Below are 56,760 nucleotides of genomic sequence, written 5' to 3'. Positions count from 1 at the left end.
GCGCGCGATCCGGCCGTGGCATCTGCGCTCATTCCGGAGTGCCGTCGCCCTGGTCACCGCCGTCCAGACGACGCAACAGGTCGGCCAGTTCTTCCGGTGACAGATGGCTGATGTCGACCGTGCTGCCCCCATGGGTGAGGGTCCGCCCGCCATCCCCGGCCCCACCGCCGCCAGCGCCGTTGGCTCGGGTCGCGCGCCAGGTCGCGTACGCGACAGCGAAGTTCGCCAGGTCCGTGCCATTGCCGAGGATGATGTCAAGCGCTTCGAGCACGCCCATCGTCGGACCGTCGCCGGCGACCGACTCGACGGAAAGGCCCGCCGTGCCGGGGTCGCGGTCCAGCCAGGACCGGAGATCGGTCAGCGCGTACTCGTCGCCCTCACCGATGATTCGAATGCGCATGCCCCACCGCTCCCGACGCCCGACCCTCCCCAACTGCGCCCAAGCGTAGAGGCATTGAGCATGCTGGAAGCCGTTACTCCACGGCCCGAAAGGCAACGGTCAAATTCTGTCACGTTCGATCAGCCCGACACTGAACGCCCGTGGCGGTCCACAAGGAGGCGGCTCATTGTGTTGACCGTCCCTAGGGCATCGGATCAGCTGTAGGCACGGCGTCGAGCAGGTTCGGCACTCCGCAAGCCGCTGCCAGCAAGCCTGCGTAGGCACTCAGGATGCGCTGAGTTTCTTGAAGAACTGTACGCAGCGTCGAGGCATCAGGCCACGATCTTTCATGATCGCGACGTGAGATTGCTTCCGGCCGCCGGTTCTCCCAATCCTCCAGGATTGGGTGCCATCGCGCGAGCAGTGGACGAATTCCAAAATTAAGCATGGAAACCGCGAGGATCCCAAAACTATACTGCCCGCTGCCTTTGGGTTCAGCGATTTCCGGGCCATACTGCCGCAAAATATCGCGAGTAGACCCGAAAAGCGAGTAGAGACTACTCAACGCCTCGCGCAGCAGCCCTTCACTTTCACGGAGTGGGGCAACCGAGATCCTGGTGATCAGTTCCACATATAGTTCCCATGCGGCCTTCCGCTCCGCGCTGTTCGGCTCCCAAGTGCCGCTCACTTCGACGCCCCGCAGGTTGAGCTCGACTTCCAGCAACCTCGGCGGCCGTGCCATTCCAGGACCTTCTTTCCGAACCGCACTCGGAAAACATGGCAGCTCTTCTTCTCGGTTACACGTTGTAATAGTTGTTCATTACTTCACCCGACCAGCGCTGGAGCATGCTTTCGGTTCGCGGGTCCTTACCCAACTCTTCGACGCTCGGCATGGAATGCACGAAGCCATCCACCGTACCGCTGTCGAAAATACCGCCGGAGATCCCCTCTTCTCGGAAAATCAGGAGCGGGATTCTCTGCGCGTACATAATTCCGGCTTCCAGATGATTCCAGGGCGTCGGTAATGAAACACCTTTTACCTGTGATTCTGCTGATGTCCCCCTCTTCTTGAAGAGCTTGTCGGAATACATTTGTTCGAATCCGAGGACCAGGGCGCCGCAACAACGCTTCCCGAGGACCAGTACTTCGTGCAACGTACTCTGCCTGGAGTAGTCCGACCGCCCCAAGGTGTGCGCCGTGAGACTGTTGTTCTCGATCCAGTCGAACAAATAACCGCGGACTATTTCTTGCTCTGGGTTCAAGTCTGTGGGGCAGGAGACGAAGACCGGGATGCGCATGGTGTGCTCTATTCGCTCAACTTAGGCCTCTTTGTGTGCACGCAGAGCGCAGACACCCCCTGCCCACACAAGTCATGCACAGTAACGAGCAGGCGTGCATGTGTGTTCCCGTTGGTACAGCGGTATTCAGCGAAGTGCTCGTCGCAGCGCCGCGCTGAGAACGCCGGGCGCCTCCGCCAGCGACGGCCCGTACCAGGTGAGATGCCGCCCGCTGACCAGCGCGGCGGGCAGCCCCGGAAAGGCCTCCGGCCCGTCGTCCGCGGCGAAGCGGTACGGCTCGTCGGGCAGCACCGCCAACTGGGCGCCGCAGTCGCGCAGTTGGTCCAGCGGGATGCGCGGATAGCGTTCGGCGTGCCCCGCGTACACATTCCGGACGCCCAGTCGGCGAAGCAGATCACCCGCGAAGGTGTCGCGGCCGAGCACCATCCACGGCCGCCGCCAGATCGGCACGACCGCCGGCAACTCCCCCAGCGGCCGAACAGCCGACCACGCCTCCTGTGCCTGGTCCAGCCAGCGCGGCCGGGTCAGCCCGCACCCGGCGACCAGCACCCGCTCCAGTTCACGGAACGCCTGTTCCAGGTCGCGTACCTCGGTCTCGAGCACCTCGATGCCCGCCGCCCGCAGCGCGGCGAGATCGGGCGCCCGGTTCTCCTCCTCGTTCGCGATCACGAGATCGGGGCGCAGCCGGATCACCGCGGCCGTGTCCGGGTTCTTGGTACCGCCGATGCGTGCGGCGTCGAGACCGGCAGGGTGGCTGCACCAGTCGGTCGCCCCCACCAGCAGCCCCGGCGCGCTGACGGCCACGGCCTCGGTCAGCGAGGGCACCAGCGAGACGACGCGCACCAAGGCTCCTACTTCTCGGGCGTCTCGATGTGGTCGGAGACCGTCACGACGAGGATCCGGGTGTCGGGGGAGGTGGCGCGCCACCGGTGCCGTACGCCGCCGGAGAGGAAGAGCGTGTCGCCGCGCGCCAGCCGGTAGGCGCGTCCCTCCGCCTCGACCTCCGCGGTGCCGTCCGCGACGTACATCACCTCGTCGTTGGGGTGCTGGAACTCGCGGCCCGCGTCCTGCTCACCGATGAACTCCAGGGCCTGCAGCTGATGACGTCCGCGCACAAGCCGTCGGGTCCTGGCGGCGGGCGGAAGCGCGGCCTCGTCCCAGCCTCGTACGACATTCACCGTGCGTGTGGCGTCGGATGCGGCGAGCAGCCGGGCGGTCGTGGTCTCCAGGGCGTCCGCCACCCGCTGGAGCGAGCGCATGCTGGGACGGGCCCGCTCGTTCTCGATCTGGCTGAGGAAGGGCACAGAGAGTCCACTGCGCGCCGCGACCGCGGCGAGCGTGAGGTCCAGGGCACGGCGGCGCCTGCGCACGGCCACGCCCACCCGAAGTGGTTCCTTCGGGTCCTTCGCGTCCTTCGCGTCCATCTGCCGGGCTCCCCTTCCCTGGTCATGTCTCACCTTACGCAGCTTCCGGCTCAGGTTTCGCCCGGAGACCCTTCCTCCGGGCCCGGCTGCCGGAGCGCGCGAAGGGGTGGCCCCCGCCATCGGCGGGGGCCACCCCTGGTGCGAGCGGGAGGCCGCTGCTTCTACTTCTGAGGCTGCTGCTCCTACTTCTTGGGCCCCTTGGCGACCGGGGTCCACTTGTCGGCGAGAGAAGGGTTGTCCTTCAGCCAGGCGCGTACGGCGTCCTGTTCCTTGCCCTTGCCGGTCTTCTGGATCCTGGCTTCAAGATCTGTGAGCTGCTTCTCGGTCATCTTGAAGCTCTTGAGCCACTTGGCCACCTGCGGGTTGTCCGCGGCGAAGCCCTTGCGGGCCAGGGTGTGCACGCCGTCGCCCTTGCCCCAGGAGCCCTTGGGATCCTTGAGCTTCTTCAGGTCGTAGGTGCTGTAGGCCCAGTGCGGCGACCAAAGCGTTGTGACGATCGGTTCCTTCTTGTCGTACGCACGCTTCAGCTCCGCGAGCATGCCGGGCGTCGAGCCGTCGACGACCTTGTACTCGCCCCCCAGGCCGTAGTCCCCGAGGACCTTGTCCTTGAGGATGCCCATCATTCCGGCGCTCGGTTCGATGCCGATGATCCGGCCCTTGAACCGGTCCGCCTTCCCCTTGAGGTCCGCCAGGGAGTCGACGCCCTTCATGTACGAGGGGACGGAGAGCTCCAGCGAGGTGGGGCCGTACCAGGGGCCCAGGTCCTCGAGCTTGTTCTGGTACTTCTTCCAGTACTGGGCGTGGGTGACGGGCAGCCACGAGTCGGTCTGGAAGTCGACCTGGCCGCCGGCCAGACCGGTGTAGAGCGCCCCGGCCTCCAGTTGCTTGGTCTCGACCTCGAAGCCGCGCTTCTCCAGCATCTCCTTCCAGAGGAAGGTGGAGGCGATGCCCTCGTCCCAGGGGATGTATCCGATGGAGACCTTCTTGCCCTGGCCGACCTTGGCACCGGCCGCGGCATCGGCGGACGTGGCGCCCCCGAGGAGGCCGACGCCGCCCGCGGCGAGTGCGAGGACGACGACGCCGACGACCGCGACGGCCGGCTGCGGACGGTGGTTCCAGATCTTCAGCCCGCCGGCCAGGGACTTCGCCTTGGCCAGCGCGCGGCGGCCGAGCGGCGAGACCTGACGGCCCAGTGCCCCGGTCATCCGGTCCAGGTACATCGCCAGGATGACGATGGAGATGCCCGCCTCGAAGCCGAGGCCGATGTCGACATTGCCGATGGCACGGTAGACCGCGCCGCCGAGCCCGCCGCCGCCGACCATGCCGGCGATGACGACCATGGACAGGCCGAGCATGATGACCTGGTTGATGCCGGCCATGATCGTGGGCAGGGCGAGCGGGAGCTGGACGCGCAGCAGGGTGTTGCGCGGCGTCGTGCCGAAGGCCTCGGCGGCCTCGACGAGCTCCTTGTCGACCTGGCGGATGCCGAGCTCGGTCATCCGTACTCCCGGCGGCAGGGCGAAGACGATGGTGGCGATGATGCCGGGGACCACACCGACGCCGAAGAAGATGATGCCGGGGATCAGATAGACCATCGCGGGCATGGTCTGCATGAAGTCCAGCACCGGCCGGGTGACCGCGCTGACGGCCTTGGAGCGCGAGGCCCAGACGCCCAGCGGTACGGCGATCACCAGCGTGACGATGGTGGCGACGAGCACCAGCGAGAGGGTCGACATCGCGTCGTCCCACAGCTCGATGGAGTCGATCAGTGCGAAGCCCGCGAAGGCCAGTACGCCGCCGAGCAGACCGCGCAGCCACCAGGCGACCACGGCGAGAATGCCCGCGAAGAGCAGCGGCTCGGGCGCGGACAGCGCCGCGTCGATGCCGTCGTACATGCCGGTGACGATGGCGCTGATGGCGTCGAAGAGCCACGAGAGATGGGACTGGAGCCAGTCGACGCCGCTGCTGACCCAGTTGCCGATATGAAGCCTAGGCACGGGCCACCTCCTTGGTCGCACCCTGAACGGGTCCCGCGTCCTGCGGCGGAATCACTGCCGGGGTCATCGGCTCTCCGAGGACCGCGAGCAGCCGGGCCTGCGGGACGACGCCGATCAGCTCCCCCTCGTCGTCGATGACGGCTACGGCGACGCCGCTGGTGGAGCAGGGCGTGAACAGTTCGATGACCGGGGTGTCCGCGGAAACGGTGGCGGGTGCGGCGGCCAGCACGTCCTTGGCGCCGCGCAGCTCCTTGCCGCTGTCCGTACGGGATCCGTAGGCGCTCTCCGGTTCGGCCATGATCGCGTCGGCGGTGAGCACCCGGGCGCGGTCGACGTCCTGCGTGAAGGAGGCGACGTAGTCGTTGGCCGGGGTGACGAGAATGTCCTCGGCAGTGCCGAGCTGGACGATCCTGCCGTCCCGCATCACCGCGATCCGGTCGCCGAGGCGCATGGCCTCGTTGAGGTCGTGGGTGATGAAGACGATGGTCTTCCTGAGCCGCTTCTGCAGCTGAAGGAGCTGGTCCTGCATATCGCGGCGGATGAGCGGGTCGAGCGCGCTGAAGGACTCGTCCATCAGCAGCAGATCGGCGTCGGTGGCGAGCGCGCGGGCGAGGCCGACGCGCTGCTGCATACCGCCGGAGAGCTCGTCGGGCCAGGAGGTCTCCCAGCCGGCGAGGCCGACGAGCTCCAGCGCCTCGGCGGCACGCCGGTCGCGCTCGGGGCGGGGCACGCCCTGCACCTCGAGCCCGTATCCGGCGTTCTCGAGGACGCTGCGATGCGGGAAGAGCGCGAAGTGCTGGAAGACCATGCTGATCTTGGTGGAGCGTACGGTGCGCAGCTCGCGCGGCGTCAGGGCGGTGAGGTCCTGGCCGTCGAAGAGAACGCGTCCGGCGGTGGGCTCGAGGAGTCCGTTCAGCATGCGCAGAAGCGTGGACTTGCCGGACCCGGACAGACCCATGACGACGAAGATCTGACCTGGTTCGACGGCGAACGATGCGTCGATCACCGCTGCGGTCGTGCCGTCGGCGCGCAGCTCGTCGCGGTCGCTGCCGCCTTCGAGCTTGCGTACCGCTTCCTCGGGTCGTCTGCCGAAGACTTTGTACAAGTGCTCGGCCTGGAGCCTGGACACATACACCTCTCGCGTTGAACGGAAAACGGCCCGCCAAGCCTCGGGCGAGCCGACGGCGCGCCTGCCCGGGTGCATTCGGGGCAAACCCCACAGTGATCCACATCACGGGAGCGGCACGGCGGGTGGCTCCCTGCGGCGTGCGGACGGCTGTCAGTGGGGTGCGGCATCATCGGGGCTGTGACGCGACGCCTGATGCTCCTCGACACCGCTTCCCTGTACTTCCGGGCCTATTTCGGGGTCCCCGACTCGGTCCGGGCTCCCGACGGCACACCGGTGAACGCCGTGCGCGGGCTGCTCGACTTCATCGCCCGGCTGGTCCACGACCACCGCCCCGACGACCTGGTGGCCTGCTGGGACAACGACTGGCGGCCGCACTGGCGGGTGGAGCTGATCCCTTCGTACAAGGCGCATCGCGTCGCCGTCGAGACGGAAAAGGGTCCCGACGAGGAGGAGATCCCGGACACCCTCTCCCCGCAGGTGCCGGTGATCATCGATGTGCTGGACGCCCTCGGCATCGCCCGGATCGGCGCCGACGGCTATGAGGCGGACGACGTCATCGGCACCCTCACCGGCCGCGCCACCGGGCCGGTCGACATCGTCACCGGCGACCGCGACCTCTTTCAGCTGGTGGACGATGCGCGCGGTCGGCGGGTGCTGTATCCGCTCAAGGGCGTCGGGACGCTTCAGGTGACGGACGAGGCCTGGCTGCGCGAGAAGTACGGCGTCAACGGCCCGGGGTATGTCGATCTTGCGCTGCTGCGCGGTGACCCCAGCGACGGGCTGCCCGGTGTCCCGGGGATCGGCGAGAAGACGGCCGCCAAGCTGCTGGACTCGTTCGGCGATCTTAGCGGGATCATGGCGGCCCTCGACAATCCGCTCGCCAAGCTGACGCCGTCGCAGCGCAAGCGCCTCGACGAGGCCAGGGAGTATGTCGCCGTCGCACCCAAGGTCGTACGGGTCGCGTCGGACGTGCCGCTGCCGGACTTCGACCCCGCGCTGCCGTCCGAGCCGCGTGATCCGGCGACGCTGGACGAGCTCGCGGCCCAGTGGGGCCTGGGTGGCGCACTGCAGCGGCTGCTTTCCACGCTTCAGGCCTGAGGTCCCGGGGTGTTAACTTAGGCAAGCCTAAGCAGAGCACGAGTTCAGGGGAGACCACCGTGGCAGAACGACCGGCCCGCAAGGCACCGAAGCCGTACGAGACGCAAGTGGTCCGCACCGAGCAGCTCACCCCGCACATGGTGCGCGTCGTCCTGGGCGGTGAAGGGCTCGCCGGCTTCGCCATGGACGCGTTCACCGACCACTACGTCAAGCTGCTGTTCGCGCCCGAGGGCGTGAGCTATCCGGAGCCGTTCGACATGGACCGGATCCGGGAGGAGTTCCCGCGCGAGCAGTGGCCCGCCAACCGCACCTACACAGTACGGAGCTGGGAGCCGGCCCACCGCGAGCTGACTGTCGACTTCGTCGTGCACGGCGACGAGGGCCTGGCGGGCCCGTGGGCGGCAAGGGCGCAGGTCGGCGACACGATGCGCATTCTGGGCCCGGGCGGAGGCTATGCGCCGGATCCGGCCGCGGACTGGCATCTGCTGGTCGGCGACGAGAGCGCACTGCCCGCGATCGCGGCCTCGCTGGAACAGATGCCGGCGGGCGCGGTCGTGCACACCTTCGTCGAGGTGGAGGGTCCCGATGACGAGCAGAAGGTCGTCACTCCGGACGGGATCGAGATCACCTGGCTGCACCGCGGCGAGGGCCCGGTCGGCGAGGCGCTGGTGGCGGCCGTCCGCGCGCTCGACTTCCCCGAGGGCAGTGTGTGCGCCTTCGTCCACGGCGAGGCGGCGTTCGTGAAGGAGCTGCGCAGCCATCTGCGGCTGGACCGGCAGATTCCGCGCGAGCAGCTGTCGATCTCGGGGTACTGGCGGCTCGGCAAGACGGACGAGGCGTGGCGCGCGGTCAAGCGCGAGTGGAACGAGCAGGTGGAGCGCGAGCAGGAGCAGTCGGCCTGACGCACCCCGCTCGCACCCTGCTTAAGCGCGGACCCCTGGCCGAGCTCAGCCGGGGGTTTCGTCGTTCTCGGACCTGCTGCTGCGGGTCCCGTCGCTCTTGGGTCCGTCCTTCCTGAGCTCGTCGTTCTTGGTCTCGCCGTTCTTGGTCTCGCCGTTCCTGGTCTGACCGCTGCCGGCTTCCTCGCCGTCGCCACTTTCGTACACGCGGGCGGAGCCGTCGGCCTGCGCGAGCCGCCGCAGCGACGCGAACACCGCGTCCCCGAGCACCGTGCCGACCACCACGCTCTCCACCAGGTCGTCAAGACCCGCCCGGCCGGCGACATGGGCCAGGTCGGCCCGCGCGACCTGCTCCGCGGCGTCGGCGTAGGCGTCGAGCACCGAAGAGAAGGCCCCGTGGCCGACCCTCTCCAGCGCCGCGAGCGCCGCGGCGAGCGCCTCGGCGGCCGGGTAGCCGTCGTCGACCAGCCAGCCGCGTCGGGCGATCAGCGCGCGCACTTCCTCGCGTGCCGCGTCCAGTTCGACGTCCGGCTCCTCGCCGGCGTACTTCGGGACGATCAGATCCGTGGCCACTCCGAGCACCTTGTGCACCGACTGGTCCGGGTCGTCGACCGCCGCCAGGACGTCCCTGATCGCCGCCACCTTCAGCCCGCCGACATCCAGCAGCGCGCGGATCAGCCGCAGCCTGCGCTCGTGCGCATCGTCGTAGCTCGCCTGGTTCGGGCTCGTCAGCCGACCGGCCGGGAGCAGCCCTTCGCGTACGTAGTACTTGATCGTCGGCACTGGAACACCGGTCCTGCGGCTCAATTCGCCAATGCGCACTGCCCGTTCACCCTTCCGCCCTTGCCAATGCCCCATCCCATCATAGATAGTTCCACTATCGGATAGCAGATAGTTCCGCAATCTATTCCCCAGGAACCATTCTCCAGGGAGGGGATTCCTCATGTCTTCATGGCGCGCATGGCATCGGCCACTCATGATCTTCACCGCGTCGATGGCGGTCCTCACCGTCGTCTCGGCGGTGGGCATGGTCGTCGACGACCGGGTCCTGGTGGGCTCGCCGATCTGGTTCAAGCCCCTGAAGTTCTCGTTCTCGCTCGGCCTCTACGCGCTGACGCTGGCCTGGATGCTCTCGCTGGCCACCCGAGGCCGCCAGGCAGGCTGGTGGGCGGGCACGATCGTCGCCCTGACCGGCGCGATCGAGATGGTGATCATCACCGGGCAGGTGATCCGCGGCAAGCGCAGCCACTTCAACTTCGAAACCGACTTCGACGGAACGCTGTTCACCATCATGGGGGCAACGATCGTCGTCCTCTGGATCAGCTCACTCGTCATCGCGATCCTGCTGTTCCGCTCCCGGCTGGCCGACCGCGCGTCCGCCTGGGCGATGCGGCTCGGCGCGGCCATCGCCCTCGTGGGAGCCGGGCTCGGCAATCTGATGGCGCAGCCCACGCCCGAGCAGGAGGCGGCCGGCGGCCGAGGCGTCTCCACCATCGTCGGTGCGCACAGTGTCGGCGTGCCGGACGGCGGCCCCTCGATGCCGCTGACCGGCTGGTCGACCACCGGCGGGGATCTGCGCATCCCCCACTTCGTCGGCATGCACGCCCTGCAGGTGCTGCCGCTCTTCCTGCTCGCCCTGATCGTCCTCGCACCACGGTTCGCCCGGCTGCGCAACGAGCGCGTACGGCTGCGGCTGGTGCTCGTCGCCTCGGGTACGTACGCCGCCGTGCTCGCCCTCGTCACCTGGCAGGCGCTGCGCGGCCAGCCGCTGATCCACCCGGACGGCGCGACGCTGACCGCCGCGGCCGCGATCCTCGCCGCCGCCGCCATCGGCTCGTACGCCGCCCTGTGCACAACTCACGTACCCCACAAGGCAGTCGACATCGAGAAGGAGCTCGTGGCATGACCGGCTTTCTCTTCGAACTCTCCTTCTGGCTGGCGAGCCCGGTCTGGCTGCTGATGATCTTCGCGCCCCACTGGCGCCCCACCGCCCGGATCGCTGCCTCGCCGCTGACCGTCATCCCGGTCCTGGTCGTCTACTTCACCATGGCCATCCCGGTCTTCCCCGAGCTCTGGGCGGCAGTGAGCAGCCCGGACATCGACGGATTCAGGGAGCTGACCCTCCTGGCGAACGGCGCCGGAGCGATCTGGGCCCAGGTCATCGCCTGGGACCTGCTCCTCGGCCAGTGGATGTTCCTCGAGGCGAGGCGGCTCGGCATCCGCCCGCTGGTGATGAGCCCGCTGCTGGTGCTGACAATTCTGCTGTCGCCCATCGCCCTCGTCGTCTTTCTGGTGGTGCGCGCGGCGAAGGCCCGGGCCGGAGCCGGAGCAGGGGAACGGGCCGTACAACCGCTGTAACACAGGTGGCGGGCGGCAACGCGTGGGACCGGCGTGAAAGCATCTGCGGACCCGGACCAATCCGACCTCCCCTCGGCTCCGAATGCCTGGTGAAATCTGTCCGGACAACATGCCCGCACAGTGGAGGAAAGCCGCGTGAACCAAGCAGTACCGATAGGCGGCCCCGCCTCGACGGGAACCGACCTGCAGCAGCTGTTGAGTCTGGTGGCCCGAGGCGACCAGGAGGCCTTCTCCCGGGTGTACGACGCGGTCTGCGGTCCGGTACTGGGGCTGGTGCGCGCCGTGTTGCGGGACCCGGCCCAGTCGGAGGAGGTGACCCAGGAGGTGCTGATCGAGGTGTGGCGTACCGCGGCGCGCTTCCAGCCGTCCCGCGGCTCGGCGATGACCTGGATCCTCACCCTCGCCCACCGCCGGGCAGTGGACCGGGTCAGATCGGCCCAGGCATCCACCGACCGCGAGCGGCGGGCGGCACTGCTGGCGCAGACCCCCGCGTACGACGAGGTCACCGAACAGGTCGAGGCCCGCCTGGAACGCGAACAGGTACGGCGCTGCCTGCGCACCCTGACCGAGCTGCAACGGCAGTCGGTGACGCTCGCGTACTACCGCGGGCTGGCCTACCGGGAAGTGGCCGAACTGCTCTCCGTGCCGCTCGGCACGGTCAAAACACGACTGCGCGACGGGCTCATCCGGCTGCGCGACTGCCTGGGGGTGAGCGCATGACCACGGCTGATCTGCACACGCTGACCGGCGCCTATGTGCTGCACGCGCTGGCGCCCGACGAGCGTGCCGAGTTCGAGCGGCATCTGGGGGTGTGCCCGGCCTGCGCCCAGGAGGTGCGTGAACTGGCCGCCACCGTCACCAAGTTGGGCCTCGCGGTGGCCACGACGCCACCGCCCGCGCTCAAACAGCAGGTACTGCGGCGGGTCTCCGCCGAACGCCAGGATCCGCCGCGCATCTCGCGGCGGGCAGTGCCCAACAGAGCCCGGCGCGGCAAGGCGCTGTCCCGGTTCGTGCTCGCGGCCTGTCTCGCCGCTGCCGCCGCGTTCGGCGGGGTGGCCTTCTGGCAGCACCAGGAGGCGACGGACGCACGCCGGCAGGCGCAGCGCGCGCAGCAGCAGGCCGAGGAGCTGGCCGTGGTGCTCGCCGCGCCCGACGCCAGGGTGAGCACGACGAAGCTCCCGGACGGGGCGCGGGGCACGGTCGTCGTCTCGCACAGCAGGAACAAGGCCGCGTTCCTCACGTCCGGGCTGGCAAAGCCGCCGCAGGGCAAGGTCTACCAACTCTGGTTCAACGACGCGGGAGTGATGCGCCCGGCGGGTCTGATGGATCCCGCCGTCACCAACAACGCCGTACTGATGGACGGGCCGCTGAACGCCGCGTCGGGCATGGGCATCACGGTCGAACCGGCGGGCGGCTCGCCGAAGCCGACCACCGAACCGCTGGCCTTGATGAACTTCACGGTCTGATGCACCTCCGATCCGCCACCCCGGTCACGTACGTCCCGTCTGATGCACTACCCGCCTGATCCACTTCCCCGCCTGAGGAAGGACGCCTATGAGCGTTGCGGTGATGCTGTTCACCTCCGACCTGCGGCTTCATGACCAGCCGGCGCTGTGCGCCGCGGTGCGCGAGGCGGACGAGGTGGTGCCGCTGTTCGTGCTCGACCGGGGCGTGCGCCAGGCGGGCTTCGACGCGCCCAACCGGCGCGCCTTTCTCGCCGACTGCCTTGCCGCGCTGGACGCCGGGCTGCACGAGCGCGGCGGCCGGCTGGTGATCCGTGCCGGCGAAGTCGTCGAGCAGGTCTGCCGGGTGGTCGTCGAGAGCGGCGCGCGGGTGGTGCATATCGCGGGCGGGTCCAGCGCCTATGCCCTGCGCAGGGAGGGGCGGCTGCGCGAGGCGCTGAAAGCGATCCGGTGCGACCTGCGCGTCCATGACGCGGTGGTCACGGCGCTGCCGCCGGGGCGGGTGACACCGGTGGACCGCGACCACTTCGCGGTGTTCACCCCGTACTTCCGCAAGTGGGCGGCTGCCGGGCTGCGTGACGCGCTTGCCGCGCCGCGGGCCGTGCCGGTACCCGAGCTGGCCGGCCTGCCGTTGCCGCGGCGCACCACGGTCGCCGGGACATCGCCCGGGCTGCCCAGGGGCGGTGAGCCGGAGGCCCGGCAGCGGCTGCGCAGCTGGCTCGACGCCGAGAGCGGCGGCATCGGGTCGTACCACCAGCGGCGTGACGATCTGGTCGGCCCCGCCACGTCCCGGCTCTCCGCCCACTTCCACTTCGGCACGCTGTCCGCCACGGAGGTCGTGCAGCGGGCGCGCGGCAAGGGCGGACCGGGCGCGGAGGCTTTCGTACGCCAGCTGGCCTGGCGGGACTTCCACCACCAGGTACTGGCTGCCCGGCCGGGCGTGGCCCACGCCGACTACCGTGCGCACGGCGACCACTGGCTCCGGGACGAGAAGGAGATCACCGCGTGGCGGGAGGGCCGGACCGGCTCCCCGATCGTGGACGCGGCGATGCGCCAGCTGCGGCATGAGGGGTGGCTGCCCAACCGCACGCGGATGCTGGTGGCGAGCTACCTCACCAAGACGCTGTACGTGGACTGGCGCGTCGGCGCCCGCCACTTCCTGGATCTGCTGGTGGACGGGGACATCGCCAACAACCAGCTCAACTGGCAGTGGGCGGCGGGCACGGGAACGGACTCGCGCCCCAACCGCATCCTGGACCCGCTCGCGCAGGCGAAGCGTTTCGACCCGCACGGCGACTATGTGCGCCTGTGGGTCCCGGAGCTCGAGGGGCTGACGGGCCCCGCCGTCCACCAGCCCTGGAAGCTGGACGGCCTGGAACGGGCCCGCCTGGACTACCCGGACCCCCTGGTGGACCAGGACGAACGCAGGGCGCGGCTCGAACGGGGCCGGAGCCCGCACTGATCGCGCCGGGCCGCGCGTCGAGGCCGCGGCCCGGAGCGGTCACATCCGGGGGCTGTGGACCACGTCCACGCCTGAGGCCGTGTAGCGGCCGCGAGACCAGGACGGTCAAACGTCCCGAGGTGCCGGGCGCTTCCGGCTGCTCACTCGGCCGTCTCCTCCCTGGCCAGCAGCAGTTGCTGCACATCCAGATACCCGGACCTGAATCCCGCTTCGGAGTAGGCGAGATAGAACGTCCACATCCGGCGGAAGGTCTCGTCGTAGCCGAGGGCGTCCACCTCGGCGGCGTGTTCGGTGAAGCGTTCGCGCCACAGCCGCAGCGTCTCGGCGTAGTGCTGACCGAAGCCGTCCCGCTCGGCCACTCGCAGCGCGGTGCAGCGCGCGACGAGCTGCTCGATCACCTCGGTCGATGGCAGCAGCCCGCCGGGGGCGATGTACTTCTGGATCCAGGTGTACGTACCGCGGGAGGCCAGCAGCCGTTCGTGCGGCATGGTGATCGCCTGCAGGGCGACCCGTCCGCCGGGCGCCAGCAGCCGGTCCAGTGTCATGAAGTACTCGGGCCAGAACTCCTCGCCGACGCCCTCGATCGTCTCCACGCTGACGATCGCGTCGAAGCGGCCGAGCACCTTGCGGTGGTCGCGCAGCAGGACGGTGACACGGTCCTGAAGACCCGCGTCCCGGATCCGCCGCCACGCCAGCTCCTGCTGCTCCCGCGAGAGCGTGACGGTCAGCACACGCGCGCCGCGCCGGGCCGCCTGAATCGCCAACTCGCCCCAGCCGGTGCCGATTTCGAGCAGTTGGGTGCCGGATCCGACCTGGGCAAGATCGAGCAGCCGGTCGATCTTGCGGTGCTGTGCGGCGGCCAGCAGATGGTGCTGTGCCGGGAAGCCGCGGAAGAGGGCGGACGAGTACGACAGGGTCTCGTCCAGGAAGAGCGCGAACAGCCGGCCGGAGAGGTCGTAGGGGTGGCTCGCCTTGGCGCGGGAGCCCTCGGCGGTATCGCGCTGCGCGGCCGGTTGCCTGGGCACCCAGGCTCCGCGCAGCCGCCGAAGAGGCTCGGGCACGAGGGTGGCGGCGTGTTCGGCGAGCACGGTCAGCACGCCGACGAGATCGCGGGCCTCCCACTCGCCTGCCATGTACGACTCGCCGAAGCCGATGAGGCCGCATACGCCGACGCGGCGGAAGAGCGCGTCCGGGTCGTGCAGTTCCATCAAGGGGCCGCCGTGACCGACCGGATGGCCGCCGCCGAGCCGCACGCGCAGCGGCAGCCGGCCGAGCGCGTGCCGCACAAGCCGTTCGGCGACAGCCGTCCGCAGCCGGGAGAACTTGGGCAGGGCGGCCACATCGGGCCAGCGCCGCGCGTCGACGGACGCGGTGCGCGGGGACACCGGGGACAGGGACACGGTCACTTCACACCCTCCTTGGGCAGCTCACGGGGACGGGGCAGGCCGGGCAGTCCGCGCAGGAACAGGCGGACGCCATGGAGCCGGATGGCGGCGGACACGGCGAGAGTGGCCCAGGGGTTGCGCAGGGCCATGCCCAGCAGGTCATTCCCGCTCCCTCCGGGGCCGGTTCGGGCACCGCCCCTCGGTGGGCATTCGGCACCGCGGGGGCGCTGGATTGGTCGGGGTGCAGATCTTTCGCCGGGCGGTGGCCGGGGTGAGGAAGCGTGAGGACTTGGGCCCCGTACGGACATGGCGGTGTGACGCCGGTGAAACAGCCTCTCCCTAATTTCTGTCATCCGACAGGAATCAGCGACAGGGGCTGCCATGACCGCCACCGCACCCTCGGACGTACGGCCCGATCCTCACGAGAGCGGGCAGGATGACTCGGCCGAGCTCGCCGGCTTCGGCTACCGGCAGGAACTGCACCGCAGCATGGGGCGGTACGCCTCCTTCGCCGCAGGCTTCTCCTTCATCTCCGTCCTCACCACCGTCTTCCAGTTCTTCGCCTTCGGCTTCTCGTTCGGCGGCGCTGCCTTCTTCTGGACCTGGCCCGCGGTGCTGGCCGGACAGCTCCTGGTCGCCGCGTGCTTCGCCGAACTCGCGGCGCGCTACCCGCTGTCGGGCGCCATCTACCAGTGGTCGACGCGGCTGAGCACGCCCGGCTTCGGCTGGTTCGCCGGCTGGATCATGGTGATCGGCCAGGTCGTCGTGGTCGCGGCGGCGGCGCTCGCGCTGCAGGTCGTCCTGCCTGCGATCTGGTCCGGCTTCCAGCTGGTCGGCGACGACCCCGCGCCGACCACACCGACCGGCGCGGCCAATGCGGCCGTGCTCGCGGTGGTGCTGCTCGCTCTCACCACCGGCGTCAACCTCCTCGACAACCGCGTGATGTCGGCCGTGAACCGCATCGGCGTCACCGCGGAAATTATCGGGGCGGCACTGATCGTGGTGCTGCTCTTCACCCACTCCGAGCGCGGGGCGGGCGTGACCTTGCACACGGGCGGCCAGGGCGGAGCCATCGGCGCGCTGCTCGTCGGCTCCTTCACGGCGGCGTACGTCCTCATCGGCTTCGACAGCGCGGGCGAACTCAGCGAGGAGACCCACGCCCCGCGCCGCACCGCGCCCCGCACGATCCTGCTCGCCCTCGCCTCGGCCGGCGCGCTCGGCGGCCTGCTCCTGCTCGGCGGCATTCTCGCGGCACCCAGCCTGACCGACGGGCGGCTGGCGACGGAGGGCCTGTCGTACGTCCTGACGAGCAGCCTCGGCGACGGCGTGGGCAAGGCGCTGCTCGCGGACGTGGTCGTGGCGATCGCCGTGGCCACGCTGGCCATCCAGACGGCCGGATCGCGGATGCTCTTCTCCATGGCCCGGGACGGCGTGCTGCCCTTCTCGCCCCGCCTGGCAAAGGTCTCCCCCCGCACGGGCATGCCCGCCGCCCCGGCCCTCGCGGTGGGCATCGCGGCGGCGGCACTCGGCCTGCTCAACCTCGCCTCACCGGAGGCGTTCCTCGCTATCGGCACGACGTGTATCGCGATGCTCTATCTCGCGTACGCGATGGTGACGGGCCCGATGCTGGTCCGAAGGCTGCGCGGCGACTGGGACGGCAGCACCGCCGGGACGGACGAGACGGGCCGCCCGCTGTTCTCACTGGGCCGTTGGGGCCTGCCGATCAACATCGTGGCGCTGGCGTACGGCCTGTTCATGACGGTGAACCTGGCGTGGCCACGGGCGTCGGTGTACGACCCCTCGGGCGGGCACTGGTACTTCCAGTGGTTCACGGTGCTGTTCTTGCTGGCCACGGTGGGGACCGGAGCCGTCTGGCGGTGGCGGAACGCCTCAGCTCCGACTGGGGGGCGACGCCCTCAACGGACTCAGCTGCGGTCGACGTCGGGTGCGAGCCACACCGACAGCAGGGCGGAGTAGCGACACCCTCGCGACGGGGTGACGGGTGGTGCCGAAGACTGCGTCCCCACCCGCTGGGCCAGTCGCGTCAGCCTCCAGGTTCACGCAGGCACGCAGCCCACTATCCTCAGCGCCGCGTCCGCCGTTGCCGACGCGAACGTCGTCACCGGGCGGTCCGGGTCGCCCCTGTGGACCAGGATCACTCCCTCGATCAGGCCGAACACCAGGTCCGTACGCAGCACCCGTTCGTCCTTCTCCAGCTCCGCCCCCGCCTCCGTCGCCGACAGCAGTTCCCCGTACGCCGACTTCAGATCCGAGCGCACCCGGTGGAAGCCCTCGAAGCGTTCGCCCCGCACCTCCGGGAGCAGGTACAGCGCGCCCAGGTTGTGCGAACCCCCGCAGAGCAGTTCCACGTCCGAGCGGCACAGCTCCCACAGGCGCGCCTCCGCCGGGCGCGACTCGTCGGCGAGCAGGCGGTGTGCCAGGGTCAGGGAGGGCGTGACCGTCGATTCCAGGAGCTCCGCGAGCAGGTCCTCCTTGCCGCTGAAGTAGTGGTACATCGTCGCCTGCCGCATGCCCGCACTCTCGGCGACCGCCCGGGTCGTGGTCGCCGCGTACCCGAGCGTGGTGAACAACTCCGCTGCGGCCAGCAGGAGTTCGTCCCGGGTGGCCATCCCGCTGTCCGGCCGCTTCTTCGCGCGCGGCCGTCCGACCCGTCGTCCTGTGGTGGTGCTCATGCTGCCGATCGTCGCACACGAGGGACCGGCCTCTTTCGGCAAGATCACGGTGAGCGTTCCGTAACGGTCCGGCAATGGCCGGGCAATGGGCACGACCCCCCCTCCCCCTAATTTCTGTCGGGCGACAGAAATAGCCACGCGACATCCGCCGAGCCGGAGGAGGCACACCGCCATGGCGACCGCCACGACATACGGAGCCCGCGATCACGCCCGCGCCCAGGACGGCGTCCGCGCCGAAGCCATGCCCGTCGTGCCGGCCACCGAGTGGCCCGCGCCGCCCTGCGAGGCGGCGCATCTGGTCTGGGCGGAGACCGTCGCCGGCGGCAACTACACGCACCGCGTCATCGCCCGCGGCACCGAGCTGCGGCTCACGGACCTGCGCGGCGACGCCTGCGCGCACCTGCTGCTGTACGTCGACGGCCGCCCCTGGGAGCGGCTCAACGCCGCCGACACCGTCAAGGTCCAGTGGAACGCCTACCTCCGCGCCGGCCGGCTCCTCCTCTCCGACCAGGGCCGGGTTCTCGCCACCCTGATCGAGGACACGGGCGGCCGCCACGACGCTCTGTGCGGCACCTCCACGCTCGCACGCAACACCCACCGGTACGGAGACGGGACCGCGCAGTCCGCCTCCCCCGCCGGCCGCGAGCTCCTCACCCTCGCCGCGCTCAAGAACGGCCTGGAGCCACGCGATCTGCCGCCCTCCGTCTCCTTCTTCCAGGGCGTGGAGGTACGGGACGACGGCGCCCTCGACTTCACCGGCTCCGCCGGGCCCGCCGCATCGGTCACCCTCCGGGCCGAACAGGACCTGACCGTGCTGATCGCGAACGTCCCGCATCCCCTGGACCCGCGCCCCGCCTACACGAGCACCCCGCTGGAGGTGCTGGCCCGGCGCGCCGCCCCCACCGCGCCCGGCGACCCGCTGTGGGACGCCACCCCCGAAAGCCGCCGCGCCTACGCCAACACCGCCGACTTCCTCGCCGCAAGGGGCCAGTCATGACAGTCGTACCCGCCCGCGCCGCCTGGTCCGCCGTCGTCCGCGCCGGTGAACACCTCACCATCACCGACCTGCACGGCAACCAGGCCGTCGACTTCCTCGTCTACGACGCCCACGACACCGCCGTCCGCTACAGCGCCGCCGACACCGTCCACGCCCAGGGGAACATCTTCCTCACCACCGGCAGCGTGCTGATGTCGAACGAGCACACCCCGCTGATGACCGTCACCGAAGACACCTGCGGCCGCCACGACACCCTCGGTGGCGCCTGCTCCAAGGAGTCCAACACCCTGCGCTACGGCCACCACACCTGGTCGCAGCACGCCTGCGTCGACAACTTCCTCGCGGAGGGCGCGCTGTACGGCCTCGGCAAGCGCGACCTGGTCTCCAACATCAACTGGTACATGAACGTACCCGTCGAGAAGGACGGCACCCTCGGCATCGTCGACGGCATCTCCGCCCCCGGTCTGCGCGTCACCCTGCGCGCCGAGCGGGACGTCCTGGTCCTCGTCTCCAACTGCCCGCAGATCAACAACCCCTGCAACGGCTTCGAGCCGACGGCGGTCGAGATGACGATCAGCGAGGCCGCCGTATGAGCCCCACAAACCCCTTGACCTTCGACACCCTGCTCGTCGCCAACCGGGGCGAGATCGCCGTACGCATCATCCGCACCGCCCGCCGCCTCGGGCTGCGTACGGTCGCCGTCTTCTCCGATCCAGACCGCTGTGCGCCCCATGTCCGGCTCGCCGACGAGGCGGTACGGCTCGGGCCCGCGCCCGCCAAGGAGTCGTATCTCGACGCCGATCTCGTGCTCAAGGCCGCGAAGGACGCAGGCGCGGGCGCCATCCACCCCGGCTACGGCTTCCTCTCCGAGGACGCCGACTTCGCGCGCCGCTGCGAAGACGCGGGCATCGTCTTCGTCGGACCTACCGCCGCGCAGCTGGAGCTGTTCGGCGCCAAACACACCGCGCGGGCCGCCGCCGAGGCTGCCGGCGTCCCGCTGGCCCCCGGTACCGGGCTGCTGCCGGGCCTCGACGAGGCGCTGTCCGAAGCACGGCGCATCGGCTACCCGGTCATGCTCAAGGCCACGGGCGGCGGCGGAGGCATCGGCATGCGGGCCGTGTACGACGCCGGGGGGCTGGCCGACGCGTGGGAGGGGGTGCAGCGTGTCGCCGCCGCCTCCTTCTCCTCGGCCGGGGTGTTCCTGGAACGTCTCGTCGAGCGCGCCCGCCATGTCGAGGTGCAGGTCTTCGGCGACGGACAGGGCCGCGTGGTCACCTTCGGCGACCGCGACTGCTCGCTCCAGCGCCGCAACCAGAAGGTGCTCGAGGAGGCTCCCGCACCCGGCCTGCCCGATTCCGTACGGGAACAACTCGCGTCCTGTGCACAGGCCTTGTGCGCCTCGGTCGGCTACCGCTCCGCCGGCACGGTCGAGTTCGTGTACGACGCGGCCCGCGAAGAGGCGTACTTCCTGGAGGTCAACACCCGCCTCCAGGTGGAGCACCCGGTGACCGAGGAGATCTACGGCGTCGATCTCGTCGAGTGGATGCTGCGTCTCGCCCAGGGCGAGACGGCTGTCGTACGGGACCCCGGCGCACCGCGCGGCCATGCCGTGGAGGCGCGGGTCTACGCCGAGGACCCGAGCCGCGACCACCGCCCGAGCGCCGGGCTGCTGACCCGGGTGGCGTTCCCCCCGGACGTACGCGTCGACTCCTGGATCGAGACGGGCACGGAGGTGACGACGGCGTACGACCCGATGCTGGCCAAGCTCGTGGCGTACGGCACCGATCGCGCCGTCGCCCTCGCCCGGCTGGACTCCGCGCTGGCCGCGACACGCGTCGACGGCATCGAGACGAATCTGGGCCTGGTGCGGGCGGCGCTCGCGGACCCGTCCGTAGCGGCCGCCGGGCACAGCACCGCGACGCTGGCGACGATCGCCGACCCCACGCCGCGTATCGAGGTCATGGCATCGGGCACGCTCACCACCGTCCAGGACTGGCCGGGCCGCACCGGCTACTGGCAGGTCGGCGTCCCGCCGTCGGGGCCGATGGACGACCTCTCCTTCCGGCTCGGCAACCGAGCGCTCGGCAACGACGAGGGCGCGCCGGGTCTGGAGTGCACGCTCCAGGGGCCCGCGCTGCGCTTCACCCATGCGACGACGGTCTGTGTGACGGGCGCGCCCGCGCCGGTCACGGTGGATGGCGAACCGGCGCCGCAGTGGGAGCCGTTCACCGTTGCGGCGGGCTCATCGCTGGCCGTCGGCGGGCCCGCGGACCGGGGCCTGCGCACTTACATTCTGTTCGCGGGCGGTCTGGATGTGCCCGGCTTCCTGGGCAGCGCGGCCACATTCACGCTGGGCCGCTTCGGCGGGCACGGGGGCCGTGAGCTGCGCACCGGAGATGTGCTGCACGGCTGCTCCGCCACGGCACCGGGTGCGCCCGTCCCGCACCCGGACCGGCCCTCATTCGGCGAGGTGTGGCACATCGCGGTGGCCGAAGGCCCGCACGCCGCACCGGAGTTCTTCACCGAACAGGACATCCACGACTTCTACGCCGCGAAGTGGAAGGTCCACTTCAACTCGGCGCGCACCGGCGTCCGGCTGATCGGCCCGAAGCCGCGCTGGGCACGCGTGGACGGCGGCGAGGCGGGCCTGCACCCCTCCAACATCCACGACACTCCGTACTCCGTCGGCGCGGTCGACTACACCGGCGACATGCCGGTGCTGCTGGGCCCGGACGGCCCGTCGCTCGGCGGCTTCGTCTGCCCGGCGACGATCCTGAAGGCCGAACGCTGGAAGCTGGGCCAGCTGCGTCCCGGCGACACGGTCAGGTTCGTGCCGGTGACGGTCGAGGGCGAGCCGCGCCCGGCCGTCGTCGACGGCGGGATTCTGGCGCGGGGCGAGTCGGTCACGTACCGCCGCAGCGGAGATGACAACGTACTCGTCGAGTACGGGGAAATGCAGCTGGACCTGGCACTGCGGATGCGGGTCCACGCACTGGCCGAGGCGGTCGCCGCGGAGGGCCTGCCGGGGGTGGTGGACCTGACACCCGGCATCCGCTCGCTCCAGATCCACACCGACCCCGGTGTCCTCCCGCAGCGCACGCTCCTGTCCGTGCTGACCCGTCTGGAGTCCGGACTCCCGCCCACCGACGCGCTCGTCGTCCCGTCCCGTACCGTTCATCTGCCCCTGTCCTGGGACGATCCGGCGACCCGGGAGGCGATCGCGCGCTATATGGCGGGGGTACGGGACGATGCGCCGTGGTGCCCGTGGAACATCGAGTTCATCCGCCGGGTGAACGGTCTCGACTCGGTCGACGACGTGTACCGCACGGTATTCGACGCCGAATATCTCGTACTGGGCCTGGGCGACGTCTACTTGGGCGCGCCGGTCGCCACGCCGCTGGACCCGCGCCACCGTCTGGTCACGACCAAGTACAACCCGGCCAGGACCTGGACCGCGGAGAACTCGGTCGGCATCGGGGGCGCGTATCTGTGCGTGTACGGCATGGAGGGCCCGGGCGGCTACCAGTTCGTGGGCCGTACGACGCAGGTGTGGTCACGCTGGCAGGAACGGCCGTGGCTGCTGCGCTTCTTCGACCGGATCACCTGGTATCCCGTCGACGCGGACGAACTTCTCGAACTGCGCGCGGACATGGCGGCGGGCCGCTTCACGCCGCGTATCGAGGAGGGGACCTTCTCGCTGGCGGACTACCAGCGCTTCCTCACCGACAACGAGCCGTCGATCGCCGAATTCCGCGCCCGTCAGTCCCTGGCCTTCGCCGAGGAACGCGCGGCGTGGGAGGCGGCGGGCGAGTTCGCCCGAGCGGAGTCGCCTGCCGCGCCCGCGGTCCCTGAACTGGACGTTCCGCCGGGCGGACAGGTCGTCGAGGCCGAATTCGCGGCCTCGGTCTGGCAGTTGAACGCGGAGCCGGGGGCTGTTGTCGCGCCAGGCCAGCCGCTGCTGACGCTGGAAGCGATGAAGATGGAATCGCGCGTGCGTGCGCCGTACGCGGCGCGGGTGGCGCGATTCCTGGTCACGCCCGGCACACAGGTGGAGGCGGGGACCCCGCTGGCCATCCTGACCCCGACGGACCTCTGACCTCTGTCCTTGAATCGGGGCTCCGCCCCGGTTCAGGGAAGGGGCGGGTGGGGGACAAATCCCCAGCCCGCACCCCACCCGCCCGCACCCCCAAGGAGCGCCGCCCCCAATGCCCACCCCCGCCCTCACCCGCGTCCGCGCCGCCTACGACCTCATCGACCGTGCCCACCGCCCCGACATCTGGATCACCCTCCGTCCCCGCGCCGACGCCGAGGCCGAGGCTCACGAGGTCGACAAACGCCTCGCCGCCGGTGCGCGCCTTCCCCTCGCGGGGCTCACCCTCGCCGTCAAGGGCAATATCGATGTCCACGGCATCCCCACCACCGCCGGCTGCCCCTCCTACGCGTACGACCCGACCGCCGACGCCCCTGCCGTCGCCCGGCTCAGAGCCGCCGGCGCCGTCGTGCTCGGGAGCACCAACATGGACCAGTTCGCCACCGGCCTCGTCGGCACCCGGTCTCCGTACGGCGCGGTGCACAGCGCCGACGACCCCGCGCGCGTGGCCGGCGGATCGAGCTCCGGGTCCGCCGTCGCCGTCGCGCTCCGCATCGCCGACCTCGCCCTCGGCACGGACACCGCCGGCTCCGGCCGTGTCCCCGCCGCCTTCAACCGCATCGTCGGGCTGAAGCCCACCCGCGGACTCGTCCCCACCGACGGCGTGGTCCCGGCCTGCGCGAGCCTCGACTGCGTCAGCGTCTTCGCCCGTACGGTCCAGGACGCCGAGCTCGCTCTCGCCCTCATCGCCACCCGCCCCGGCCACGCCACCGCGCCCCGCACCCCCGGCCCCTGGCGGATCGCCGTGCCGCCGACCGAGCAGCTCGGGGAGATGGATGACGGCTGGGCCGAGGCGTACGAAGCGGCGGCGGCACGCCTCGAGGCCGCCGGGGCGCAGCTCGGAGCCATCGATCCCACGCCCTTCACCGACGCCGCCGCGATGCTGTACGACGGTGCGTTCGTCGCCGAGCGCTACACCGCCGTCGGCTCGTTCATCGACAAGGCGACAAAGGACCTGGACCCCACCGTCACCGCCATCGTCCGCCGCGCCCGCGACATCCCCGCCCACGAGCTCTTCGCCGACCAGGCCCGGCTTGCCGCCCTGCGTGCCCGCGCCCTGGCCGCCCTTGCGGACACCGACGCCGACGCGCTGCTGCTGCCCACCGCCCCCGGCCACCCCACCCTCGCCGAGGTCGCCGCCGACCCGTTCGGGGCCAACGCCCGGCTCGGCCGATTCACCAACTCGACCAATCTGTTCGACCTCGCCGCGGTCGCGGTCCCCGGCGACGACGTGGCCGGCCGCCCCTTCGGCGTGATGCTGGTCGGCCCGGCCGGCACGGACGACCGGCTCGCCCGTATCGCGGCCCACCTCACCGCGCCGGCCCCGTCCGTCCGCATCGCCGTCGTCGGCGCCCACCTCTCCGGCCAGCCCCTCAACCACCAACTCCTAGCCCTCGGCGCCACGTTGGCCGGCACAACCACCACCGCCCCGAACTACCGCCTCTTCGCCCTGCGTACCGACCCGCCCAAGCCGGGCCTCGTCCGTGTCAGCAGCGGCGGCCGGCCGGTCGAGGCCGAGATCTGGGAGCTCCCCCCGGAGGGTCTCGGCGCACTCACCGCCGCCCTGCCCCGCCCCATGGCGATCGGCCGCGTGGAACTCGCCGACGGGAGCACCGCACCCGGCTTCCTCTGCGAACCCGCCGCCCTCGACGACGCCGAGGACATCACGGCGTACGGCGGCTGGCGGGCGTACAGAAACAGTTGACTGGGCCCCAACACACCTGTTCCACTAAGCGGATGCGTCCTCCGCTGCGGTTGGTCACCCGCGACCACATCGACTTCGGTCGTGTGTGGTCCGCCTCGTGTTGCCTCTGACGGCTCCCCACCGGCAGACCACCACACCGCATCGCGAGATATGAGGCCGCACCATGCCCGTCGAGTTCCTCGGCATCGCAGCAACCAATGAAGGCTCCGAAGTCACGCCCCGGTCCGGGCCGTCCTTCGACAAGCAGTACACGCTCAGGCTCGCCCGCGCCCACGAGGACCACGGCTGGGACCGCGTCCTCTTCGCCTACGGCTCCGGCTCGCCCGACCCCTCCCCCGCCGCCGCGTACATCGCCGCCCGTACCGAGACGCTGCAGATCCTCGTCGCCCACCGCCCGAACGTCTCGTACCCCACCTTCGCCGCGAAGACCTTCGCCACCCTCGACCGCATCAGCGACGGCCGCCTCGCCGTCCACTTCATCACCGGCGGCAACGACCACGAGCAGCAGCGCGAGGGCGACTTCCTCACCAAGGACGAGCGCTACGCCCGTACCCGCGAGGCAATCCAGATCATCAAGAAGGCCTGGACCTCGCGCGAGCCCTTCGACCACGAGGGCTCGCACTACCGCTTCAACGACTTCGTCAGCGACACCTTCCCCGTACAACAGCCGCACCCCCGCGTCTCGTTCGGCGGTTCCTCTCCCGCGGCGTACGCGGCGGGCGGCGCCGAGGCCGACATCTACTGCCTCTGGGGCGAGCCGCTCCCCGAGACCGCGCAGCAGATCGAGTCGGTGAAGGCGGCCGCGAAGGCGGCGGGCCGTTCCGATGTGCCCAAGATCCAGGTCGCGTTCCGGCCGATCATCGCGCCCACCGAGGAACTCGCCTGGGAGAAGGCACACCGCACCCTGGACCGGATCAAGGCACGCAAGGCGGGTTCCCCGCTCAGCCGTCGCCATCCGCTCACCAATCCGCAGAACGCCGGCTCGCAGCGGCTCCTCGCCGTCGCCGACCGGGGTGAACGCCACGACCGGGCGCTGTGGACGCCGACCGCCGCCGAGACGGGCGGCGCGGGCAACTCCACCGCGCTCGTCGGCACGCCGGAGACCGTCGCCCAGGCGCTGCTGGACTATTACGACCTCGGTGTGGAGATCCTCTCCGCCCGCGGCTACGACCTGCTCGACGACGCGATCGACTTCGGCCGCCACGTGATCCCGATCGTCCGCGAAGAGGTCGCCAAGCGGGACACGGCGAAGGCCGCCGCCTGACGCCGGCCGACGCCCGGCAGCCTGCGTGGACAGTCCCCCGCACCCGGCGGAAGATGGAGGAAAGACGGGATTTTAGGGACGAAAGGTGTGACTTCACTATGGCTGAGCACCCGGACAGCGCCCTTGTACGCCGCGGCTACGCAGCGTTCGGAGAAGGGGACGCGGCAACACTCGGCTCCCTCATGACGGCGGACGTCGTTCACCATGTTCCCGGTAACAGCGCGATATCCGGACACCACAAGGGCCGCGACGCCGTTCTCGGGCTGTACCAGCGGCTGGGCGAGATGACTGGCGGCACCATGATGGTCGAGCTCGAAGCCGTGCTCGCCGACGGCCGTGGGCACGTCATGTCCTTCCACACGGCCCGGGCCGACCGGGGTGACCGCGGCATCGAGATCCGCGAGGGTCTCTTCTTCACGATCGTGGACGGCAAGATCACCGACATCGACGAGTGCACCGAGGACATCGACGAGGAGGACAGCTTCTGGAGCTGACCGGACGCCGATGGCCTCGTTCCACCCGCAAGAGGTGAACGAGGCCATCCCGTGTCGTCCCGCTCAGCCGACCGAGCTGTACGCCACCACACCCCGCAGCATCGCGTCGACAGCCCGGCGCGCGTTCTTCGCGACGGTGCTGTTCTCGCGCGCCGCCGCCGCCGCAATCTGCCCGAGCACATCGATGACCTGCTTCGACCACCGTACGAAGTCACCCGCAGGCATCTCCGCCTCGCGCAGCACCTCGTCGAGGCCCCTGTCCGAGGCCCACTCGTACGCGGCCCAGGCGAAGCCGAGATCCGGCTCGCGCTGTCCGACTCCCTCCGCCTGGTTGATCTTGAACTCTTCCTCCAGCGCGTCCAGACGGCCCCAGATGTGGACCATCTCGCCGAGCGCGACCTTCGCCTTGCCCGCCGGGACCTTGGGCGCCACCGCGTCGTCCGACTGCCGCGACTCGTACACCAACGCCGAGACACACGAAGCCAGTTCGGCCGGGCTGAGGCCTTCCCACACATCCGCCCGCAGGCATTCGCTCGCCAGTAGATCCAGTTCGCCGTACAGCCGCGCCAGCCGCCTGCCGTGCTCGGTGACCTCGTCCCCGCGCAGATAGTCCAGCTCGGTCAGCAGTGCCACGATCCGGTCGAAGGTGCGGGCGATGGTGTTCGTCCGGCCCTCGATGCGCCGCTCCAGCTGCCGGGTGTCGCGCTGCAGCCGGTGGTAGCGCTCCGCCCAGCGCGCATGGTCCTCGCGTTCGTCGCAGCCGTGGCACGGGTGTGCGCGCAGCTCCGCCCGCAGCCGCGCGATCTCCCGGTCGTCCGCGGCGGCGGCGCGCTGCTTGCGGTGCCGCTCGGGCACGATGTGCCCGGCCTTCGTCCGCAGCGCGGAGGCCAGATCGCGGCGCGACTGCGGCGAGCGCGGATTGAAGGACTTCGGGATCCGCATCCGCTCCAGCGCCTCGACCGGCACCGGAAAGTCCATCGACGCCAGCCGCTTGACCTGCCGCTCGGCGGTCAGCACCAGCGGACGGGGGCCGTCGTGCTGCTCGAATCCGCGGTGTCCGTTGGTACGGCCCGCCGGGATCCCCGGGTCGAGGACGAGCGCAAGACCCGCGAACTTGCCGGTGGGGACGTGGATGACATCGCCCGGCTTCAGCTTCTCCAGCGATGTGGCGGCCGCGGCCCGCCGCTGCGCCGCACCCTGCTTGGCCAGGTCCGTCTCGCGGTCCTTGAGGTCGCGGCGCAGCCGCGCGTACTCCTCGAAGTCCCCCAAGTGGCAGGTCATGCCCTCGCGGTAGCCCTCAAGGCCCTCTTCGTTCCGCTGCACCTGGCGGGAGATGCCGACGACGGACTTGTCCGCCTGGAACTGCGCGAACGACGTCTCCAGCAGCTCGCGCGAGCGGTGCCGTCCGAACTGCTGCACCAGATTGACGGCCATGTTGTACGAGGGCCGGAAGCTGGAACGCAGCGGGTAGGTGCGAGTGCCCGCAAGTCCGGCGAGCGCTTCCGGATCCATGGCGCGCTGCCACAACACGACGGCGTGGCCCTCGACATCGATGCCGCGGCGCCCGGCCCGGCCGGTGAGCTGGGTGTACTCACCGGGGGTGATGTCGGCGTGCTGCTCGCCGTTCCACTTGACGAGCTTCTCCAACACCACCGAACGGGCGGGCATGTTGATGCCGAGCGCCAGCGTCTCGGTGGCGAAGACGGCTTTCACCAGACCGCGTACGAAGAGCTCCTCGACGACCTCCTTGAAGGTCGGCAGCATGCCGGCGTGGTGCGCGGCGATGCCCCGCTCAAGACCCTCCAACCACTCGTAGTAGCCAAGGACATGGAGGTCCTCGCCGGGAATGGCGGCGGTGCGCTCCTCGACGATCTCGCGCACCCTCATCCGCGCCTCGTCGTCGTTGAGCCGCAGTCCGGCATACAGACACTGCTGCACGGCGGCCTCGCAGCCCGCCCTGCTGAAGATGAAGGTGATCGCGGGCAGCAGCCCTTCCGCGTCGAGCCGTTCGATGACCTCGGGCCGCCCCGGCGTCCAGATCCGGCTGCGCTGGCGCCGCTCGCGCTCGCGGTCGGCCTCGCGCACCATCTTGCCGCGGCGGCGGTCCCTGGGGTTGTACGTGCGCTGGTTCTCCATCCGCGCCAGGCGTACGAGATCGGGGTTGACCTCGCGCCTGCCGACGCCACGGCCGCCGTGGTCGGTCTCCTCCTCGAAGAGGTCGTACATCCGGCGGCCCGCCATGACGTGCTGCCACAGCGGCACGGGACGCTCCTCGGAGACGATCACTTCGGTGTCGCCGCGGACTGTGTCGAGCCAGTCGCCGAACTCCTCGGCGTTGGAGACGGTCGCCGAGAGTGACACCAGGGTCACCGACTCGGGGAGGTGAATGATCACTTCCTCCCAGACGGCGCCACGGAAGCGGTCGGAGAGGTAGTGCACCTCGTCCATCACGACATGGCCGAGCCCGAGCAGCGACTGCGAGCCCGCGTAGAGCATGTTGCGCAGCACCTCGGTGGTCATCACCACCACCGGCGCCTCGGAGTTGACACTGTTGTCGCCGGTGAGCAGACCGACCTTGTCCGCGCCGTAACGCCGGACCAGGTCGGTGTACTTCTGGTTGGAGAGCGCCTTGATGGGTGTGGTGTAGAAGCACTTGCGGCCCTGCTGAAGGGCCAGATGGACGGCGAATTCGCCGACGATGGTCTTGCCTGAGCCGGTGGGCGCCGCGACGAGCACGCCCTTGCCCGTTTCCAGGGCCTGACAGGCTTCGATCTGGAAGGGGTCCAGATCGAATTCGTACATCGCGCGGAAGGGGGCCAGCGCAGTGGCCTCCTCGGCGGCGCGGATGCGGGCGGCGGCGTAGCGCTCGGCGGGTGAGAGGTCCTCGGTCATCTTGTTGACGAGCCTACCCGCCGCGTCTGACAGTCAGCCGATCTTTAATTGAAGGCTCAGGTACCCGCATGCCGCCGCCGTACGAGGGTCCGCTGCCGTCCCATGCGGAAGGCCCACCGTCTCGCCGGTGGGCCTTCGTCATGTTCAGAAGACATTCCGCATGTCATGTGACGTCGTCGTAGCCGTTCAGCCGGTTGGAGCGCCCGCCGTCCGCCTCGCCTGTGGCCTGCTCGGGCAGCGCGCGACTGGCCGGCACGGACTCGATGGCGCCGATGCCGTCGGGCGTCAGGTCGAGTTCGGAGGCCTCGTCGTCGTCAAGCTCCGCGTCCGGGTCGTTGCGGCGTCGCCGCTTGTCGTTGAGCAGGGCGATCCCGACCGCGATGAAGTACAGGACGATGATCGGCCCCGCCAGCGCGATCATGCCCAGCGGGTCGGTGGAGGGCGTGGCGACCGCACCGAAGACGAAGATCGCCATCACGACGCCCCGCCACCAGCCGGCCATCCGCCGCCCGGTGACGACACCCGCGACATTCAGCATGATCAGCAGCAGCGGCAGCTCGAAGGAGAACCCGAAGATCAGCACCATCCGGACGGCGAAGTCCAGAATCTTGTCGACCTCGAGGAAGTTCGCGGCGGTGTCCGGCGTGATGCTCAGCAGCACCTTCATGCTCACCGGCATGATCACGAATGCGAGGTAGGCGCCGGCGGCGAAGAGCGGAACGGCCGCGGAGGCGAAGAAGTACGTGTACTTCTTCTCGTTCTTGTGCAGGCCCGGGGCCACAAAGGCCCACAGCTGGTAGAGCCAGACCGGGCAGGCCGCGATGATGCCCGCCATCATGACCACCTTCACCGTGGTGGTGAACGGCGACAGCAGGTCGGTGTACACGATTGTGGCGCACTTGCCGCCGGTCTCGAGCACTCCCTTGTCACAGGTGGTGACCGGCGAGGCCAGGATGCGCATCAGGTCCTGGCTGTAGAACGCGGCCACGACGGAGGCGATCGTGACCGCCAGCATCGCCTTCGCAAGCCGGTTGCGCAGCTCACGCAGATGGTCCGCGAGCGGCATCCGCCCCTCGGGGTCCTTCTCCTTCTGTTTCGAGCGGGCAGGCTTGAGCAACCCACGTCCTCATCTCGTGCGGCAGGCCGCGGTTCGGCGGCCTTGGGGTCAGCGCTGGGGGGTGGTGTCGGTGGGCTCGTTCACGGGGCGAGCGCTCGTCACATCGCCGGGAGCCGCCTGGATCGTCCGAGGAGCGCCCTGGGCCGGGTCCTGCGGCGGGTCGGCGGGAGTGGCGGCCGGCTGGCCCTCCGACTTCATCGCCTTCGCCTCGCTCTTGAGGATCCGGGCCGACTTGCCCAGCGAACGGGCCATCTCAGGAAGCTTCTTGGCACCGAAGAGCAATACGACGACAACGAGGATGAGAATGATCTCGGTGGGGCCGATCTGTCGGAACATAACTGGTGTCTACCTTCTCACCGAGGCGGCATGGGGCGGAGCGGGAGATCGCGGTGGACTGGTGTCCGAGCCGCGACCAGCTGCGATCGTAACTCTCACGGGTAAACGCCGGGCAATCCCCGTGCATACACCGTTTATGCGGCCGGCGCCTCATTACCTATTGCCGCCACCTTCAGCCTACCGCCCGGATCACCCGCACATCAGAGCGCACCGGGTCAGTCACAGAGCCTGGCCGGTGCGGGCCAGATCCTCCGCCGCCCGCTCCAGATCCTCCGCCGCCCGGTTGATCTTCTCGGTGGTTCGGGCCACCTCGCGGCCCAGGCGCTGGGCCTCCAGGAAGACCCGGATGCCGAGCACGCCGAGCACGGCGATCCCGAGGAAACCGAGGGCAATGGCGAGCATGGGCCAGAACATGCGCTGAGCCTAGACCGTCTCTAGAGCGTGGAGTGCAGCCGCAGCGTCCGTACGCCGCCGCCGGTGAGAAGTTCGACGATGCGCTCCCCGGCGGGCTTGCGGACGGCCGAGCCGCACTCGGGGCAGGTGAAGGAGTAGAAGGTGGTACGGCGGCTGCCGCCGATCGCCAGCCGCAGCGCTCCCGCCGAGAGCTCGAAGCGGGCACGGCAGTCGGGGCAGCCGGCCTTGAAGAGCACCGGCGCCTTGGGCGTAGCGATCCCTGACATCAGAGACATGTTGTACGGATCTCCCTATTCCTGACCGTCATAGGCCGCGAGCGCCTCGCGCGCCGCCTGCCGGGCGCTGTCCGCCAGATCCTGGGGCGAGACGATCCGCCCGTCCCGCCCCAGCCGCAGGGCGAGCCGTCGCAGCGAGGTCGGATCAGGCGTACGCAGCGTGATGCGCAGCCCACCCTCGGGCAGTTCCTCCGCGCTGTCGTGCGGGTAGTACTCCGCGACCCAGCGCCCGCCGGGGCCGACCTCGACCACCACCTCGGGGTCGTCCGCGGACGGCTGAACCAGCCCCTCCGACAGATCCCGCAGCTCGATCTCGGGCGGCGCCGCGGGTGCGTCAAGGAGTCTGATCTCCGCCACCCGGTCGAGCCGGAAGGTGCGGCGCGCCTCGGAGAGCCGGCACCAGGCCTCCATATACGTATGTCCGACGGCAAAGAGCCGGATCGGGTCGACCTCGCGCTCGGTGAGCTCGTCGCGCGCGGGCGAGTAGTACTTGAGCCACAGCCGCCGCCGCTCCGAGATCGCGCGGTCCACATCGGCGAAGACGCCGCCCTCGGACTCGAAGGTCACCGAGAGCCGGGAGCTGGCCCCGGCCGTCTCGCCCGCCGCGGCCTCCAGCTTGGCGGTGGCACGCACCAGCGCGTCCCGGTCGCTCTCGCGCAGCCCGGGCAGCGTGGCCACGGCGCGCGCCGCGACCAGCAGCGCGGTCGCCTCGTCCGCGGCGAGCCGCAGCGGCTCGGCGACATCGTCCGCATTGTGCCACCAGATGCGGTCACCGTCGGTGTCGATGTCGAGCAGATCGCCACCGCGGAAGCTCGTGCCGCACATGGGCAGCACATCGAGGTCAGAGATCAGCTCGTCCTCGGTGATCCCGAAGGCGCGGGCGACATCGCTGACACGTGCGCCGGGGCGCTCGCGCAGATAGGTCACCAGCGAGAGCATCCGCCGGGTCTGGTCAATGGCGTTGGCGGCCATGGTGTGTACGAGTCCCCCTCAGCCCTTGGCCACGGCGCGCAGCCGGTCCAGGACATCGGCCCGCAGATCCGCGGGCTCCAGCACGACGACGTCCGGGCCGAACTCCACCAGCCAGGCGTCGAGCCCGTGCCCGTACGGAATCTCCAACTCGTCCCAGCCGTCCCCGAGTTCCCGTATGGACTGGGCTCTGGAGCGCAGCGGATAGCCGCAGCCGGTGCGCAGCCGGATCCGAGCGGAACGGGTCGCGGTCTCCCCCGCCCAGGTCTCGACGGTCTCCCGGACCGTCACCACGTCGGGCACGGGCGCGGTGAAGGAGCCTGCGCGGGAACGGACCCTGCCGGTGATGCGGGAGAGCCGGAAGACGCGCTCGGCGCCGCGGTCGCGGTCCCAGCCCGCCAGATACCAGTGGCCGCGCCAGCACTCCAGCGTCCAGGGCTCGACATGGCGGGGCTCGGGGCGGGCGGCATTCGCCTTGCGGTAGTCGAAGACGACGGGCCGCCGGTCGCGGCAGGCGAGCATCAGCGGTTCGAAGGCGGCCTCATGGACGGGGATGCGCGGTTCGAGGGCGCTGTGCTGCGCCTCGTACGAATCCTCGGCCTCCGGCATGCCGGCCGCGCGCAGCTTCTGCAGGGCGCCACTCGCGGCGCCGGCGAGCCGTGCCTGCTGCCAGACCTTGGCGGCGAGGCCGAGTGCGGCGGCCTCCTCGGCGTCGAGCGTGATGGCGGGCAGCCGGTTGGAGTCGCGGCGGGCGAGATAGCCGGTTTCGCCGTCGAGGTTGTCCACCGTCTCGATGACCAGGCCGAGTTCGCGCAGATCGTCCTTGTCGCGCTCGAACATCCGGTTGAAGGAGTCGTCCGAACCGGCCTCCAGATAGGCCTCGATGGACCCGCGCAGTTCGCGCTTGCTGAGCGGGCGGCGGGTCCCCAGCAGGCACAGCGCCAGATTCATCAGCCGCTCGGCCTTGGCAATGGCCATCGACGCCCTTCCTCACAGTCTTCTGAGCGTTGACCGTACCGCTCCGCGTTGTCCGGGCAAAAGCCGAGGGCCCGTGCCGGGCCCCCGGACGGAGTCCGGAGGAGGCATGGGCCCTCTTGGTGTCCGAACGTGATCAGACAGCGACCAGGTCGCAGACGAAGATCAGCGTCTCGCCGGGGGCGATAAGGCCGCCACCGGCACCGCGGTCGCCGTACGCGAGGTGCGCGGGGATCGTGAGCCGACGGCGACCGCCGACCTTCATGCCCTGCACGCCCTGGTCCCAGCCGGCGATGACCTGGCCGACGCCGAGCTGGAACTGCAGCGGGGTGCCGCGGTTCCAGGAGGCGTCGAACTCCTCGCCGGTGCTGTAGGCGACGCCCACGTAGTGGACGGAGACGGTGTCCCCGGCCTTCGCGACCGGCCCGTCGCCCTCCCACAGATCGACGATCTCGAGCTCGGTGGGAGCCGGGCCCTCGGGGAAGTCGATCTCGGGCTTGTCGATGCTCACTGAACTGCTCCTCTAAATGATGAACGGGGCAACCGGGACAGTCTTACACCTTCGTCAGAAGGTCCATGGAGAACACCAGCGTGGAGTTCTTCGGGATGCCCTGCGCCTCCTTGTCACCGAAGGCCTGGTCCGGCGGGATGACCAGCAGCACGCGACTGCCGACCTTCTTGCCGATGAGGCCGTCCTTGAGGCCCTTCAGCGTCACCTGCCCCAGCGGGAAGGTCTGGGTCCTGCCCGTGTCGTAGGTGCTGTCGAACTTCTTGCCGCCCGCCCAGAGGAAGCCCTGGTACTTCACGACGACGGTGTCCTTCGCCGTGAGCGCGGGGCCCGTGCCCTCGATCACATAGTTGGAGACGAGCTTGCTCGGCGGGCCGGCCTTCTTCGGGAAGGTCATCGTGGGGGCCTTGCCGTCGGTGTTGGTGCCCACCTTCGGCAGGTCGATGTTGTCCTGGGCGACCTCGGTGCCCTTGGCGGACACCGGTACGGGGGTGGACTTCAGGATGTCGACGACGAAGACGAGGGTCGCGTTCGGCTTGATCTCGCCCTGGCCCTTGTCGCCGTACGCCAGCGCCGGCGGGATCGACATCTCGATGCGACTGCCGACCTTCTGGCCCTCCAGGCCCTTCTCCCAGCCGGGGATGACGCCGCCGGCACCGAGCGTGAGGTCGAACGGCTGCTTGCGGTCGAAGCTGTTGTCGAAGGGCTTGTCGGAGTCCCACATCTGGCCGAGGTAGTTGACCTGGACCGGGTCACCCTTCTTCAGCTTCGCGCCCTTGCCCTCGCTGATCACCTCGACCTTCAGCTCCTTGGGCGGATCACCTTCGCCCTTCGCCAGGGTCGGCTTCTCGCCGAACTTGGCGCCTGCGGTGATCGCAGGCAGTGAGTTGGTCGAGGCGGAGCCCTTGTCGTCATTGCCGCACGCCACCGCCGACAGCAGCAGCAAGGGGACGACGAGAAGGCCGGCTAGTCGGCGCACGTATTCCTCAGATCTCAGACGGCACAGTAAGGTCCCGGACACTCTAGGGCGTGCCACGGGCCCCGTACGAGAACGTACGGGGCCCGAGTGGCGTTCCACTCAACCTGTCGCGCTACATGCCTGCGATCAGTTTCTCCACCCGGTCGTCCACGGACCGGAACGGGTCCTTGCACAACACGGTGCGCTGCGCCTGGTCATTGAGCTTGAGGTGGACCCAGTCGACGGTGAAGTCCCGCCGCTGCTCCTGCGCCCGGCGGATGAAGTCGCCGCGCAACCGCGCCCTGGTGGTCTGCGGGGGCACCGACTTGCCCTCGAAGATCTTCAGGTCGTTGCAGATCCGGGCGGCCTGTCCCTTGCGCTCCAGCAGGTAGTAGAGCCCGCGCCTGCGGTGGATGTCGTGGTAGGCGAGGTCTATCTGGGCGACGCGCGGATGCGACATGGTCATGTTGTGCTTGGCCCGGTACCGCTCGAGGAGCTTGTACTTCATGACCCAGTCGATCTCGGTGCCGATCCGGTCGAGGTCCTCCGCATCGATCGCGTCGAGGGTGCGGCCCCAGAGCTCCAGGACCTGCTCGACGGTGCCGGTGCGGATCCCGCGCCGCTCGACGAAGTCCACCGCCTTCTCGTAGTACTCGCGCTGGACCTCGAGGGCGGAGGCTTCGCGTCCGCTGGCCAGGCGCACCTTGCGCTGGCCGGTGATGTCGTGGCTGACCTCGCGGATCGCCCGGATCGGGTTCTCCAGGGTCAGATCGCGCATCACGGTGCCCGCCTCGATCATGCGCAGTACGAGATCGGTCGCGCCGACCTTCAGCAGCATCGTGGTCTCGGACATGTTCGAGTCGCCGACGATGACATGCAGACGGCGGTAGCGCTCGGCGTCCGCGTGCGGCTCGTCGCGGGTGTTGATGATCGGGCGCGAGCGGGTGGTGGCGGAGCTGACGCCCTCCCAGATGTGCTCGGCGCGCTGGCTGACGCAGTAGACGGCGCCGCGCGGGGTCTGCAGTACCTTGCCCGCGCCGCACAGCAGCTGACGGGTGACCAGGAACGGGATGAGGATGTCCGCGAGCCGGGAGAACTCTCCATGGCGGGCGACGAGATAGTTCTCGTGGCAGCCGTAGGAGTTTCCTGCCGAGTCGGTGTTGTTCTTGAAGAGATAGACGTCGCCCGCGATTCCCTCCTCGTGCAGGCGGCGTTCGGCGTCGACGAGCAGGCCTTCGAGAATGCGCTCGCCGGCCTTGTCGTGGGTGACCAGTTCGGTCACGTTGTCGCATTCGGGAGTTGCGTATTCCGGATGCGAACCCACGTCGAGGTACAGGCGGGCGCCGTTCCGCAGGAAGACGTTGCTGCTGCGGCCCCATGACACAACACGGCGGAAGAGGTAGCGCGCCACTTCGTCAGGTGACAGCCGGCGCTGTCCCCTGAAAGTGCACGTGACGCCGTACTCGTTCTCCAGCCCGAAAATGCGGCGGTCCATGTCTGAACATTACGCCTCACGGCCTGAGCTGAAACCGGGTTCGGCAGCACCGTTTCGATCATTTTCCGATGAGTCCGAGATTGAACCCACGATGTCCACGGTGTGGCCGGGAACTGCGAGGACCCGCTGAGTGGCCATCAGAACCAGCAGTGCGGCGATGCCTCCGGCGCCCGCGACGGCGAAGCTCCAGGCGGTCCCGCCGAGCTCGACCGCGGGGCCCGCGACGGCCGTGCCGACCGCGGCGCCGACGCCGAAGGTGGTCACCAGCCAGGAGAAAGCCTCGGTGACGGTGCCGCGCGGGGCGTGCCGGTCCACGACGATGAAGGCGCAGGCGATCGCGGGCGCGAGGAAGACGCCGGAGACGGCGGCGAGCAGGGTCATGGCGAGAACGCCGGGCGTCAGCGCGAGCGGCAGATAGCCGAGGGCCAGGAGGGCGACGATGGCCCGCAGCCGGCGCTCGGGGGCTCCGGCCCACTGCCGCATGCCGTAGACCACGCCGCCGATCAGCGCGCCCAGCCCGAGTGCGGCCATCAGCCAGCCGTACACCGACGCACGGCCGTGGTCGTCGGCGTACGCGACTCCGGCGACCGTGATCGAGCCGAGCGCGAGACCGACGAAGAAGAAGGACCCGAGGAGCGCGAGCAGGCCGGGCGAGCGCAGCGCGCCCAGCCAGTGGGCCTCGCGGGGTGCGGAGCGCCAGCGGCGGGAGGGCTCACAGAGTACGACGGACAGCGCGCCGAGCACGCCGATGGCGTTGATGACGAGGAGTGCGGCGCCGGCCGACCAGAGCGAGACGAGCGCTGTGACCAGCAACGGGCCGACGGTGAACATGATTTCCTGGGCGACGGCGTCCATGGCGTAGGCCTGGTGCACGCGCTCCTGGCGGCCGAGCACGCTGGGCCACAGGGCCCGCAGTCCGCCTTCGAGCGGCGGAGTGAACACGCCCGCGACGGCCACAGCCGCGTACGCGAGCGGCAGCACGCCGATCCCGGCGGCGGATAGCAGCACCATGCCGAGTGCCGAGACGACGGCCGCGGGAAGCTGGACCCGGGGCTGTCCGCGCAGGTCGACGGCGCGGCCGAGGAGGGGCTGGCCTATCGCGGTGGCTATGCCGTACACGGCGGCGAGCCCTCCGGCGAGGCTGTAGCTGCCGCCCTCGGCGCGGGTGAACAGGACGATTGCCACGGGTCCGGTGGCATTGGGCAGCCGCCCTATGAGCGTCCCGGTGAGCAGCCGGGCGGCATGCGGCTCCTTGAGGATGTCTGCGTAGCCGGTGGCTCCCGCCCCCATGTTCTGCCCCTCACCCCCCGCGATCGAGGTTTTACGTATAACGTCCGCCGTCATACGTACCATGTCGGCAGTCCCCGGGTCCACCGCGGACGCATGGACGGCAAGGGCTGAGGACGGCATCGATGACACACGGGTCCCCCCAGCCCGCCGGCGTGCGGCCCACCAGCCGGGATGTGGCCCGCCTCGCCGGTGTCTCGCAGGCCACCGTCTCCCTCGTACTCGGTGAGAAGTGGCGCGGGCGGGTCTCCGAGCGGACCGCCGCCCTGGTGCGGGACGCCGCCCGGGAGCTTGAGTACCGGCCCAATCTCGCCGCGCGCAATCTGCGGCTCGGGCGGACCAGGACCGCGCTGCTCGTCGTCCCCGCCCTCACCAATGAGTTCTTCGCCCGCGTCTACACGGGCGCGGCCACCGTCGCCGCCGAGCACGGCTTCGGTGTGGTGCTCTATCCCTCGCCCGAGGGCGTCGGCCCGGCCCGGGACCCCTTCGCCTCGGCGCGGGCCGCGCTCGACGGTGTGATCGCCTCCTCGATGGCCGCCGAGGCGCTGACCGCCATCCGCGGCTCCGATCTCCCGCTGGTGATGCTCGACAGCGACCCGGCCGATCCCGGGGCGGCGGCCCATGTGAACCTCGACATCGCCGACGGCATGCGGCAGATGACGGACCATCTGCTGGCCCTCGGTCACCGCCGCTTCGTCCATCTCGCCTCGGCCGTGACCTCCTGGACCTTCGACGTACGGGCCCGGGCGCTCACGACGGCTCTGCGCCGCGTCCCCGATGCCGTCGTACGGACCGTACCGGCGCCGCTGGACGTCGGCAGCGCCCGCGAGGCCACGGAGCGGGCGCTGGCCGGTCCGGGACCGCGGCCCACCGCCATCGTCTGCGACGACGACATCCTGGCCGCGGGTGCCTGCAAGGCCGTACGGCGGCTGGGCCTGCGGATCCCCGAGGACGTCTCCGTCACCGGCTTCGACGACCTCGCGCTCGCCACCGCCGTGGAGCCCGAACTCACCACGATCAGGCTGCCCGCCGAACGCGTGGGCGAGCGCGGAATGTCCGCTTTGCTCGCGGTCCTCGAAGGCCGCCCGCCCGAGGAGGGCGACCTCCCGGTCGAGCTGGTGGCGCGCGGCTCGTCAGCACCTGCCCCGGTCGGCTGACCCCTTACGTGTGGACCGCTGTCCCCTTACGTGTGGACCACGGGCAGCGCCCTTGAGACCACGACACCCGCCGTGGAACGATCACGATCATGACGAGTACGTCGGAGACCCCGATCGACGCGACGCTGATCGGGACGGTCCCTGCGACAGGCTCCGTGACACCGCTCGCCGAGGGGCGGCTCGCCGTCAGAACCGACGAGCGGCTGGAGATCCACGACGCGGAGAGCTTCCTCTCCGGGACACTCGCCCCCACCCGGTCCGTGCGGCTGCCGCCCCACTCGGCGGCGGTCCCGCTGCCCGGCGGTGCACTCGTCGTGGCCGAGGCCACGAGGGTCCGCGCGCTGGGCCCCGACGGCGCCACCCGCTGGGAGCTGCTGCACGCCCGCTGGCACGGCGGACACCGGGACGCCAGGCCTCCGGGACCGCCCGCGGTGAGCCCGGACGGCAGGCTCATCAGCGTCATCGTGCCGACGCTCGCCACCGCCGAGCGCAGCACCGTACTGATCAGTGACAAGCCGCCGCGGCACCGCTATGCGCGGGACACCCTGCTGCTGCTCGACGCCGCGTCCGGCGACGTCCGCGCCCGCCGGCCGATCGCGGCGATCTCCTCGGACGTGACGCAGCGGTGGCATCCGGAGGGCTCGCTGCTCGCGCTCTCCTGCTGGACGGCCTGGTACAGCTGGTCGACCTGGTGGATAGAGCCGCGGCACGACGGGCTGCACATCCGCGGCGGCACGTCGATGCGCGAGGTGATCGACTTCCTGCCGGACGCGTCCCGGGTGCTCACGCTGCGCCGCGCCGAAGGGATCGCGTTCAACGACGACCGTGACGAACTCGCCTCGCACGAGGTGACCGCCGACGACCCCTCGGATCTCTTCGATCTCCGTGAGCTGGCGGTCGATCGTGACCACGACGAGATCGCGGGCGCGTACCTGATCGATGCCGCGCGCATCCTGGTCACCGGCCGGATCTATCTGCCGGGGCGGCCGGTCGCGGTCCGTCACTGGCTGTGCGACGCGCTGACGCTCCGCCCGCTGGGCCGGGTGCGGTATCCGGTGGCGGTGGGCGGGGATGCGACTCCGCTCGGCGACGGCACCTGGCTCACCAGGGACCGTGAACGCCTCCACCGCTGGGCGCTTCCCTGATCCGCAGACATGGCTGCGAAGCCGGGGAGATACGGCACCGGAGCCGCCCGGCATACGGCTGCGCCCCGGTCCGCACGGGCGGTCCGGGGCGCAGCCGCGTCAGTGGTGGGAGCTCCCGGCAGGGCTACTTCCCGCCGTCCTCGGTCTCCTCGGTGTCCTCGATGTCCGACGGTGCGTCCGTCGGGGTCGACGCGGCGCCGTCGGCCTCAAGGAGACGGGCCAGCTGCCGTCCGACGATCCGCTTGAACTTGCGCTGCTGCGGTCGCGTACGGTCCAGAACCGCCACCTCAAGGCGCTCCGCGGGGATCTCCCGCTCGCTGCCGTTGCTCTGGTTGGACAGAGCCTGTACGGCCAGTTTCAGCGCCTCGGCCAGCGACATCCCGTCGCGGTGCCGCTGATCGAGGAAGGTGCTGATCTGCTCGGCGCTGCCACCGACCGCGACCGAGCCGTGCTCGTCCACGATCGATCCGTCGTGCGGCAGCCGGTAGATCTGGTCGCCGTCCGGTGTGTCGCCGACCTCGGCGACGACCAGCTCGACCTCGTAGGGCTTCTCGGCCGCACTGGAGAAGATGGTGCCCAGCGTCTGGGCGTAGACATTGGCAAGACCGCGGGCCGTCACATCGTCACGGTCGTAGGTGTATCCGCGCAGGTCGGCGTAGCGCACGCCGCCGATGCGCAGGTTCTCGTACTCGTTGTACTTACCGGCTGCGGCGAAGCCGATGCGGTCGTAGATCTCACTGAATTTGTGCAGCGCACGGGACGGGTTCTCACCGACGAAGACAATGCCGTCGGAGTACTGCAGCACAACGAGGCTGCGACCACGGGCGATGCCCTTGCGGGCGTATTCCGCCCGGTCGGCCATGGCCTGCTGGGGTGAGACATAGAACGGCGTCGACACCGGCTATCCGTCCCTTTCTGTCAGTGGCATGTTGTTCAGAAGAGGGGCCATCACAGCAGCGCGGCGCGCGGGCCGTCGGGCTGTTCGAGGCGGCGCTCCAGAATCGAGCGGGCGATCTCGGAGGTCTCGGCCTCGGTGAGCCTGCGGAAGCCCTCGTCGGTGATGGAGGTGACGATCGGATAGATCCGCCGCGCCACATCGGGGCCGCCGGTGGCCGAGTCGTCGTCGGCCGCGTCATACAGCGCCTGGACCACCAGAGTGGTGGCCTGCTGTTCCGTCATGTCGTCGCGGTAGAGCTTCTTCATCGCCCCGCGGGCGAAGATCGAGCCCGAGCCGGTGGCCGCGTACCCGTGCTCCTCGGAACGGCCGCCGGTGACGTCGTACGAGAAGATGCGCCCCTTCTCGCGGTCGACGTCGTACCCCGCGAAGAGCGGCACCACGGCCAGGCCCTGCATGGCCATGCCGAGGTTGCTGCGGATCATTGTGGAGAGCCGGTTCGCCTTGCCCTCCAGTGAGAGCTGTGCGCCTTCGACCTTCTCGAAGTGCTCCAGCTCCAGCTGGAAGAGCTTGACCATTTCCACCGCGAGACCGGCGGTGCCCGCGATGCCCACGGCCGAGTACTCGTCGGCCGGGAAGACCTTCTCGATGTCGCGCTGCGCGATCATATTGCCCATGGTCGCCCGCCGGTCACCGGCGAGCACCACACCGCCGGGGAACGTCGTCGCGACGATGGTCGTGCCGTGCGGCGCCTCGATGGCGCCCTGCACGGGCGGCAGGACCCGCTTCCCGGGCAGCATCTCCGGGGAGTGCTCGCCGAGGAAGTCCATGAACGAAGAGGAGCCCGGCGTCAGGAAGGCAGCTGGTAGACGCCCGGTGCTACGAGTGTTGGCTTCCACGCGTTTCCTTCCACGTATGCGGCTGCACGCCTTATGGCATCCGGCCGATCCCTAAACTGCCCCAGTGCGGCATTGCAGCTGAAGCACAGTACGCCTCGGACCCTACCCGTCTCGTGGTCGTGATCCACATGCTCTGCCGGAGCAGCAAGGCAGATCACGCAGACACCGCCTTGCTCGTCGATGAGTTGAGTCAACTCAGCCTGACTGAGTCCGTATTTGCGGCGGAAGTAACTGTCACGATTGCGCTGTGTGCGGCATTCGCGGCAGTAGCTCGCCCAGCCGTCCGAGGAGGTCTTGTTGCGTTCCCATTCCGTGTGCGGCTTGATCTCCCCGCACTTCGGACACCGCTTGTGGCCACGCTGCACGGGCACCTTCACCCGCACAGTGCGCCCCTTGGCCTCCTGGCGTTGCCGGTAGTACTCCGCAGAGCACTCCCGGCAGTACGCCTGGGGGCCGTCCGCCGTGGAGCTGTTGCTGGCGAATGCGTCACGGTCCAGAGTCCGTTTGCATCGCGAGCATTTCTTAGCGTGATGCAATCCGGACATTCGGTGGCTACTCGCCACCCTTCTGAACAAACGACCTCACGAAATCCTCGGCGTTCTCCTCGAGGACGTCGTCGATCTCGTCCAGTACGGAGTCGACGTCGTCCGAAAGCTTCTCCTGGCGCTCCTTGAGGTCCTCCGAGGCCTGCGCGTCCTGCGCCTGCTCCTCGACCTCCTCAGTGGAACGCGTGGCCTTCTGCTGCCCGCCGCCGGTGTCCTTGGTCGCCATATCCCTCACCCCGCTCGGTTTGCCCTGACGTGAGTTCGATCGTCAAGATCAGACCCTACAAGCAGGGCCTGACATCGGCCCCGCACTTCACTCAACGTCCGGGTACCACCTCCATGATTCCCGGACCTGAGCCGTTTCAGCCGCCCGTCAGCCGCCGGACAGCACCCGGACCAGGTCTTCCGCGGTGCGACACCGGTCAAGGAGCTCCTTGACGTGATTACGCGTTCCGCGTAGCGGTTCCAGGGTTGGCACGCGCTGCAGCGAGTCACGGCCCGGCAGATCGAAGATCACCGAGTCCCATGAGGCCGCGGCGACGTCGTCCGCGTACTGCTCCAGGCAGCGGCCGCGGAAATAGGCCCGGGTGTCCTCAGGAGGCTTCGTCCCGGCCCGTACGACGTCGGCCTCGTCCAGCAGCCGTTTCATCTTGCCGCGGGCCGCCAGGCGGTTGTACAGGCCCTTCTCGGGGCGCACGTCCGCGTACTGGAGGTCCACCAGGTGCAGCCGTGCCGCGTCCCACTCCAGGTTGTCCCGCCTGCGGTAGCCCTCCATGAGCTCCTTCTTGGCGATCCAGTCCAGCTCCCCGGACAGGCTCATCGGGTCGTTCTCGAGCCGGTTGAGCGTGTCCTCCCAGCGGATCAGGACGTCCTTGGTCTGCTCGTCGGCGTCCGCGCCGTACCGCTCCTCGACGTATTTGCGGGCCAGCTCGAAGTACTCCATCTGCAGCTGGACCGCGGTGAGTGTCCGGCCGCTACGGAGCGTGACCAGACGCTTGAGGCCGGGGTCGTGGGAGACCTGGTGGAGGGTGCGCACCGGCTGCTCGACCGCCAGGTCCACCGCGATGAAGCCGTCCTCGATCATCGACAGGACCAGGGCGGTGGTGCCCAGCTTGAGGTATGTCGAGATCTCCGAGAGGTTGGCGTCGCCGATGATCACATGGAGCCGGCGGTACTTCTCGGCGTCGGAGTGGGGCTCGTCGCGGGTGTTGATGATGGGCCGCTTCAGCGTGGTCTCGAGCCCGACCTCGACCTCGAAGTAGTCGGCGCGCTGGCTGATCTGAAACCCGTGTTCATGGCCGTCCTGGCCGATTCCGACCCGTCCGGCGCCGGTGACGACCTGCCGGGAGACGAAGAAAGGCGTCAGGTGGCGCACGATGTCCGAAAAGGCGGTCTCCCGCTTCATCAGGTAGTTCTCGTGCGTGCCGTAGGACGCGCCCTTGTTGTCGGTGTTGTTCTTGTACAGGTGGATCGGCTGGGCGCCGGGGAGCTGGGCCGCGCGCTCGGCGGCCTCCGCCATGATCCGTTCCCCGGCCTTGTCCCACAGGACGGCATCACGCGGATTGGTGACCTCGGGAGAGCTGTACTCGGGGTGTGCGTGGTCGACGTACAGCCGCGCACCATTGGTGAGGATCACATTGGCCAGGCCGATGTCCTCGTCGGTGAGCTGACTGGAGTCTGCCGCTTCCCGGGCGAGGTCGAAGCCGCGGGCGTCCCGCAGCGGATTCTCCTCCTCGAAGTCCCAGCGGGCGCGCCGCGCCCTGTGCATCGCCGCCGCGTAGGCATTGACGATCTGGGACGAGGTGAGCATGGCATTGGCGTTCGGGTGGCCCGGGACGGAGATGCCGTACTCCGTCTCGATGCCCATTACTCGCCGTACGGTCATGCGGCCCTCCTTGCCCGGCGGCGCTCCCCTCCGGGAACGGCGCTCAAGTACCGCTGTTGCTCCGGTGCGTGTGCGGTGCCCGTCCCCGCACTGCGCGACTCGGCGGTACCGAAGAGCCTAGAACGCCTCTGCGCGGGTGGGGAGATCAATTTCGTCATTGCTCCGGCTATGGCTGGACCTGTCGGGAAAACAGTCGGCTGCGGATGCCCGGCCCCCCTGCCTTCGGCGGAGGGACCTCCAGCATCCGCAGCCGGTCTGCGTCCTACAGGTACTGACCGGTGTTCGCCACCGTGTCGATGGAACGTCCGGTGTCCGCGCCCTGCTTTCCGGTGACAAGGGTGCGGATGAAGACAATCCGCTCGCCCTTCTTTCCGGAGATCCGGGCCCAGTCGTCCGGGTTGGTGGTGTTCGGCAGGTCCTCGTTCTCCTTGAACTCATCCACACAAGCCTGGAGGAGGTGGGAGACCCGAAGGCCCTTCTGGTTGTGGTCGAGGAAGGCCTTGATGGCCATTTTCTTGGCCCGGTCGACAATGTTCTGGATCATCGCGCCGGAGTTGAAGTCCTTGAAGTACAGGACTTCCTTGTCGCCATTGGCGTACGTGACCTCGAGGAACCGGTTCTCCTCGGACTCCGCGTACATCTGCTCGACGACGGACTGGATCATCGCGTGCGCCGCGGCCTCCTTGGAGCCGTTGTGTTCGGAGAGGTCGTCCGAGTGCAGCGGCAGCGAGGATGTCAGGTACTTGGCGAAGATGTCCTTGGCGGCCTCCGCGTCCGGACGCTCGATCTTGATCTTCACATCGAGCCGGCCGGGGCGCAGGATCGCCGGGTCGATCATGTCCTCGCGGTTGGAAGCGCCGATGACGATGACGTTCTCCAGGCCCTCCACCCCGTCGATCTCGGCCAGCAGCTGCGGGACGATGGTGTTCTCCACGTCCGAGCTGACGCCCGAGCCACGGGTGCGGAAGAGGGATTCCATCTCGTCGAAGAAGACGATGACCGGAGTACCCTCGCTGGCCTTCTCCCGGGCACGCTGGAAGACGAGGCGGATGTGCCGCTCCGTCTCACCGACGTACTTGTTGAGGAGCTCGGGGCCCTTGATGTTGAGGAAGTAGCTCTTCCCCGCGGGCTGACCGGTCACCTCGGCGACCTTCTTGGCAAGGGAGTTGGCGACGGCCTTCGCGATCAGCGTCTTGCCGCAGCCGGGCGGGCCGTAGAGCAGGATGCCCTTCGGCGGCCGCAGTTCGTGCTCCTTGAACAGATCCGGGTAGAGGTACGGAAGCTCGACCGCGTCGCGGATCATCTCGATCTGGCCGCCCAGACCGCCGATCTTGTCGTAGTCGACGTCCGGGACCTCTTCGAGGACGAGCTCTTCGACCTCGCTCTTGGGGATCACTTCGTAGACGTAGCCGGAACGGGGTTCGAGCAGCAGGGCGTCGCCGGGGCGGATGGTGATGTCCAGCAGCGTGTCCGCGAGCCGCACCACCCGTTCCTCGTCGGTGTGCCCGATCACCAGGGCACGCTCGCCGTCCTCAAGGATCTCCTTGAGGGTGACGATGTCCCCGGCGCGCTCGAACTCCATGGCCTCGACCACGTTGAGCGCCTCGTTGAGCATGACTTCCTGGCCGCGCCGGAGCTCTTCGAGCTCGACGCTGGGGCTGACGTTCACCCGGAGCTTGCGGCCCCCGGTGAAGATGTCGCACGTGCCGTCCTCGTTCGCCTGCAGGAAGACACCGAAGCCGGCCGGCGGCTGTGCGAGCCGGTCGACCTCCTCCTTGAGGGCCACGATCTGGTCGCGGGCCTCGCGGAGCGTATTGGCGAGCCGCTCGTTCTGTGCGGACACGCCGGCCAGATTTGTCTGCAACTCGACGATCCGCTCTTCGAGAATCCTCGTATGACGCGGAGAGTCGGCGAGCTTGCGGCGCAGGACGGCGATTTCCTGCTCGAGATAGGCAACCTGGCCGGCTGGGTCTTCAGACCCCCGCCCCGGCCGGATGCCGCGGTTGATGTCGTCGTCGTGGGCTGCCACGGTCCTCACCTCCTCCAAGGGGAGCTGGACGCTTCCTGACCCTACCTGGGTGGGTGGTGATTGAAACCCCTAGATCACAAAGACGGTAGGGGTGTGTCCGATCTTCACCCTTGCGCTCTCCCTCACGCCAGGGGAATACCCACCCAACAACATCGGAAAGCGGGCGGAGGTATCGTCGAAGCGTTCAACACCCGTCAGGGCTGGCACGACTTGCTTCACATCGCGACACCCGACGAACGAAACGGCAGGAGATATGACCGTGCAGCACGAGACCGCCGCAGAGGGCGTCGGGGAGGCCCTTGAGGTCTGGATCGACCAGGACCTCTGCACCGGGGACGGGATCTGCGCGCAGTACGCTCCGGAGGTCTTCGAGCTCGACATCGACGGGCTCGCCTATGTGAAGAGCGGCGCCGACGAACTCCTCCAGAACCCGGGCGCCACAACGCCCGTGCCCCTGCCGCTGCTGCGGGATGTCGTGGACTCGGCGAAGGAGTGCCCGGGCGACTGCATCCATGTGCGTCGCGTTTCGGACAGGGTCGAGGTATACGGCCCCGACGCAGAGTGACGCCTTAATTACCGAGTGCTTCCGGCTGGGCGGTGCGGACGAACTTCCCGCCCCGCCACTGCCACTTGACGTTCTCCAGTTCATCGGGACAGCAGCTCGGCACGTCCGGCGACGAGTAGCCGAGCAGGGTGGCCGTAATCGCTCCGTCGCGTACAGCGAACTCCTTGACGCTCAGCTTCTGCGCGGGCTCCACCAGCGTCGCAACGACACGTGGGGGCGTCTCCCTGCCCCCGGTCAGTACGTAAATACCGCTCGGCGGGGTGCCGGAGCCGGCGTCGCAGCGGGCCACGGCCACCGTCTCGAGGCCGCCGTCGCCGTCGAGATCGCCTGAGCCCTGCTTCGTCACCACGCTCTTCACGCCGCCGCACTGCAGCGGGAGCACAACTGCTGCCGGGTCGGGCGCGGGGGCCGCGGCGGTCTCCGTCTGCGGCGGGCCGGCCTGGGATGCGGTCGCGGACTTGGGCTGCAGCAGTCCGGCAGCCGCGATGACTCCGGCCATCGCCGTGGCCGTGGCGAGCCAGTGCACCGGTCGGGCGTGGGTGTGCGCAAGGTCCGGGACGGCCGAGGTCTGCACGCGGGAAGTCTCCTGTGAAGGCGGTGCCGGTGGGGGTGCCTCGCATCGTGCCATACGTCACAGCAGGAGCGGAACAGCAGGGTCCGACTGTGTGCTTCAAGAAGCGGTCAACAAAAGGATGCCGCCGCCGAGTTCCCTTTGTGTCGAGGGAACTCGGCGGCGGCTTCGGTGCGTTGGGTAAGTGTCAGCCCTTGTCCGGAACGTCAGCCTTTGTTGGGGCCTTCGTAGTCCTCGCCGTACGCGCCCTTGGCGGGACGGCGGCGGCGCATCGGGGGCTCGACTCCGTCGGCGAGGCGACGAGCGGTGACGAGGAATCCGGTGTGGCCGATCATCCGGTGATCCGGGCGGACGGCAAGTCCCTCGACGTGCCAGTTTCGGATCATCGACTCCCACGGCTGCGGCTCGGCGAAGCAGCCGATCTCGCGGATGGACTCGACGGTGCGCGCGAGCTGGGTGGTGGTCGCCACGTAGCAGCAGAGGATGCCGCCGGGGACGAGAGCCTTGGAGACGGCCTCCAGGCACTCCCACGGGGCGAGCATGTCCAGGATCACGCGGTCGACGTCCGCGTCGGTCAGATTGTCCTGGAGGTCGCCGACGGTGAGCTGCCAGGCGGGGTGCGGGCCGCCGAAGTAGCGCTCCACGTTCTGCTGGGCGATCTCGGCGAAGTCCTCGCGGCGCTCGTAGGAGTGCAGCATGCCGTGGTCGCCGATGGCGCGCAGCAGGAAGGCGCTGAGCGAGCCGGAGCCCACCCCCGCCTCGACGACGCGCGCGCCGGCGAAGATGTCGGCGAAGGCCAGGATCTGCCCCGCGTCCTTGGGGTAAACCACGGCGGCGCCGCGGGGCATGGACAGGACATAGTCGGGGAGCAGGGGGCGCAGCGCGAGGTAGGCGACGTTTCCCGTGGTACGGACAACACTGCCCTCGGGAGCGCCGATCAGCTCGTCGTGCGGGAAGGAACCCTTGTGGGTGTGGAAATTCTTCCCGGCCTCGAGCGTGAACGTGTAGTGGCGTCCCTTGGGGTCGGTGAGCTGGACCTGGTCCCCGACCTTGAAGGGCCCGCGTCGGCGGGCGGCACCGGTCGGTTCGGACATGTGACCAGCCTACCGGCCCCGACCGGGCCCCGGTGACCACGCGAAGCCTGCCGGACGGCCCCGCCCCCGCGGCTGGTGAGCCCGGCCGCTGTCCCCGAACCTCGGCGCCCTGCCCCGGCCGCCCGACGAGTGAGCCGAGCCCTCGCCGCCCGTGGGCCTGGCCCGACCCGAGCCCTCCCTGCGCGATCACCTCGACGGCGAGTGAGCCGAAGGGGCGCGCGGGTGTCGAAAGGGAGAGCGCGCGGAGGCCGCGAGGAACGAGTGGCTGAGCACGGTCGACCGTCGACAGACGCTAAAGCGCCCCGGAGGAGAACCGAGCCCTAAGAAGGAGTCGGCCGGGCCATCGCGGCCACGAAGGCGCGCTCCACGTCCGCCGTGGACAGCACGCCGTAGATCTCGCCCGTCTCCTCCACCACCAGGTACTCCGTCGCCGGCGACGCCCTCAGCTTGTCCAGAAGCGCCTCGCCCGCCAGCTCCGCGGAGACCCTCATCCCCTCGGTGAGCTCCTGAGCCAGACCGCTCACCGCGACCCACGGCCGACGGTGTTCCGGGACGCCGACGATGGCCGTCTCGCGGACGAGAGCCTTCGGGTCGCCATGCCCGTCGACGACGACCAGCGCACGGGCTCCGGCCTCGTTCGCCCGGCGCAGGGCCTCCGAGAGCGGGGTGTCGGACTCGACGGGGACAGCGCGCCTGGTGAGCGTACGGGCCTCCAGTTCGGGGAGGTGTTCGCGCAGCCGTGCCATGCGCAGGCTGTTGCCCGCGCCGGTCCAGATGATCGCGGCGAGGATCGCGGCGAGCAGCGCGTCCGTGACCGTCTCCATGCCTCCGATGTCCTCGGTGGCATTGCCGAGCGCGCCGGTGTGGGTGAGCAGCGGCAGGCCGATCAGAACGGCGACGGCCAGCGCCCGGCCCACCCAGGCCGCGGCGACCGTGCCGCTCATCGGCTTGCCGGTGATCTTCCAGACGACGGCGCGCAGCATCCGGCCGCCGTCCAGCGGCAGCCCGGGCAGCAGGTTGAACGCGGCGACGATCAGGTTGGAGATCATCAGCCCGGCGAGCAGCACGCCGGGAACCGTGCCGGGCTTGACCGCCTGCATGCCCAGATAGAAGACGCCCGCGAGGACGAGTGAGAGCAGCGGCCCGACGAAGGCCAGGACGAACTCGCGGCCCGGCGTCTCGGACTCCTTCTCGATCTCCGAGACCCCGCCGAAGAACTGGAGCTGGATGCGCCGCACCGGCAGTTTGAAGCGCAGCGCGGCGACGGTGTGGGCCAGTTCGTGGACGAGTACGGAGGCGTAGAAGGCGACCGCGAAGAAGAGGGAGACGAGATAGCGCACGCCGCCGAGCTCGGGCAGCACCCGGTCGAGCTGACCCCCGAAGACCCAGGTGATGAGGGCCGCGACGATGAACCAGCTGGGGGCGACATAGACGGGCACGCCGAAGGGACGACCCATCAGAATGCCGCCGCCGGGGCCGTCGGAGCGTCGCGGTTTGCCGCCGTCGGGGCTCGCTCCTCCCGCAGTGGACCGCGGTCGCTCGCGCTCACCGCTCGTGTCGTCCTCGTTCACGGGATCCTTTCGTTGCGATTGCGCCGCTCGCTCGATCCTGCAGTGCGCACGGTCTGACGTCGATGGTATTCCGCTCGCTGTCAGTGGCGGGCCGTAGGGTCTGTGCCATGAGTACGAGTCAGCAGCCCAGTTCGCTCTCGCCGTCGCGAGCGAGCGACTTCATGCAGTGCCCCCTGCTGTACCGGTTCCGGGTGATCGACAAGCTGCCCGAGAAGCCCAGTGAGGCGGCTACCCGCGGCACGCTGGTGCATGCGGTGCTGGAGCGGCTCTTCGACGCCCCGGCGGCGGAGCGGACGGCTCCGCGTGCCAAGGCGCTGATCCCGGGCCAGTGGGACCGGCTGCTGGAGACAAAACCGGAGCTGGGCGAGCTGTTCGCCGAGGACGCCGAGGGCGAGCGGTTGACGCGCTGGCTGGGCGAGGCGGAGCAGCTGGTGGAGCGGTGGTTCTCGCTGGAGGACCCGACCCGCCTCGAGCCCGCCGAGCGGGAGATGTTCGTCGAGACGGAGCTGGAGTCGGGGCTGCGGCTGCGCGGCGTCATCGACCGCGTCGATGTGGCGCCCACCGGCGAGGTCCGGATCGTCGACTACAAGACGGGCAAGGCCCCGCGCCCGGAGTACAGCGAGGGCGCGCTGTTCCAGATGAAGTTCTACGCCCTGGTGATCTGGCGCCTGAAGCAGGTGGTGCCGCGCCGGCTCCAGCTCGTCTATCTGGGCAGCGGCGATGTGCTGACATACGACCCGGCCCCGGCGGATCTGGAGCGCATGGAGCGCAAGCTGCTGGCCCTCTGGGACGCGATCAGGCTGGCCACCGAGACGGGTGACTGGCGGCCGCGGCCGACGAAGCTGTGCGGCTGGTGCGACCATCAGGCGGTCTGTCCGGAATTCGGCGGCACTCCCCCGGTATATCCGCTGAGCATCTCCCCGAGCGCGTCGGAAGAGGATGGTCAGGGCAGAATGGGCCCGGTCTAAAAAAGGAGTACCTGTGGCTATCCGCGTCCTACTGGTCGACGACCAACCGCTGTTGCGCACCGGCTTCCGGATGATCCTGGAGGCGGAGCAGGACATCGCGGTCGTCGGCGAGGCCGGGGACGGCCTCCAGGCACTCGACCAGGTGCGGGCGTTGCAGCCCGACGTGGTGCTGATGGACATCCGGATGCCCCGGATGGACGGCGTCGAGGCGACCCGGCAGATCACCGGCCCCGGGCGCGACGGCCCGGCGAAGGTGCTGGTGCTGACCACCTTCGACCTCGACGAGTATGTGGTGGAGGCGCTGCGGGCCGGCGCGAGCGGCTTCCTGCTGAAGGACGCGCCCGCCGATGAGCTGATCCAGGCGATCCGGGTGGTCGCGGGGGGCGAGGCGATGCTGGCGCCGAGCATCACCCGCAGGCTCCTCGACAAGTACGCGGGCCATCTGCCCTCCGGTGAGGAGCCGGTGCCGGACACGCTGCACACGCTGACCGAGCGCGAGGTGGAGGTGCTCAAGCTGGTCGCGCGGGGGCTGTCCAACGCCGAGATCGCCGCGGATCTGTTTGTCAGCGAGACGACCGTCAAGACGCATGTCGGCCATGTGCTGACGAAGCTGGGCCTGCGCGACCGGGTGCAGGCAGCGGTCTATGCGTATGAGAGCGGTCTGGTGCGCCCCGGCGCGCAGTAGCTCGGAGCGCCGGCCCGAAGGAGCGGCGGTGGGCTGATGCCCACCGCCGCTCGTTCGTGTTCAGCTTGCCCGGGTTACGCGCTGCCGCGTCCCAGCTCCCACAGCTGCAGGTCCGAGCTGGAGTTGAGCAACCGCTCGACGCCGGTGACACCGGTGCGGGCGGCGACGTACTGCTTGCCCTGCCACAGCGGCAGTATCGGCACGTCGGTGGCGACGATCTGCTGAATCTGCGTGAAGGCATCGGACGCGGCGGTGCGGTCCGCGACCCGCCGCGACTGCGGGATGAGGTTGCGGGCCACCGTGCTCACGTACGGGGTGTTGAGGAAGTTGCCCTTGTCCAGGAACGGGGCGATGTAGTTGTCCGGGTCCGGGAAGTCGGGGAACCAGCCGAGACCGTAGACGGCGTAGTCGCCGCGCTTCTGGGCGGGACGGAACTTGGACCACTCGGTGCCCTCGATGCTGACGTCGAAGAGCTTGGTGGAGTTCAGCTGCTCCTTGAGCGCCTCGAACTCCTTTGCCGTACCGGCACCGTAGTGATCGGTCGTGTAGTGGAGCTTCAGCTTCACCGGCGTGGTGATGTCGGCGTCGCGCAGGATTTCCGCGGCCTTCTTGCGGCTCGGCTCGCCGTACTTGTTGTAGAAGGAGTTGGTGTGCGCGGCGATGCTCGTCGGGATGAGCGAGTAGAGCGGCTCGGCAGTGGAGCCGTACACCTGGCCCGCGATGTGACCCCGGTCGACGACCGCCGCCATGGCCTGCCGTACGGCCTTGTTCTTCACCGACGGGTCATTGGTGTTGAAGCCGAGGTAACGGATCTCGAGGCCCGGCATCTCGGTGAGCTCGATGCCCTCCTTGGGGCTCTCGGACATGCTCTTGATCTGCTCGGGCGACATCGCACGGGTCATGATGTCGATGTCGCCGGACTCGAGCGCCTTGCCCATGGAGTCGGCGTCGGCGAAGGACCGCAGCTCGACCTTGTCGTTGCGGAGCTTGAGGTCACCCTTGTAGTGGGGATTCTTGCTGAAGACCACCCGGGTGATCTGGTCACCCTTGAGTTCGGTCTTCATGGTGTACGGGCCCGAACCGTCGACCTCGAAGCCCTCGCGCAGCTTGTTGCCGTCGTAGTTCTTCTTGCTGACGATGCCGGCGGCCGGCGTCGAGAGCTTGTACGGGAAGGTCGCGTCCGGCGTGGCGAGGTGGAAGACCACCTCGTCGCCGTTGGTGTCGATGGTGTCGACGTTCGAGAGCAGTGCCGCCGTGCCGTTGTCGGCGTTGATGTCCAGCACCCGCTGGATGGAGAACTTGACGTCCTCGGCGGTCACGGGAGTGCCGTCGGCGAACTTCAGCCCGTCGCGCAGCTTGCAGCGGTAGCTCTCGCTCACCTTGTCGGTGAAGCTGCAGGACTGGGCCGCGTCGGGCACCGGGTCACCGCCGCCGAGCGGGGCGTGCATCAGCGTCTGGAGGGTCTGCCGCAGCACGTTCCAGGCGCCGGTGTCGTACGCGTAGGCCGGGTCGAGGGGCGCGGGCGAGTCTTCGGTGGCGACGAACTGGTCCGTGGTGCCCACGACAATGGAAGCTCCGTCGCCGGGCCCGCCGTCCGCCGCGCCGCACGCGACGAGCACGGGCGCGAGCAGGCCGACCACGGCCGGCAGCACCAAAGTCTTACGGTTCATCCTGGACGTTCTCCTCATCGGGCACTGGGTTACAGCGATGCCTTCGGGACCTCCGTCGCGGCCGCCCGTTCGGAGCGGTGCGGTCGGACCGGGGAAAACAGAGCGATCGGCACTGTGTTCCCAATGGCTGGGTGGCCGCCGAGACAGATCGTTGAGCAACGAAGTTCTCGCGATGAGATTAGTCGGCAACGCCAGGAACGCCGGACGCGGCGAGAGTTGGAGCGTATGCGCTGAGTGATCACTTGTGTCGGCGAGTAGATGGTCACGCCATGGAATTATTCGTACAGTGCCCCATCAAGGCGGACACAAAGGAACGACCGACAGCCCTCAAAAGGGACATCGAACAGTCCGGACCAGGCAAACCAAGGGCACCCTCAGTGATGAACATCACTACCTGAACGTCCTTGACCGGATCCGGAAAAGCGTTGGCTCATGTCACGGAAAAAACACGCTCGGCTGCCCAGAGTTTCCGACGCATCCGAGAATGCACGGACAGTAAACGCATCAGTTCATCGCGGTGATGAGGGTACGCAGAAAACCAAGGTCCACTTCTTCGAGCGACCGTACGATCACTCGGCCGTCGGCAGGCGCGATCGGCGCCACGGACGGTACGGCGACGACCCGGCAGCCCGCCGCCTCGGCGGCGGCGACACCGGTCGCGGTGTCCTCGATGACGGCACATCTCGCCGGTTCGGCGCCAAGGCCCCGGGCTGCCAGCAGATAGGGGTCGGGGTGCGGCTTCGTACGCGGCACCTCGTCGCCCGCCACCGAGAGAGCGAAGTACTGGGGGCCGAGCGAGGCGAGGACCCGGTCGATGATGCGGCGGTGGGAGGCAGAGACCAGTGCGGTGGGCACATTGTGCTTGGCCAGCTCGGCGAGCAGCCTGGCGGCGCCCGGCATCAGCGGCACATCGCGCCCGATGCGGTCCTCGAAGCGTTCATTGAGCAGCACGGTCAGCTCGGCGAGCGTGATGTCGGCGCCGGTGGCCTCGATGAGATAGCCGGCACTGCGGGTCATGGGGCCGCCCACCACCACATCTCGCCAGGCCTCGTCGAGCTGATGGCCGAGATCGGCGAAGACCTGTACCTCGGCGTCCCACCAGAAGCCTTCGGTGTCCACGAGGGTGCCGTCCATGTCGAGAAAGACAGCCTGCAGGGCGGAGCCCTCGGCCGAACGGGTCATGGACGCGGGGACCGTACTGGTCATCCGGCACACCTCCACTAGGGACGAGAAGGCCGGCCGCCTTCCCAGGTGGGGAGGCGACCGGCCTGCACTGGACCGACCAGTGTACGACGTGGCCGACTATCGTGCGTTGAAGTACTTCGCTTCGGGGTGGTGGATGACGATCGCGTCGGTGGACTGCTCGGGGTGGAGCTGGAACTCCTCCGACAGCTGGACACCGATCCGCTCCGGTTCGAGGAGCGACGCGATCTTGGCGCGATCCTCCAGGTCCGGGCACGCACCGTAACCGAGCGAGAACCGCGCGCCCCGGTACTTCAGCGCGAACATGTCTTCCACATCGGCCGGGTCCTCGCCCGCGAAGCCGAGCTCTGCGCGCACCCGGGCGTGCCAGTACTCGGCCAGCGCCTCCGCCAACTGCACGGAGAGCCCGTGCAGTTCGAGATAGTCGCGGTACGAGTCCGACTCGAAGAGCTCGGCGGTGGCTTCACCGATCTTCGAGCCGACCGTGACGATCTGCAGACCCACCACATCGGTCTCGCCGGACTCTTCGGGGCGGAAGAAGTCGGCGAGGCAGAGCCGACGGCCACGGCGCTGGCGGGGGAAGGAGAAGCGGGTGCGCTCGGAGCCGTCCTCGTTGAGCAGGATCAGGTCGTCGCCCTTGGACACGCAGGGGAAGTAGCCGTAGACCACGGCGGCTTCCAGGAGATTGCGCGTGTGCAGCTGGTCCAGCCAGCCGCGCAGCCGCGGCCGGCCCTCCCTCTCCACCAGCTCCTCATAGGTCGGCCCGTCGCCGGCCCGGGCCTGCTTCAGTCCCCACTGGCCCTTGAACAGCGCGCCCTCGTCCAGCCAGGACGCGTACTCCTTGAGCTGGATACCCTTGATCACCCGGGTGCCCCAGAACGGCGGCTCGGGAATCGGATTGTCGATCGCCACATCGGAACGGGCCGCGCCCTCGGGCTCGGTGACTTCAAGGACGGGGGTGTCACGCTTGGCCACCCGGCGCTGCTTGAGTTCGGGCAGGACGGCCCCGGGGAGGCCGCGCTTCACGGCGATCAGGGCGTCCATCAGGCGCAGGCCCTCGAAGGCGTCGCGGGCGTAGCGGACCTCGCCCTCGTAGATCTCGTGCAGGTCCTGCTCGACATACGCCCGGGTCAGCGCAGCCCCGCCCAGGATCACCGGGTAGTCGGCGGCCATCTTGCGCTGGTTGAGCTCCTCCAGGTTCTCCTTCATGATCACCGTGGACTTCACCAGCAGACCCGACATCCCGATCACATCGGCCCGGTGCTCCTCGGCCGCCTCCAGGATCGCCGACACCGGCTGCTTGATACCCAGATTCACCACGTTGTAGCCGTTGTTGGACAGAATGATGTCGACCAGGTTCTTGCCGATGTCATGGACGTCACCACGCACCGTGGCCAGCACAATCGTGCCCTTGCCCTCCGCGTCCGACTTCTCCATGTGCGGCTCCAGATAGGCCACCGCGTTCTTCATCACCTCGGCCGACTGCAGCACGAACGGCAGCTGCATCTGGCCGGAACCGAACAGCTCACCGACGACCTTCATACCGTCCAGCAGCGTCTCGTTGACGATTTCGAGGGCGGGACGGATCTGGAGCGCCTCGTCGAGATCGGCCTCCAGGCCGTTCTTCTCGCCGTCGATGATGCGGCGCTTGAGGCGCTCCTCCAGCGGCAGGGCGAGGAGTTCCTCGGCCTTGCCCGCCTTCATCGACTTCATGTTGACGCCCTCGAAGAGCTCCATGAGCTTCTGCAGGGGGTCGTAGCCCTCGCTGCGCCGGTCGTGGATCAGATCCAGCGCGACCTTGACCTGCTCCTCCTCCAGCCGGGCGATGGGCAGGATCTTGGACGCGTGCACGATCGCCGAATCCAGGCCGGCCTTCACACACTCGTCCAGGAACACGGAGTTCAGCACGACGCGGGCCGCCGGGTTCAGGCCGAAGGAGATGTTCGACAGGCCCAGCGTGGTCTGCACATCGGGGCGGCGCCGCTTCAGCTCACGGATGGCCTCGATGGTAGCGATGCCGTCCTTACGGGACTCCTCCTGGCCCGTGCAGATCGTGAAGGTCAGCGTGTCGATAAGGATGTCGGACTCCAACACGCCCCAGTTGCCGGTCAGATCGTCGATGATCCGCTCGGCGATGGCGACCTTGTTCTCGACCGTGCGGGCCTGGCCCTCCTCGTCGATCGTCAGCGCGATGAGCGCCGCTCCGTGCTCGACAGCGAGCTTGGTGACCTTGGCGAACCGCGACTCGGGGCCGTCTCCGTCCTCGTAGTTGACGGAGTTGATGACCGCGCGGCCGCCGAGCTTCTCCAACCCGGCCTGGAGGACGTCGACTTCGGTGGAGTCCAGCACGATCGGCAGAGTCGACGCGGTGGCGAAACGCCCGGCGAGCTCCTGCATGTCGGCGACGCCGTCACGCCCCACATAGTCGACGCACAGGTCGAGCATGTGCGCGCCCTC

The 56,760-nt window shown here is 69.2% G+C and carries 54 protein-coding genes (2 of these 54 cut by a window edge); 19 read left to right on the top strand and 35 right to left on the bottom strand.

The genetic code is table 11. The features are described 5' to 3' along the window. From ACQEVG_RS11880 to ACQEVG_RS11845, 8 genes are all read right to left on the bottom strand, one after another. Positions 1 to 32: the 5' end (the start) of a caspase, EACC1-associated type gene (locus ACQEVG_RS11880; protein ID WP_432981122.1), read on the bottom strand. Its footprint begins 2,956 nt before the window's first position; the window shows 32 of its 2,988 coding nt (coding positions 1-32); the start codon lies at positions 30 to 32; the stop codon falls past the left edge of the window. Next, a complete protein-coding gene (locus ACQEVG_RS11875) occupies positions 29 to 400 on the bottom strand; it encodes an effector-associated constant component EACC1 (protein WP_432981119.1) in 372 nt (123 codons plus the stop codon). Before ACQEVG_RS11875 ends, ACQEVG_RS11880 begins: the two co-directional genes overlap by 4 nt. Before the next feature lie 181 nt (positions 401 to 581). Then, complete coding sequence (locus ACQEVG_RS11870; RefSeq protein ID WP_432981116.1) at positions 582 to 1,121, bottom strand: hypothetical protein; 540 nt, start codon at positions 1,119 to 1,121, stop codon at positions 582 to 584. A gap of 55 nt (positions 1,122 to 1,176) precedes the next feature. Next, positions 1,177 to 1,677 (bottom strand): hypothetical protein, encoded by a 501-nt coding sequence (locus tag ACQEVG_RS11865; RefSeq protein ID WP_432981113.1) that lies wholly within the window; start codon positions 1,675 to 1,677, stop codon positions 1,177 to 1,179. A gap of 126 nt (positions 1,678 to 1,803) precedes the next feature. After that, positions 1,804 to 2,520: a helical backbone metal receptor gene (locus tag ACQEVG_RS11860; protein WP_432981110.1), complete on the bottom strand. Its 717-nt coding sequence runs from the start codon at positions 2,518 to 2,520 to the stop codon at positions 1,804 to 1,806. An 8-nt stretch (positions 2,521 to 2,528) separates the two neighbouring features. Continuing rightward, on the bottom strand, positions 2,529 to 3,101 hold the full coding sequence (locus tag ACQEVG_RS11855) for a helix-turn-helix domain-containing protein (RefSeq protein ID WP_432981107.1): 573 nt from the start codon (positions 3,099 to 3,101) through the stop codon (positions 2,529 to 2,531). 182 nt (positions 3,102 to 3,283) lie between these two features. Further along, positions 3,284 to 5,098 (bottom strand): ABC transporter permease/substrate binding protein, encoded by a 1,815-nt coding sequence (locus ACQEVG_RS11850; RefSeq protein WP_432981104.1) that lies wholly within the window; start codon positions 5,096 to 5,098, stop codon positions 3,284 to 3,286. Further along, a complete protein-coding gene (locus ACQEVG_RS11845; protein WP_432981101.1) occupies positions 5,091 to 6,227 on the bottom strand; it encodes a quaternary amine ABC transporter ATP-binding protein in 1,137 nt (378 codons plus the stop codon). Before ACQEVG_RS11845 ends, ACQEVG_RS11850 begins: the two co-directional genes overlap by 8 nt. A gap of 192 nt (positions 6,228 to 6,419) precedes the next feature. Here ACQEVG_RS11845 and ACQEVG_RS11840 point away from each other — a divergent pair, with 192 nt between their 5' ends. Together ACQEVG_RS11840 and ACQEVG_RS11835 are read left to right on the top strand one after the other, a co-directional pair. Continuing rightward, entirely contained in the window at positions 6,420 to 7,325 is a 906-nt protein-coding gene (locus ACQEVG_RS11840) for a 5'-3' exonuclease (RefSeq protein WP_432985291.1), read from the top strand. Between the two features lie 59 nt (positions 7,326 to 7,384). Continuing rightward, entirely contained in the window at positions 7,385 to 8,227 is an 843-nt protein-coding gene (locus ACQEVG_RS11835) for a siderophore-interacting protein (protein WP_432981098.1), read from the top strand. A 45-nt stretch (positions 8,228 to 8,272) separates the two neighbouring features. Here ACQEVG_RS11835 and ACQEVG_RS11830 read toward each other — a convergent pair whose 3' ends face one another. After that, positions 8,273 to 9,046, bottom strand: a complete 774-nt coding sequence (locus ACQEVG_RS11830; protein ID WP_432981095.1) for a MerR family transcriptional regulator — start codon at positions 9,044 to 9,046, stop codon at positions 8,273 to 8,275. Positions 9,047 to 9,218: 172 nt separating this feature from the next. Between ACQEVG_RS11830 and ACQEVG_RS11825 the strand changes: the two genes are divergently transcribed. From ACQEVG_RS11825 to ACQEVG_RS11805, 5 genes are all read left to right on the top strand, one after another. Beyond that, on the top strand, positions 9,219 to 10,130 hold the full coding sequence (locus tag ACQEVG_RS11825; protein ID WP_432985288.1) for a hypothetical protein: 912 nt from the start codon (positions 9,219 to 9,221) through the stop codon (positions 10,128 to 10,130). Next, positions 10,127 to 10,582, top strand: a complete 456-nt coding sequence (locus ACQEVG_RS11820; protein WP_432981092.1) for an ABA4-like family protein — start codon at positions 10,127 to 10,129, stop codon at positions 10,580 to 10,582. Before ACQEVG_RS11825 ends, ACQEVG_RS11820 begins: the two co-directional genes overlap by 4 nt. A 135-nt stretch (positions 10,583 to 10,717) precedes the next feature. Beyond that, positions 10,718 to 11,302 (top strand): sigma-70 family RNA polymerase sigma factor, encoded by a 585-nt coding sequence (locus ACQEVG_RS11815; RefSeq protein ID WP_432981089.1) that lies wholly within the window; start codon positions 10,718 to 10,720, stop codon positions 11,300 to 11,302. After that, entirely contained in the window at positions 11,299 to 12,048 is a 750-nt protein-coding gene (locus tag ACQEVG_RS11810) for an anti-sigma factor (RefSeq protein ID WP_432981086.1), read from the top strand. The genes ACQEVG_RS11815 and ACQEVG_RS11810 overlap by 4 nt, the downstream gene beginning before the upstream one ends. Before the next feature lie 88 nt (positions 12,049 to 12,136). Further along, positions 12,137 to 13,507: a cryptochrome/photolyase family protein gene (locus ACQEVG_RS11805; RefSeq protein ID WP_432981083.1), complete on the top strand. Its 1,371-nt coding sequence runs from the start codon at positions 12,137 to 12,139 to the stop codon at positions 13,505 to 13,507. A gap of 140 nt (positions 13,508 to 13,647) precedes the next feature. Here ACQEVG_RS11805 and ACQEVG_RS11800 read toward each other — a convergent pair whose 3' ends face one another. Further along, positions 13,648 to 14,913 (bottom strand): class I SAM-dependent methyltransferase, encoded by a 1,266-nt coding sequence (locus ACQEVG_RS11800; protein WP_432981080.1) that lies wholly within the window; start codon positions 14,911 to 14,913, stop codon positions 13,648 to 13,650. Further along, entirely contained in the window at positions 14,910 to 15,041 is a 132-nt protein-coding gene (locus tag ACQEVG_RS11795; RefSeq protein WP_432981077.1) for a hypothetical protein, read from the bottom strand. The genes ACQEVG_RS11800 and ACQEVG_RS11795 overlap by 4 nt, the downstream gene beginning before the upstream one ends. Positions 15,042 to 15,273: 232 nt before the next feature. Between ACQEVG_RS11795 and ACQEVG_RS11790 the strand changes: the two genes are divergently transcribed. Beyond that, a complete protein-coding gene (locus ACQEVG_RS11790) occupies positions 15,274 to 16,869 on the top strand; it encodes an amino acid permease (RefSeq protein WP_432981074.1) in 1,596 nt (531 codons plus the stop codon). Between the two features lie 80 nt (positions 16,870 to 16,949). On the opposite strand, the gene ACQEVG_RS11785 is transcribed toward ACQEVG_RS11790, so the two are convergent. Further along, positions 16,950 to 17,585 (bottom strand): TetR/AcrR family transcriptional regulator, encoded by a 636-nt coding sequence (locus tag ACQEVG_RS11785; RefSeq protein ID WP_432981071.1) that lies wholly within the window; start codon positions 17,583 to 17,585, stop codon positions 16,950 to 16,952. Between the two features lie 172 nt (positions 17,586 to 17,757). Here ACQEVG_RS11785 and ACQEVG_RS11780 point away from each other — a divergent pair, with 172 nt between their 5' ends. From ACQEVG_RS11780 to ACQEVG_RS11755, 6 genes are all read left to right on the top strand, one after another. Beyond that, the gene (locus ACQEVG_RS11780; protein ID WP_432981068.1) at positions 17,758 to 18,582 is read left to right on the top strand and encodes an urea amidolyase associated protein UAAP1; all 825 of its coding nucleotides are present in this window, start codon (positions 17,758 to 17,760) and stop codon (positions 18,580 to 18,582) included. Beyond that, complete coding sequence (locus ACQEVG_RS11775) at positions 18,579 to 19,175, top strand: urea amidolyase associated protein UAAP2 (protein WP_432981065.1); 597 nt, start codon at positions 18,579 to 18,581, stop codon at positions 19,173 to 19,175. Before ACQEVG_RS11780 ends, ACQEVG_RS11775 begins: the two co-directional genes overlap by 4 nt. Before the next feature lie 14 nt (positions 19,176 to 19,189). Next, positions 19,190 to 22,678, top strand: coding sequence for a 5-oxoprolinase/urea amidolyase family protein (locus tag ACQEVG_RS11770; protein WP_432985285.1), 3,489 nt, complete (start codon positions 19,190 to 19,192; stop codon positions 22,676 to 22,678). Positions 22,679 to 22,787: 109 nt separating this feature from the next. Next, on the top strand, positions 22,788 to 24,437 hold the full coding sequence (locus ACQEVG_RS11765; RefSeq protein WP_432981062.1) for an allophanate hydrolase: 1,650 nt from the start codon (positions 22,788 to 22,790) through the stop codon (positions 24,435 to 24,437). 163 nt (positions 24,438 to 24,600) lie between these two features. Next, complete coding sequence (locus tag ACQEVG_RS11760; RefSeq protein WP_432981059.1) at positions 24,601 to 25,701, top strand: LLM class flavin-dependent oxidoreductase; 1,101 nt, start codon at positions 24,601 to 24,603, stop codon at positions 25,699 to 25,701. A gap of 98 nt (positions 25,702 to 25,799) precedes the next feature. Continuing rightward, the gene (locus tag ACQEVG_RS11755; protein ID WP_432981056.1) at positions 25,800 to 26,195 is read left to right on the top strand and encodes a nuclear transport factor 2 family protein; all 396 of its coding nucleotides are present in this window, start codon (positions 25,800 to 25,802) and stop codon (positions 26,193 to 26,195) included. Positions 26,196 to 26,258: 63 nt separating this feature from the next. On the opposite strand, the gene ACQEVG_RS11750 is transcribed toward ACQEVG_RS11755, so the two are convergent. The 11 genes from ACQEVG_RS11750 to ACQEVG_RS11700 form a co-directional block, all read right to left on the bottom strand. After that, positions 26,259 to 29,087 (bottom strand): DEAD/DEAH box helicase, encoded by a 2,829-nt coding sequence (locus ACQEVG_RS11750; RefSeq protein ID WP_432981053.1) that lies wholly within the window; start codon positions 29,085 to 29,087, stop codon positions 26,259 to 26,261. 163 nt (positions 29,088 to 29,250) lie between these two features. Next, entirely contained in the window at positions 29,251 to 30,153 is a 903-nt protein-coding gene (tatC, locus tag ACQEVG_RS11745; RefSeq protein WP_432985282.1) for a twin-arginine translocase subunit TatC, read from the bottom strand. A 99-nt stretch (positions 30,154 to 30,252) separates the two neighbouring features. Then, positions 30,253 to 30,540, bottom strand: coding sequence for a Sec-independent protein translocase subunit TatA (gene tatA / locus ACQEVG_RS11740; protein WP_432981050.1), 288 nt, complete (start codon positions 30,538 to 30,540; stop codon positions 30,253 to 30,255). A 219-nt stretch (positions 30,541 to 30,759) separates the two neighbouring features. Beyond that, entirely contained in the window at positions 30,760 to 30,954 is a 195-nt protein-coding gene (locus ACQEVG_RS11735) for a hypothetical protein (RefSeq protein WP_432981047.1), read from the bottom strand. 20 nt (positions 30,955 to 30,974) lie between these two features. Beyond that, a complete protein-coding gene (locus tag ACQEVG_RS11730; RefSeq protein WP_405809380.1) occupies positions 30,975 to 31,220 on the bottom strand; it encodes a hypothetical protein in 246 nt (81 codons plus the stop codon). Between the two features lie 24 nt (positions 31,221 to 31,244). Next, the gene (locus tag ACQEVG_RS11725) at positions 31,245 to 32,201 is read right to left on the bottom strand and encodes a helix-turn-helix transcriptional regulator (protein ID WP_404726719.1); all 957 of its coding nucleotides are present in this window, start codon (positions 32,199 to 32,201) and stop codon (positions 31,245 to 31,247) included. Positions 32,202 to 32,219: 18 nt separating this feature from the next. Continuing rightward, positions 32,220 to 33,176, bottom strand: coding sequence for a helix-turn-helix transcriptional regulator (locus ACQEVG_RS11720; protein ID WP_432981042.1), 957 nt, complete (start codon positions 33,174 to 33,176; stop codon positions 32,220 to 32,222). Between the two features lie 133 nt (positions 33,177 to 33,309). Further along, complete coding sequence (locus ACQEVG_RS11715) at positions 33,310 to 33,684, bottom strand: FKBP-type peptidyl-prolyl cis-trans isomerase (protein ID WP_432981039.1); 375 nt, start codon at positions 33,682 to 33,684, stop codon at positions 33,310 to 33,312. 43 nt (positions 33,685 to 33,727) lie between these two features. Then, positions 33,728 to 34,660, bottom strand: a complete 933-nt coding sequence (locus tag ACQEVG_RS11710) for an FKBP-type peptidyl-prolyl cis-trans isomerase (RefSeq protein ID WP_432981036.1) — start codon at positions 34,658 to 34,660, stop codon at positions 33,728 to 33,730. A gap of 112 nt (positions 34,661 to 34,772) precedes the next feature. Then, positions 34,773 to 36,134, bottom strand: coding sequence for a Pup--protein ligase (gene pafA, locus ACQEVG_RS11705; RefSeq protein WP_432981033.1), 1,362 nt, complete (start codon positions 36,132 to 36,134; stop codon positions 34,773 to 34,775). Between the two features lie 9 nt (positions 36,135 to 36,143). Then, positions 36,144 to 37,424 carry an MFS transporter gene (locus tag ACQEVG_RS11700; protein WP_432981030.1) on the bottom strand — a complete coding sequence of 427 codons (1,281 nt, stop codon included), beginning with the start codon at positions 37,422 to 37,424 and terminating at the stop codon, positions 36,144 to 36,146. A 122-nt stretch (positions 37,425 to 37,546) separates the two neighbouring features. Here ACQEVG_RS11700 and ACQEVG_RS11695 point away from each other — a divergent pair, with 122 nt between their 5' ends. Both ACQEVG_RS11695 and ACQEVG_RS11690 read left to right on the top strand, forming a co-directional pair. Next, positions 37,547 to 38,578, top strand: a complete 1,032-nt coding sequence (locus tag ACQEVG_RS11695; RefSeq protein ID WP_432981027.1) for a LacI family DNA-binding transcriptional regulator — start codon at positions 37,547 to 37,549, stop codon at positions 38,576 to 38,578. 89 nt (positions 38,579 to 38,667) lie between these two features. Further along, positions 38,668 to 39,723 (top strand): hypothetical protein, encoded by a 1,056-nt coding sequence (locus ACQEVG_RS11690; protein ID WP_432981024.1) that lies wholly within the window; start codon positions 38,668 to 38,670, stop codon positions 39,721 to 39,723. A 124-nt stretch (positions 39,724 to 39,847) separates the two neighbouring features. Here the strand turns inward: ACQEVG_RS11690 and prcA are convergent, their stop codons facing one another. The 6 genes from prcA to arc all read right to left on the bottom strand — a co-directional run bounded on the left by prcA (position 39,848) and on the right by arc (position 45,976). Continuing rightward, entirely contained in the window at positions 39,848 to 40,621 is a 774-nt protein-coding gene (gene prcA, locus ACQEVG_RS11685) for a proteasome subunit alpha (protein WP_432981021.1), read from the bottom strand. Between the two features lie 50 nt (positions 40,622 to 40,671). Beyond that, on the bottom strand, positions 40,672 to 41,517 hold the full coding sequence (gene prcB / locus ACQEVG_RS11680) for a proteasome subunit beta (RefSeq protein WP_432981018.1): 846 nt from the start codon (positions 41,515 to 41,517) through the stop codon (positions 40,672 to 40,674). Further along, a complete protein-coding gene (locus ACQEVG_RS11675; RefSeq protein ID WP_432981015.1) occupies positions 41,469 to 42,062 on the bottom strand; it encodes an endonuclease VII domain-containing protein in 594 nt (197 codons plus the stop codon). Before ACQEVG_RS11675 ends, prcB begins: the two co-directional genes overlap by 49 nt. 7 nt (positions 42,063 to 42,069) lie before the next feature. Beyond that, entirely contained in the window at positions 42,070 to 42,288 is a 219-nt protein-coding gene (locus tag ACQEVG_RS11670; RefSeq protein WP_011027899.1) for a ubiquitin-like protein Pup, read from the bottom strand. A 147-nt stretch (positions 42,289 to 42,435) separates the two neighbouring features. Next, the gene (gene dop, locus ACQEVG_RS11665) at positions 42,436 to 43,947 is read right to left on the bottom strand and encodes a depupylase/deamidase Dop (protein WP_432981012.1); all 1,512 of its coding nucleotides are present in this window, start codon (positions 43,945 to 43,947) and stop codon (positions 42,436 to 42,438) included. A 262-nt stretch (positions 43,948 to 44,209) separates the two neighbouring features. Then, the gene (gene arc / locus ACQEVG_RS11660; protein ID WP_404726729.1) at positions 44,210 to 45,976 is read right to left on the bottom strand and encodes a proteasome ATPase; all 1,767 of its coding nucleotides are present in this window, start codon (positions 45,974 to 45,976) and stop codon (positions 44,210 to 44,212) included. 253 nt (positions 45,977 to 46,229) lie between these two features. On the opposite strand from arc, the gene ACQEVG_RS11655 reads away from it, so the two are divergent. Next, positions 46,230 to 46,541: a ferredoxin gene (locus tag ACQEVG_RS11655; protein WP_432981008.1), complete on the top strand. Its 312-nt coding sequence runs from the start codon at positions 46,230 to 46,232 to the stop codon at positions 46,539 to 46,541. Between the two features lie 4 nt (positions 46,542 to 46,545). On the opposite strand, the gene ACQEVG_RS11650 is transcribed toward ACQEVG_RS11655, so the two are convergent. From ACQEVG_RS11650 to ACQEVG_RS11640, 3 genes are all read right to left on the bottom strand, one after another. After that, positions 46,546 to 47,115, bottom strand: coding sequence for a hypothetical protein (locus ACQEVG_RS11650; RefSeq protein WP_432981005.1), 570 nt, complete (start codon positions 47,113 to 47,115; stop codon positions 46,546 to 46,548). Between the two features lie 203 nt (positions 47,116 to 47,318). Continuing rightward, a complete protein-coding gene (locus ACQEVG_RS11645) occupies positions 47,319 to 48,206 on the bottom strand; it encodes a tRNA (adenine-N1)-methyltransferase (protein ID WP_142216178.1) in 888 nt (295 codons plus the stop codon). Between the two features lie 320 nt (positions 48,207 to 48,526). Continuing rightward, positions 48,527 to 49,777: a site-2 protease family protein gene (locus ACQEVG_RS11640; protein ID WP_432981001.1), complete on the bottom strand. Its 1,251-nt coding sequence runs from the start codon at positions 49,775 to 49,777 to the stop codon at positions 48,527 to 48,529. 107 nt (positions 49,778 to 49,884) lie between these two features. Here ACQEVG_RS11640 and ACQEVG_RS11635 point away from each other — a divergent pair, with 107 nt between their 5' ends. Together ACQEVG_RS11635 and ACQEVG_RS11630 are read left to right on the top strand one after the other, a co-directional pair. Continuing rightward, entirely contained in the window at positions 49,885 to 50,745 is an 861-nt protein-coding gene (locus tag ACQEVG_RS11635) for a RecB family exonuclease (protein WP_432980998.1), read from the top strand. A gap of 13 nt (positions 50,746 to 50,758) precedes the next feature. Next, the gene (locus tag ACQEVG_RS11630; RefSeq protein WP_432980995.1) at positions 50,759 to 51,430 is read left to right on the top strand and encodes a response regulator; all 672 of its coding nucleotides are present in this window, start codon (positions 50,759 to 50,761) and stop codon (positions 51,428 to 51,430) included. Positions 51,431 to 51,504: 74 nt separating this feature from the next. On the opposite strand, the gene ACQEVG_RS11625 is transcribed toward ACQEVG_RS11630, so the two are convergent. From ACQEVG_RS11625 to metH, 3 genes are all read right to left on the bottom strand, one after another. Further along, positions 51,505 to 53,100: an ABC transporter substrate-binding protein gene (locus ACQEVG_RS11625; RefSeq protein ID WP_432980992.1), complete on the bottom strand. Its 1,596-nt coding sequence runs from the start codon at positions 53,098 to 53,100 to the stop codon at positions 51,505 to 51,507. Positions 53,101 to 53,604: 504 nt separating this feature from the next. Beyond that, on the bottom strand, positions 53,605 to 54,306 hold the full coding sequence (locus ACQEVG_RS11620; protein WP_432980989.1) for an HAD family hydrolase: 702 nt from the start codon (positions 54,304 to 54,306) through the stop codon (positions 53,605 to 53,607). A gap of 96 nt (positions 54,307 to 54,402) precedes the next feature. Further along, on the bottom strand, positions 54,403 to 56,760 hold the 3' portion of the coding sequence (gene metH / locus ACQEVG_RS11615) for a methionine synthase (protein ID WP_432980986.1). 1,155 nt of this gene lie beyond the right edge of the window; only the last 2,358 of its 3,513 coding nucleotides appear in the window; the start codon falls outside the window, past its right edge — the gene reads right to left on this strand; the stop codon is at positions 54,403 to 54,405.

The organism is Streptomyces sp. CA-135486 (assembly GCF_050936555.1).
Lineage (GTDB): Bacteria > Actinomycetota > Actinomycetes > Streptomycetales > Streptomycetaceae > Streptomyces.
Note: the sequence above shows the minus strand (reverse complement) of the source record. Positions and strands in the feature narration are given on the sequence as shown.

Coding starts and splice junctions, on each gene's coding strand:
- ACQEVG_RS11875 (WP_432981119.1), bottom strand. CDS start 400: ATGCGCATTCGAATCATCGGTGAGGGCGACGAGTACGCGCTGACCGAT.
- ACQEVG_RS11870 (WP_432981116.1), bottom strand. CDS start 1,121: ATGGCACGGCCGCCGAGGTTGCTGGAAGTCGAGCTCAACCTGCGGGGC.
- ACQEVG_RS11865 (WP_432981113.1), bottom strand. CDS start 1,677: ATGCGCATCCCGGTCTTCGTCTCCTGCCCCACAGACTTGAACCCAGAG.
- ACQEVG_RS11855 (WP_432981107.1), bottom strand. CDS start 3,101: ATGGACGCGAAGGACGCGAAGGACCCGAAGGAACCACTTCGGGTGGGC.
- ACQEVG_RS11840 (WP_432985291.1), top strand. CDS start 6,420: ATGCTCCTCGACACCGCTTCCCTGTACTTCCGGGCCTATTTCGGGGTC.
- ACQEVG_RS11825 (WP_432985288.1), top strand. CDS start 9,219: ATGGCGGTCCTCACCGTCGTCTCGGCGGTGGGCATGGTCGTCGACGAC.
- ACQEVG_RS11820 (WP_432981092.1), top strand. CDS start 10,127: ATGACCGGCTTTCTCTTCGAACTCTCCTTCTGGCTGGCGAGCCCGGTC.
- ACQEVG_RS11810 (WP_432981086.1), top strand. CDS start 11,299: ATGACCACGGCTGATCTGCACACGCTGACCGGCGCCTATGTGCTGCAC.
- ACQEVG_RS11805 (WP_432981083.1), top strand. CDS start 12,137: ATGAGCGTTGCGGTGATGCTGTTCACCTCCGACCTGCGGCTTCATGAC.
- ACQEVG_RS11795 (WP_432981077.1), bottom strand. CDS start 15,041: ATGGCCCTGCGCAACCCCTGGGCCACTCTCGCCGTGTCCGCCGCCATC.
- ACQEVG_RS11790 (WP_432981074.1), top strand. CDS start 15,274: ATGACCGCCACCGCACCCTCGGACGTACGGCCCGATCCTCACGAGAGC.
- ACQEVG_RS11785 (WP_432981071.1), bottom strand. CDS start 17,585: ATGAGCACCACCACAGGACGACGGGTCGGACGGCCGCGCGCGAAGAAG.
- ACQEVG_RS11780 (WP_432981068.1), top strand. CDS start 17,758: ATGGCGACCGCCACGACATACGGAGCCCGCGATCACGCCCGCGCCCAG.
- ACQEVG_RS11775 (WP_432981065.1), top strand. CDS start 18,579: ATGACAGTCGTACCCGCCCGCGCCGCCTGGTCCGCCGTCGTCCGCGCC.
- ACQEVG_RS11765 (WP_432981062.1), top strand. CDS start 22,788: ATGCCCACCCCCGCCCTCACCCGCGTCCGCGCCGCCTACGACCTCATC.
- ACQEVG_RS11760 (WP_432981059.1), top strand. CDS start 24,601: ATGCCCGTCGAGTTCCTCGGCATCGCAGCAACCAATGAAGGCTCCGAA.
- ACQEVG_RS11755 (WP_432981056.1), top strand. CDS start 25,800: ATGGCTGAGCACCCGGACAGCGCCCTTGTACGCCGCGGCTACGCAGCG.
- ACQEVG_RS11750 (WP_432981053.1), bottom strand. CDS start 29,087: ATGACCGAGGACCTCTCACCCGCCGAGCGCTACGCCGCCGCCCGCATC.
- tatC (WP_432985282.1), bottom strand. CDS start 30,153: ATGCCGCTCGCGGACCATCTGCGTGAGCTGCGCAACCGGCTTGCGAAG.
- tatA (WP_432981050.1), bottom strand. CDS start 30,540: ATGTTCCGACAGATCGGCCCCACCGAGATCATTCTCATCCTCGTTGTC.
- ACQEVG_RS11735 (WP_432981047.1), bottom strand. CDS start 30,954: ATGTTCTGGCCCATGCTCGCCATTGCCCTCGGTTTCCTCGGGATCGCC.
- ACQEVG_RS11730 (WP_405809380.1), bottom strand. CDS start 31,220: ATGTCAGGGATCGCTACGCCCAAGGCGCCGGTGCTCTTCAAGGCCGGC.
- ACQEVG_RS11725 (WP_404726719.1), bottom strand. CDS start 32,201: ATGGCCGCCAACGCCATTGACCAGACCCGGCGGATGCTCTCGCTGGTG.
- ACQEVG_RS11720 (WP_432981042.1), bottom strand. CDS start 33,176: ATGGCCATTGCCAAGGCCGAGCGGCTGATGAATCTGGCGCTGTGCCTG.
- pafA (WP_432981033.1), bottom strand. CDS start 36,134: ATGGACCGCCGCATTTTCGGGCTGGAGAACGAGTACGGCGTCACGTGC.
- ACQEVG_RS11700 (WP_432981030.1), bottom strand. CDS start 37,424: ATGGGGGCGGGAGCCACCGGCTACGCAGACATCCTCAAGGAGCCGCAT.
- ACQEVG_RS11695 (WP_432981027.1), top strand. CDS start 37,547: ATGACACACGGGTCCCCCCAGCCCGCCGGCGTGCGGCCCACCAGCCGG.
- ACQEVG_RS11690 (WP_432981024.1), top strand. CDS start 38,668: ATGACGAGTACGTCGGAGACCCCGATCGACGCGACGCTGATCGGGACG.
- ACQEVG_RS11675 (WP_432981015.1), bottom strand. CDS start 42,062: ATGTCCGGATTGCATCACGCTAAGAAATGCTCGCGATGCAAACGGACT.
- ACQEVG_RS11670 (WP_011027899.1), bottom strand. CDS start 42,288: ATGGCGACCAAGGACACCGGCGGCGGGCAGCAGAAGGCCACGCGTTCC.
- dop (WP_432981012.1), bottom strand. CDS start 43,947: ATGACCGTACGGCGAGTAATGGGCATCGAGACGGAGTACGGCATCTCC.
- ACQEVG_RS11655 (WP_432981008.1), top strand. CDS start 46,230: ATGACCGTGCAGCACGAGACCGCCGCAGAGGGCGTCGGGGAGGCCCTT.
- ACQEVG_RS11645 (WP_142216178.1), bottom strand. CDS start 48,206: ATGTCCGAACCGACCGGTGCCGCCCGCCGACGCGGGCCCTTCAAGGTC.
- ACQEVG_RS11635 (WP_432980998.1), top strand. CDS start 49,885: ATGAGTACGAGTCAGCAGCCCAGTTCGCTCTCGCCGTCGCGAGCGAGC.
- ACQEVG_RS11625 (WP_432980992.1), bottom strand. CDS start 53,100: ATGAACCGTAAGACTTTGGTGCTGCCGGCCGTGGTCGGCCTGCTCGCG.
- ACQEVG_RS11620 (WP_432980989.1), bottom strand. CDS start 54,306: ATGACCAGTACGGTCCCCGCGTCCATGACCCGTTCGGCCGAGGGCTCC.